Here is a 55,867-nt window from a genome sequence, read left to right on the forward strand (position 1 = left end):
TCGCGTTTCTCACGCTTCTGGCGCCGTCTTCGTCACACCCACGAAGCGCGTCCGGACCGCACCAATCTGTCGACGACGGTGGTGGGTACTTCCTCGATGGTCATTCCGACCAGAAGATGATCACGCCATTGGCCGTCGACATCGAGGTAGCGCTTGAGAAGACCTTCCTCCCGGAACCCCACGTTTCGTAGGACTGCGCGACTCGACGCGTTCTCCGGCCGAACAGTGGCCTCCACTCGATGCAGACCGACCTTCGAGAATGCGTGATCGAGTGTGAGTGCAACGGCAGCTGTGGCTACGCCCCCACCGGTCACGTGCGAGGCGACCCAATAGCCCACCCAGGCGGACCGCAGAGCGCCGCGCACCACATTTCCGATGGTGACCTGCCCGCAGTACTTCCCGTCGAGTTCGATCACCAGGGGGAGGATCCTGCCCTTGCGCGCTTCGGAGCGAAGGTTTCCGCACAGGGACGGCCAGACGGTGATGTGGTGGCGAGCATCCCAGGGCGATTCTCCGGTGGGCTCCCACGGCTCGAGGTGCTCGCGATCGCGAATGCGGAGACGACTCCACACAGCAGCGTCACGGAGCTTCACGGGGCGGACGGTCACCACTCCCGCGGGCACTCGCAGCGGGCCGAGATCTTCCGGCCATCCTGGATGGACTGACATCACACCCCACTCGGGTCGGCGTTACCCACGTTGGGCGAGAAAAGCTACGTCGACTTCTTCACCGATGTGCACTTCGGTGACGTCTCGATCGACCAGAACCAAGCAATTGGCTTCCGCCAAGGTCGCGAGGAGATGTGAGGACGCACCGGGCGCACCCCCGAGGGCCTGCACCAGGTACTCCCCTGTCGCTTCGTCACGCATCAGCTGACCACGCAGAAAACCCTTGCGATCGGCAATCGACGTGATCGTTCCCACTGTCCGCGCCTTCACTACTCGCCGCATCGGCTGGCGGCGTCCGAGCGCGATTCTGATCAGCGGGCGAACCATGACTTCGAATACCACCAGTGCGCTGACCGGGTTGGACGGTAGGAGAAAGGTCGGAACCTCGTCCCTTCCCAGCTTTCCGAAGCCCTGCACTGATCCCGGATGCATGGCAACGCGCTCCACCTCGAGTGTCCCCAGGTCGGCAAGCGCCTCACGAACCTCGTCGGACGCTCCGCCGCCCACGGCACCGGCGATGACAACGATTTCCGAGCGAATCAGCTGTCCCTCGACTACTTCGCGAAGACGACGCGAGTCGTTGCCTGCGATTCCCACACGGTTGACGTCGGCGCCGGCATCGCGCGCTGCGGCGGCGAGGGCATACGAATTGACGTCGTAAACCTGACCAGGTCCCGGCGTGCGATCCACGTCGACGAGTTCTCCACCGACGCTGATGACGGAGAGGCGCGGACGCGGATGGACGAGTACTTTGTCGCGGCCGACCGCGGCAAGCAACCCGACCTGTGCGGCTCCGATGATGGTGCCTGCCCGAACGGCCACGTCGCCCGGCTGGACGTCGTCGCCTGCACGGCGAACGTAATCGCCCGAACGCACCGGCTCGAAGATCCGAACGCGAGCGCGACCACCGTCGGTGTTCTCGAGCGGAAGAACTGCGTCGGCCAGCGTGGGCAAAGGCGCGCCGGTGTCGACTCGGACGGCCTGGCGAGGTTGCAAGCGGATCGGTTGGCGTGAGCCCGCCGTCACCTCACCGACCACCGGCAAGGTGAGGTCGGTAGGCTCGCCGTCCTCGCCTCGGAGGTCGGCTCCGGCGCCGGCGACATCGACACTACGAACCGCGTAACCGTCGATGGCAGCTTGATCGAATCCCGGCAATGGGCGTTCGGTCACCACTTCCTCGGCACACAGCAGTCCCTGCGCCTCCGAGATGGCGACCCGAACCGGACGGGGTGCCACTGCAGCAGCGGTAACCCTGGTCTGCTGCTCCTCAACCGACCGCATCTGGTCCGCGTCCTCCTGTGTCTGGAAATTCGGTGATATCCGTCAGCTCATGATGCCTTGCCGCCGAAAAGGGACAAGCACATTGATACTGCGTTATCGGGCGATCAACCACCGTGGCGACACGCTCAGCGGTCGAGCCGATCCGCGAGCCACTTACGCAAGGACGGGCCGTAATCGTCACTGTCGAGCGCCAGGTCCACCGAAGCGCGGAGGTACCCGCCGGGGTTGCCCAGGTCATGACGCGTTCCGCGGTGCACCACCACGTGAACCGGATGGCCCTCGGAAATCAGGAGAGCGATGGCGTCGGTGAGTTGCAACTCACCGCCGGCTCCCGGCTCGATGCGACGAAGTGCGTCGAAGATCGCACGATCGAGCAGATAGCGACCTGCAGCGGCAAAGGTCGACGGCGCGTCTTCCACAGCCGGCTTCTCGACCATGCCGACGACCTTGAGGACATCGGGATTGACCGCGTCGGGAACGATCTCGACGTCGAAGACGCCGTACGCGCTGACTGCGTCTTTCGGGACGTCGATTGCACAGAGAACGGACCCGCCGCGCTTGGCACGAACACGCGCCATGATCTCCAGGACGCCACGCGGTAGTACGAGATCATCGGGCAGAAGGACCGCGATGGCGTCTTCGTCGTCGTCGAGAACCGACTCGACGCAACCGACTGCATGCCCGAGGCCGAGGGGCTGCTCCTGAATCACGGAGTCGACTTCGAGCAAACCCGGCGCTTTGCGCACCTTCGCCAGGGCAGCGAGTTTTCCGCTTGCTTCCAGCTTGCTTTCGAGCACGAGATCCTCGACGAAGTGGGCAACCACGCCGTCTTTGCCCGGGGACGTCACGATGACGAGCCGCTCGGCTCCCGAGTCCGCAGCTTCACCTGCCACCAGTTCGATACCCGGTGTGTCCACGACCGGCAGCAATTCTTTCGGAACCGTCTTGGTGGCAGGCAGGAAACGCGTACCAAGTCCGGCTGCGGGAACCACGGCCGTACGGAAGGCCCTCGTGCTGCTAGCGACAACGTCTGTCATGCCAACACCTTAGCCGCCGCTTGTTACCGCTCGGTCAGCACGACGAATATCGTTGCGGGGTGACACCTCAGACAAAAGCACAATGGCGACAAATCACACTCGCAGCACGTGATGCAGTCTCCGAGCACACTCGAAACACGGAAACTGCGGCGTTGATCACGCACATACGTTCAGTGATTGTCGACGGCTCGGTCGTCTGTGCGTACGTCCCCACCCGCACCGAACCAGGATCCACCGATTTGCTCGACGCCGTTGCCGAGATCGCTCAGCGTGTACTACTTCCGATCACCGGGGAGCCGGGACCGTTGTCCTGGGTCGAGTACAGCGGCGCGGACGGTTTGCGCCCCGCGAAGTACGGCATTCGGGAGCCTGTCGGACCCGTCTTGCCACCGGAAGCCCTGTCCGACGTGGAATGCATGCTTGTCCCTGCTCTCGCGGTGGATCTTCGCGGAACACGCCTCGGCCGTGGCGCAGGCTTCTACGACCGGACGCTCGGGTCGGTCGGACCACAGACTCGGCTCGTGGCAATTGTCAGAGACTCCGAACTCGTCGAGGCCTTGCCTGCCGACGACCACGACATTCCCATGGGCTGGGCATTGACGCCGCGCGGCGGCCTCACGCAACTCAAAGGCGATTGATCTGCGGGAATAGATCCCTGATTAGCGCTGTTGGCACTGTCACTTGTAGAGTGCTAAAGGCTGCGGTGTAAATACGCGGCTGCTCGAACATCACAGTGCGGAGGAAGCCCGGTGCCCACCTACTCATACGCATGTACGGAATGTGACAACCGTTTCGACATCGTCCAGTCCTTCAGCGAAGATTCGCTGACGGTCTGCCCAGCTTGCTCAGGCAAGCTCCGCAAGCTGTTCAACTCTGTTGGCATCGTGTTCAAGGGCAGCGGCTTCTACCGCACCGACAGCCGCGGCGGCTCCGGGACTGCGAGCGAGCCGGCCAAGAGCGATTCGGCACCCGCTGCGAAGTCCGAGTCCAAGTCGGACTCCTCTTCGACATCGAGTTCGTCGACCAGCACGCCGGCGCCCGCAAAGGCTGCCGCAAGCTGATTTCCACAACCTCCGGGTTGTCCACAGGTTCACATTGTCAGGGCCGGAAGCACCGCTTCCGGCCCTAACGTGCATGAATGCCGTCAGTACGTTCTCGTTCGCCGAGGCGCTCCCATCCATTGCGCGCCCAGCTCGATCTCACGCCGAACACCTTCGATCGCGTCGTCGAACTGACACGCGGCACACGGTTTCGCTCAGCGACCGTCCGCAAGATCGCAGCGGTCGTCCTGGCCACACTCGGCGTTGTTCTCTTCTTTCGAGGCGATCCCGCGACCGATACGGTCGCCGTAGTTGTCTCGAGCCGCGATCTCACTCCGGGGCAGGTGATTGCGGATTCGGATGTCGAGATGCGAGAGATCGACTCGAAACAACTTCCCGAAGGAGTTGTCTCCGACACCGACCTGGTAGTCGGGAGAACCGTTGCCGGCCCGATTCGCTCCGGAGAAACCGTCACCGACGTGCGCGTTCTCAGCCCACGGCTGGCCGGGTTGTCGGTAGGAACCGACGACGCCCGCATCGTCCCCGTCCGATTGGCCGATGCGGCCGTCGCGGACATGTTGCGCAGCGGGGACGTCGTCGACGTCCTGACCGTCGGCCCTGACACATCCCGCCCAGACACGCCCCACCCCGACACACCCAACGAATCAGTTGCAGACAAGGCCCCACAAATTCTTGCGGCAGGAGCGGTAGTCGCGTTGGTCACCACATCGGAAAGTACACGTAACCAGCAGGAACAGGTGATTTTGCTGGCCCTGCCGACACCAGCAGCCAACGTCGTAGCCGCGGCATCTCTGTCCAATGCGATCACCGTGACATTCCGCTGACCGCACAAAGCGTCCGAAGCTCCTCTAGGATTTTTCCAGTCGGTTCGGTATCAACGGACCATCTGGCACTTGCCATCGGAGACTCGAGGGGACACCGACATGCTCAAGGGATTCAAGGACTTCCTGCTTCGCGGAAACGTGCTCGACCTGGCCGTCGCGGTTGTCGTCGGCGCAGCCTTCACCGCCATCGTCACGGCATTCACCAGCAACATCATCAACCCACTCATCGCAGCTATCGGCGGATCCGACGAATTGGGCTGGGGAAAGGAGATCATTGCCGGTAATTCCGAAACCTTCGTGAATATCGGTGCTGTGGTCACCGCGATCATCAACTTCATCATCATCGCAGCGGTCGTCTACTTCGTGCTGATCGTCCCTGCGAATGCAGCGAAGAAGAAGTTCGTCTCCGAGCCCGAGGACAAGGAAGCCAGCGAAACCGATCTGCTCATCCAGATCCGCGACATCCTCTCGGCCAATGCCGGTGGCGCCGACACGGGAGCGCACGCCAAGACTCTCGAATAGGCAGTGCCCACAGATCAAATCAGGCCCTCGGACAATTGTCCGGGGGCCTGATTTACTTCTCAACCCCCGTGGTGCGGGGGCCGCTGACTGCGCAGCCAGTCGTCGTCCGAGGACCGCGAGGATCCCTCGGGACCCCGCTCGTCCGACGTCGTCTCGGGAAAGACGTCCCCGAAGATGCGCGCCAGGCGCTTCTTGTCGACTGACGGCTTCTTCGGGGTATCTGGTTGCTCCGACAAGCTGTCTCAGCCCTCGAGGCTGGACAGCTCGGCGATCACGTGACTCGCCAAAGCCGTCAGGGTTGCCATGCCGTCGCGAATTGCCGGCCTGGTCGACGCCAGATTGGCTACCACGGTGCTTCCCGAAACCCCGACGAGGCCGCGGGACAAGCCTGCTTCGAGCGATCCGGCCGAAAGACCGGAAGCACGAAGTGCTTCGGCAATTCCCGGGATCTCGCGATCGAGAACCTCAGCGGTCACGTCAGGAGTGACGTCACGCGGGGATACCCCGGTACCGCCGACCGAGATGACGAGGTCGACGCCACCGATGACTGCGGTGTTGAGAGCGTTGCGGATCTCCACTTCGTCGGCGGCGACGGCGACCGTCGCATCGACGAGAAAACCCGCTTCGTTCAGCAGTTCCGTGACCAGTGGACCGATGGAGTCGGTGTTGTCGCCGTGGGCTGTGCGATCGTCGACGATGACGACCAGAGCGCGGCCGGCCGATGTGGCTTCGAGTTCCATGACTCCTACCGTAGTGTCCGATCCCGACGCCGTTGCGATCTGGCCGAAGATCGGGTCGATCGTCTGCTGATCGCCGAACATCATCGACCGCCCTGCGCTGCCGCGGTTCCCAACGTGACGTCGACGGTCTTGGTCTGCCCGCCGTCGCTGTACGTGATCGAGACCTTGTCGCCGGGAGCATGTGAACGCACTGCCGCGATCAGCGAATCACCATCTGCGACAACACGATCGTCGACCTTGGTGATGACTGCACCCTTCGGGATACCGGCCTTGGCGGCCGGCCCGTCAGCAGTGACATCCATGACGGTTGCGCCGTCGGCGTTGTCCTGCGACGGCACGGTCACGCCGATCATGGCCTGAGTCGCCTTGCCGGTCTTGATCAGTTCGTCGGCGACGCGGCGTGCCTGATCGATCGGGATGGCGAAACCGAGGCCGATCGAACCGCCTTGGGTACCCGACGACGCTCCGAGCGAGGCGATCGCCGTGTTGATGCCGATCAGCTGGCCGTCCATGTTGACGAGGGCGCCACCGGAGTTGCCGGGGTTGATCGCTGCGTCGGTCTGCAGAGCGTCGATGACGGTGTTCTGGTTGCCGGACTCGCCGCTCGTGGACACCGGGCGATCGAGTGCGGAGATGATGCCTTCGGTGACCGTGCCGGCCAGGCCGAGTGGGGACCCGACGGCAACCACCTGCTGTCCGACCTGGACGTCGCCGGAGTTGCCGAGATCGATGGGGGTGAGGTCGTTGCGACCGTCGACCTTGATGACGGCGATGTCGGAGACGGGGTCGGCACCGACAAGGGTGGCCGAGGCCTTGGTTCCGTCGGAGAACGCAACGCGAAGTTGCGCTCCCTGTGCGCCGGCAACGTGGTTGTTGGTCAGGATCAGACCGTCGGAGGACAGGATGACACCGGAGCCCTCACCGCCCTGTCCCTGCGCGGTGGCTACCTCGATCTGCACGACGCTCGGCACGACCTTCGAGGCAACGGCCTGAACCGAGCCGGCGGGAGCGTTGGACGTGTTGGTCGCAGTGGGCTTCGGAGCGTTCAGAGAGTTGGTGACCGTCGCGGTTCCACCGTTGCGGTCCGCGACGACGGCGCCGACCACGCCACCGACACCACCACTGACCAGGACCAGGGCGAGAGCGCCGGCAACCAGCGCCATGCGTCCCGATTTCGGCTTGGTGGTGGTCGAACCGGAGTTCGGCCCCTGCAGCGGTGCGGGGATCTGGTTGTGGCCGACGCCCGGGCCGTTCGGACCGCCGGGGCCACCAGGGTTGGGTGCGCCGTACGGGGCGCTCTGCTGGTACGCGGCCTCATGGGCACCGTGCGGGTGGCCGAAAGCCTGCGTGGGCTGCTGCTGTGCCTGCCCGAAGGCTTCGGTGGGCCTGCCTTCGGCGGGTCGGGCGAACGATTCGGTCGGCTGGTACGGCTGCTGAGGCGCCTGCCCCTGAGGCTGCTGCGGCGGCACGGGAGGCTGTGCCTGAGGTGCTGTCGGCTGTGCTTGAGGTGCTGTCGGCTGCGCCTGGGTGGTGGGCTCGCTGTTGGGCTGCTCGGGCCGGGTCGGCCCGACGTTACGGTCCTCGGTCATCGGCTCGCTTTCGTCTACGGTGACCACCGGACGGGCAGTCACAACTGTTCTGCCGACAATGCTGCCTTGCGCTGCTGAGAAGGCGCTGAGACGTGCCTGTCACTTTACCCAGAGTTCGACGTGAAAAACCGGTGTTGTCGGTTCGGCCCGAAAGACTTTCGGGCCGAACGCATTAAGCCGTGACGTCAGTCACCGAAGCGAGGGACCAACGGGTCTACAGAACACGCTACTCGGCACTCGGCCCCGGTTCACCGGGAAGCACGATACGAACAAGCGCTCCCCCACGATCGGATTCGTCGATCGCGATGGTGCCGCCGTGCTTGACGACGACCTGACGCACAATCGCAAGTCCCAGACCCGATCCCGGCATCGAACGTGCCGCGGTCGACCGGTAGAAACGATCGAACACCAACTCCCGATCCTCCTCCGGAATTCCAGGTCCCGCATCACTTACGGTCAATTCCAACAATCCTTGACCCACCGGATGCATTTCGACGCGTACCTGTTCGCCCTTAGGACTCCACTTCGCAGCGTTGTCGAGGACGTTCAGCACGGCACGCGACAGGCCCGCTTGATCTCCGTAGACGTACCACGGAGTGGTGACCGCCTCGAACTCGATTTCGTTGCGCCTGCGCCGCGCTCGTTCGAGCGCACGCTCGACGACGTCGCTGACGTCGACGCGCTCGTACACGGTTTCGGGTGCGTCTTCACGGGCCAGGTCGACGAGGTCGCCGACCAGAGTCGACAGTTCCTCGATCTGCGCGACGACGTCGGCACGAAGTTCTGCCATGTCCTCGTCGGGAATCTGCGGCGCACCGGGGCGACTTGACGCGATCAGCAATTCCATGTTGGTGCGCAACGAAGTCAACGGCGTCCGCAACTCGTGTCCGGCGTCCGCGACGAGGCGCGACTGACGCTCACGGGACTCGGCGAGCGCCCGCAGCATCGTGTTGAAACTCTCTGTCAGGCGCGCCAATTCGTCGCTGCCGGTAACGGGGATCTGCGTCAGATCGTCGGTCCGAGCGACTCGTTCGGTGGCAGCAGTCAGCCTGGCAATGGGTCGTAAACCGGTGCGGCCCACGGTAGTACCCGCCACTGCCGCAAGTATGACGCCACACCCGCCGACCACGAAGAGCACCCAGGCCAGACGGTCCAGTACCGCAACGGTCGGCGCGAGCCGCTGACCGATCACCAAAGTGCTGCCGTCATGGGTTCGTTGAGCCAGCACTCGCTGACCGTCGACGGTTCGCAGCGAGGAATCCGATTCGCCACGCGCTACGGCGTCTTCGGCTTCACCGATCGGCACGTCGGAACCGGGCGGCTGGTACGTGCTCAGGTCCGAGAAGATCAGGGCCACACTGATGTCGGTGGTGTACAGCGTCGCACCGGAGATGTAGCGAGGATCGAATCGCACGACATTGCTGTCGATGAGCACCGCTGCCCTGGTACGCAACTGGTGATCGACGTCCGCGTAGAGCGCACGCGAAACCACCGCGTAGGCAGCGATCGCCATGACTGCGACGGCAATGGCCACCACCGACGCGGCGAGCAGCGTCACACGCCAACGCAATGACACCGAACGGGTCAGTGGCATCGGCGGGCGCATTTCGACGGACGCTTGGGTGGTGGAGGATTTCTTCGGTTCGGCGTTCTTGCCGAACGGAGCGGTGATCACGGAGGCGTCTCCCGCAGGACGTATCCGACTCCGCGGACGGTGTGGATCAACCTCGGTTCGCCGTCGGCTTCCGTCTTGCGACGCAGGTAGCCGACATACACCTCGAGGGCATTGCCGGACGTCGGGAAGTCGTATCCCCACACTTCTTCGAGAATGCGTCCACGGGTCAGCACGCGGCGTGGGTTGGCCATGAGCATTTCGAGGAGGGAGAACTCGGTGCGCGTCAGGCTGATCGATCGTTCGCCGCGCTTGACCTCACGGGTGACCGGGTCGAGGGTGAGGTCCTCGAACGCCATCATTTCGGAATCGGCGTCCAGATCGGGCGCGGTGCGGCGAAGTAGTGCACGCAACCTGGCAAGCAACTCTTCCAAAGCGAAGGGCTTGGGCAGGTAGTCGTCCGCTCCGGCATCGAGACCGGCCACTCGCTCGCTGACCGAATCGCGGGCGGTGAGCACGAGGATGGGCAGGTCGTCGCCGGCACTGCGAAGACGACGGCACACTTCGAGTCCGTCGAGTCGCGGCATCATGACGTCGAGCACGACGGCGTCGGGCCGGTTGGCGAGGATCTTCTCGAGTGCGTCGAGCCCGTCGACCGCGAGCTCGACCGTGTAGCCGTTGAAGCTGAGCGACCGCCGAAGCGACTCGCGAACCGCCCGGTCGTCGTCGACCACCAAAATACGCATACCGACAGTTTGGACTGAAGTGCTGAGATGCGGCTGAGAGGGTCCGATTCCGGCCTCCGGCGTGTCGCGGTCAGTCCCGGGTTCGCCTCGGCCCGGGCAGGCTCCAATGACGCCATAACGCAAGCAGTCTGAACACCGCGGCGAACGCCGTGCCGCACACCAGAGCGGCGTTGGTGGACAGTCCGGCTTGCGAGACTGTGACCACCAACGCAGCGCCGAGCAGTGCGGGAACCGCGTACAGGTCCTTGTGCAGGAGCAGTGGCACCTCGTTGACGAGAACGTCGCGGATCACGCCGCCGCCGATCGCCGCGGTCGCACCGATCAAGGTCGCCGCCAGCGAACTGGCGTTGTTGTCCAGCGCGATGACGGCGCCGGTGCTCGCGAACAAGCCCATCCCCAGTGCGTCGAGCGCCAGGATTTCACGACGCAGTCGATTGAGCGGCTCGTGGAGGTAGAACACGGCGAGTGAGGTGGCGGCGGCCGTTCCGAAGTACGGCCAACTGCTCAGAGAGCTGGGCGGATGGACGCCGAGGAGAACGTCGCGGACGATACCGCCACCGATGCCGGTGAACACACCCACCGAGCACACCCCGAAGATGTCGAGTCGCTTGGTGACGCCCACCAGGGCACCCGAGGCCGCGAACGCCACGATGCCCACCAGTTCGAGGATCCTCAGCAGCACCGGCCAAGGATCGCACGGTCAGATGCGGCTCGGGTCGATCACCCCGAGTCGAACTGCTTTGACCAGTCGCCGAGGGACTCGGTGGGTCTGGCCGAAGGCCGTGACCTCGACCAGATCGGGCGCCGTCGCCTTCCACTGGGCACGACGGCTGCGAGTGTTGGAACGGGACATCTTCCGCTTGGGAACGGCCATCAGAGTGCCTTGCGCTTTCCGTAGCGCCGCTCGAACTTCTCGACGCGTCCGGCGGTGTCCATCACACGTTGCGCTCCGGTCCAGAACGGGTGAGAGTCGCTCGTGACGTCGACGACCAGCAGCGGGTACGTGCCACCATCTTCCCATTCGACGGTGCGCTCACTCGTCACGGTCGATCGGGTCAGGAAGCTCTTGCCGGTGCTGGCGTCCTGGAAGACCACCGGGTGGTAGTCGGGGTGCATCTGCTTCTTCATTCGTTTCCCTCTCGCGTTGATTCGGTTTCGGCATAAGGTGATTCGGATTCGTCACACGGGTCTTCGTGAAACTCGCCGAACGGGTCTTCCCACGTTGCCCACGACGCTTCGTCCGCCAATTCGTCGTCGGTGACCAAGGCGTGCTGCAGTGTTCGGTCGATCTCGAGCGGGTTCGCACCGCACGTCAGAACGACCATCGAGGTGTCGCGATCACCGAAACGTTCGTCCCATTTCAGGGCCGCGAGTGCACGGCGTTCAGCTGAAACGCGGTCTCGTTCCTCCGGCGTCATCGCGGCCAGCCAGGTGTCCGCGCTGGCAACTCGCAGGCCACCGCCCGCCGATTCGAGCCAGAGCGCTTCACCCGGTTGCGTTGCCACCCAGACTCGTCCGCGGGAGTACACGACGCCTTCGAGCAGGACGTCGATCGCCTCGTGCAGACGACCGGGGTGGAACGGCCGGTTCGCGGTGAACTCGACGAGCATCACTCCGCCGTCGTCGTCGAGCGGCGGCTGGCGACGCAACAGCGGTGAGTGAGCGTCGGCCAGTTCACCGCGTCGCGCATCCGCAGGCACCTCGAGGAGCAGTGCCTCGATGTCGTCTCCCTCATCGAAGACGGGTACCCGTGGAGCGATGCGCGCGAGAACCGCGTTCAAGCGGGACCGCTGCCAGCCGTCGAGCGCATCGGACCCGCGTAGGACGAGCGCGTCGGCGAAGTCGACCTGCCCGACGACGACCTGAGCCAGGGTGCGGTCGTCGTCGAGAGCTTCGTCGCCGGTGGCGTCTGCCAGCCAGGTCGCCGCGTCGATGCACGTCACGACGGCGTCGACGCGGACGTCCCGCTGCGCCGGTCCGTCCAGTTGGCCGACGACGCCGGTTACGACGACGTGCTCGATCGCCCAGCACAGCGCCTCGGGCTCGAGTTGCCGGTCCAACAGCAACACGATCCGCTGCACCGAACTGTGCGAGTGAAGCCGGCGCAGGAGCGGCAGCAAGTCTTCGCGCAGGGTGCAGGAGACGCAGCCGTGCGCGAGCTCGAGGATCGTCTCGCGCTCGGACACAGTGCCGGCAGACCCGGCACTCCCGGTCATCGAGGTGACCGTCCGCCGGACCACCCCTTCACGGACGTGGCTCAGGTCGTGGTGGACCAGAACAGTTCCGGTTCGCAGCAACGCTCGTGCGGTGTGTGGGGTGGATTCGCTCATGCCGGCGACCAGGACCAGCGGAGTCCTGCCGTCCAAGATCGTGTTCACAGCGGGCCTTTCTGGGAATGATTGTCATTACCGAGGTTGAACGGTACATTGATCTCACCGCATTGTCGAAAATGATTGTCATCTGCAAGTTGAAAGGAACACCCATGTCGGCTCACTGCCAAGTGACCGGACGTGTGCCGGGGTTCGGAAAATCCGTCTCGCACTCTCACAAGCGTTCGAACCGTCGCTGGAACCCGAACATCCAGCGCAAGACCTACCTCCTGCCCAGCGAGGGGCGTCACATCACACTCACGCTCTCGACCAAGGGCATCAAGACGATCGACCGCGACGGCATCGAATCCGTCGTCGCCCGGATCCGCGCGCGCGGCGAGAAGGTCTGAGCAGATGGCACGCAACGAGATCCGCCCGATCGTGAAACTCAAGTCCACCGCGGGCACCGGGTACACGTACGTGACCCGCAAGAACCGTCGTAACGACCCCGATCGACTCGTACTGAAGAAGTACGACCCGGTGCTGCGAAAGCACGTCGATTTCCGAGAAGAGAAGTAGGCATGGCCAAGAAGTCGAAGATCGCGAAGAACAACCAGCGACGGGTCGTCGTCGAGCGGTACGCGGAGCAGCGGTCCGCTCTCAAGGAGACGATCCGCTCCCCGAAAAGCTCGGCAGAGGAGCGCGCGAAGGCCCAAGCGACCCTGCAACGTCTACCACGCGACGCCAGTCCGGTACGATTGCGCAATCGAGACGCTGCGGATGGACGTCCGCGCGGCCACCTGCGGAAGTTCGGGCTCTCCCGGATTCGCGTGCGAGAAATGGCGCACCGTGGGGAACTGCCTGGCGTACACAAGTCGAGCTGGTAAGGAAGTCGGATGGCAGTCAAGCGTTCACCGTCGAAGAAGCCACGCCCCGTAGAGGGTCGTAAGCCCAAGAAGAACCCGTTGTTCGCAGCGAAGATCACGCATGTCGATTACAAGGACATCAACTTGCTTCGCACGTTCATCTCGGACCGCGGCAAGATCCGCAGCCGTCGCGTCACGGGCCTGACCCCGCAGCAGCAGCGTCAGGTCGCCGTTGCAGTGAAGAACGCACGCGAAATGGCGTTGCTCCCCTTCACCGCCGCCCGGTAGTCATACGTGCTCGGTAGTCACACGTAGAAGTACCGAAGAGGTCGCGCAGTCACTCGACTGCGCGGCCTTTTTGTTGCCCGGACTAAGATTTCCCGAAGTCGTTCATTCCAGTCGAGAGGTGCCCGCAGCGTGTCGGGAGTTGTTGCGGGTTTCACCGTAATTTTTGTTGTCATCGCGGTCGGGTATCTCCTCGGCCGTCTCGGCACCCTCGGTAGCCAAGGACAGTTCGTTCTCGGTCGACTCGTCTTCTTCGTCGCGACGCCTGCCCTGCTGTTCACCACCCTCGCGTCGTCCGATCTTTCGGTGATCTTCTCGCCGACGCTCGCCGTTGCGTCGGCTACTGCCTTTGCCGTCGGCGCTCTGTACGTCGTCGTCGCAAAGATCTGGCTCAACCGGCCGCTACCCGAACTGACCATCGGCGCGCTGTCGGCTTCGTACGTGAATTCAGCCAACCTCGGAATCCCGATCGCGGTGTTCGTGCTCGGCGATGCCACGTTCGTCGCGCCGCTCCTGCTCTTCCAGATCGTCGTGTACTCCCCGATCGCCTTGACGATCCTCGATCTGACGGCCCTTCGCGGCGCGGATGCCGAGAAGCTCTCGTTGATCGACACCGTCACCGCCCCGTTCAAGAATCCGATCGTGCTCGCGGGCGCTGCGGGGTTGATCGTCGCGTTGATCGGTTGGGTACCGCCCCGGCCGCTGATGCAGCCTTTCGAATTGATCGGCGCGACGTCCGTACCCGGTGCGCTGTTGGCATTCGGGCTCTCGCTCTACGGCGTGCGGGTGCTGGAGAAAGGCTCGAGTCCACGCCGCGACGTCGCGCTGGCGTCGACGCTCAAGATCGTGGTCCAACCTGTGCTGGCCTATCTGATGGCGCATTTCCTCCTCGGCATCGACGGTCATCAGTTGTTCGCCATCGTGGTCGTCTCGACGTTGCCGACGGCGCAGAACGTCTTCATCTACGCAAGCCGCTATCGGCGCGGAATGGTCCTCGCCCGAGACAGTGCCTTTGTCACCACTTTGGCGTCAATTCCGGCAATTGCGCTGGTCACAGCGCTACTCGCTTGAGCAGGGTTACGGTGGATTCATGCGTGTACTAACCCTCGCCGTTCTGGCCTGCCTTGCTGTGGCCGGATGCTCCGTCGGGGCCCAGACCACGGGGCCGGTTGCCGCACCGAATCCGATGGCGGCCAACGAAGCAAGTCCCGCCGACTGGTCGCTCGGAACCCCCGTTCCCGACGAGGTCGACGACAGCGAGATGGGCACGGAGTTCGACAGCCGCACCGACATCGTGGGTGCGACGGCCACCATGTTCGAATCGTGGTCCGAGGTCGACGATCACACGGTGGCAGTCCACTTCGTGACCGGCACTCCGGAGTGCTACGGCGCGTACGCAACCGTCGAAGAGACCGATACGACGGTGATCGTCACGCTCCGAACCGGAGCATTGCCGGAGGCCGCGGACAAGATGTGCATCTTGGTTGCCGTGTTCGGCAGCCTGGACGTTCCGCTGAGCCGACCGCTCGGCGATCGTCACGTCGTCAACGGCTAGCTGCGCGCCTAAACGGCACAAGTTCGACGATCGAACACGCCGTTTCGTCAGGTGTGGTGTGCGTCTCCTCGGGACAGACTGAAAACCGACACCCGTTCACTCGCTCGTCGGCAGCTTTCGACTCGAGCGGTGCTCAACATGAAGGAGCTCGCAAGTGCCTAATCTCCAGAGAGACGTTGCAATCGTCGGCGCCGGCCCCTCTGGCCTGGCAGCTGCAACCGCGCTGCGCAAGGCCGGTTTGACCGTCGCTGTGATCGAAGCGCGCGACCGCGTCGGCGGCCGCACGTGGACCGACACCATCGACGGAGCAGTTCTGGAAATCGGCGGCCAGTGGGTCTCCCCCGACCAGACCGCGCTGATCTCCTTGCTCGACGAACTCGGCCTGAAAACTTTCGAGCGCTACCGCGAGGGCGAGTCCGTCTACATCTCGTCGGCAGGTGAGCGGACGCAGTACACGGGCGATTCCTTCCCCACGAACGACACCACGAAGAAGGAGATGGACCGTCTCATCGACGAGATGGACGATCTCGCAGCACAGATCGGCGCCGAGGAACCGTGGGCACATCCCCTCGCCCGCGATCTCGACACAGTCTCCTTCAAGCAGTGGCTGATCAATCAGTCCGACGACGCCGAGGCACGTGACAACATCGGCCTCTTCATCGCCGGTGGAATGCTCACCAAGCCCGCCCACTCGTTCTCTGCCCTGCAGGCCGTACTCATGGCCGCTTCGGCAGGCTCCTTCTCCCACCTCGTCGACGAGGACTTCATCCTCGACAAGCGAGTGATCGGCGGAATGCAGCAGGTATCGATCCGCATGGCGGAGGCTCTCGGTGACGACGTCTTCCTCAACGCACCCGTGCGAACGGTGAAGTGGAACGAATCCGGTGCAACGGTGTTGGCGGACGGCGATGTTCGCGTCGAGGCAAGCCGAGTGATCCTGGCCGTACCGCCCAACCTCTACTCCCGGATCTCGTACGATCCCCCGCTGCCGCGTCGTCAGCACCAGATGCACCAGCACCAGTCCCTCGGCCTCGTCATCAAGGTGCACGCGGTGTACGAGACGCCTTTCTGGCGCGAAGCCGGCCTCTCCGGCACCGGCTTCGGCGCGTCCGAGGTAGTGCAGGAGGTGTACGACAACACCAACCACGAGGACGATCGCGGCACCCTGGTCGCTTTCGTCTCCGACGAGAAGGCCGACGCGATGTTCGAGCTTTCCGTCGAGGAGCGTAAGGCCACGATTCTGGCCTCACTTGCCCGCTATCTCGGCCCGAAGGCCGAAGAGCCGGTTGTGTACTACGAATCCGACTGGGGCTCGGAGGAATGGACCCGCGGTGCGTACGCAGCGAGCTTCGACCTCGGAGGCCTGCACCGCTACGGCGCGGATTCCCGCACGCCCGTCGGCCCGATTCACTTCTCGTGCTCCGACATTGCGGCCGAGGGGTACCAGCACGTCGACGGTGCCGTTCGGATGGGTCAGCGAACCGCAGCCGACATCATCGCTCGCAGCAAGGCCTGACGGCCGCTTTGCCAAGTCTCGATCATTGCCCGGCAGTCACGATTGCCGGGCAATGATCGAGAGCAGTAGTTCGGCCCGAACCCTGGCCACTTCCAGCCGACAGTCGATCAGGCTCTCCACCTTCGCCATTCGGCTCCGCAGTGTGTGCCGGTGAACGCCCATCGTGATGGCGGCCGCTTCCCAGTGTCCGTTGGCCTCGAGAAATGCCCGCAGCGACGCCAGCAGTTCGGTGCCGTTGTCACGGTCGTAGTCCTCGATCGGTGTGATCATCGTTTCCGCCAGCGTGTTGAGCACTTCACGCGTCGAATCGAAAGACAGCAGCACACTTCCGGTCAGAGCTGCGAATTCCAAAGGCTCGCCACCGATTTCCGCCGCCGACGCACACAGCTGGGACTGTTCGACGGCGACCGCCAGCGCAGCGACCACCCGTCGCGCGCTCAAGCCGACACGAAGCGCGCGAAGATCCGACCTCGATACCCCGCCGAGCAACTCTCGGGCGAACTCGACGTCGTCGGTTCCACGCAGCAGCACCGTGACGCGAGTGTCGTTGATCCGCGAGAACAACTGCCGCCCCGCCTTGTTCATGAACTCGGCAATCTCGGCTCCGACGCGTCCCGCTACGTCGGACGTGTCGGCAAGAACTGTCAATCCTCGGATCATTCCCTCACCGTCGGCGGCCTGCCTGATCTGTTGCCACGCCGGCGCCGGGTCGCGATCCTCGGTGAGCAGCAGCCCGAGGGCGTGCGAATTCAACTGATCCTGAGTAGCACGCAGACGCGCGGGTTTCTCGAAGTCCAACGCCAACAACGAGTTCGCGTGACCGAGCAGTATCTGATCGACGTAGCTGAGCGCCGAAGCACTGATCACCGCCAGGTATCCGTACGGCGTTCGCCCGACGCTGATCTGCTGCACCGCGATCGACGCTCCAGACCTTGCGAGCGTCACGCTACTAGAGGCACCGCCCCCGAGAGTTGCTCGCAGTTCGTCGATCACGTCGTCCGTCGGCAGTTGAGGTGAGCTCTCGAGAACTCTTCCGGCGACGTCGAGAAGAAGCACCGTCGCCGAGGTTGCGATCGCCAGTTCACGCACGGTCGCAGCCGTTCCGCCGGAAATGACGGCACGCGTCATCCGCGGTTGCGCCCGCGACGCCCGGAGGACAGCTTCATATTCCTGCTCTGCCAACCGGCTCATCACACGCTTGACGACGGCAGCAAAAGGCGTCGGCAGCGGCACCTCGATCAGCGGGAGTCCGATCTCGTCGGCGACGGCCACCAGATCGGCCGGGACCTCGGGGTACGAGAGCCCGGTTCCGAATCCCACCGCCGCCACTCCCGCCGCGTCGAGCATCCGGAGATAGCGGCCGCGCTTTTGCTGAGTGGACGGCAATCGGATGCCGGTGGTGAGGATGAATTCGCCGCCGGTCAACCATCGAAACGGGTCGAGCAACTCCGTGGCGTGCGCGAATGTGATTTCGCGACCGACACCCTGGGCGCCACCTTTGAGTTCCAGCGCGAGATCCGGCTGCGCCAACATCCACCGCACAGCGATCGTCATGGGCAGGACTGTACAACTCGGTGCGTCGGGGATCAAAGATTTCACCTTTTTGGCAGCTGCCTTTACTTGTGAGTCAGCGCACACTTGCTCACACACGCCCCACAAAGTGCGAGTTCCGTGCTGATCACCTCGGCCGGAACTCGTTCGACCTCGAGAGGAACCGGTACCGATGTCGATCGTCGTACTCGAGAACTACATCAACGGTGAATTCGTCGCCTCAGCCGCGACGGAAACACTCGACCTGATCAACCCCGTGGACGAGAGTGTGGTCGGGCGTACGCCGGTCTCCACGAAGGAAGACGTCGACGCCGCCGTCGAAGCCGCACAGAGAGCATTCGAGACCTGGGGCAAGACGACGCCGAGCGTGCGGCAGGCTGCACTCCTCAAGCTCGCCGACGCCATCGAAGCGCACAGCGACGAAATCGTCGCAGCCGAAAGCGCCAACACCGGCCAGGCTCACCAGATGATCGCCGACGAAGAGGTCAAGGTCGGAGCCGATCAGATGCGGTTCTTCGCCGGAGCCGCACGACTTCTCGAAGGCAAGGCGGCCGGAGAGTACATGGAGGGTTTCACCTCCTACGTCCGTCGTGAGCCGATCGGCGTCGTCGGTCAGGTCACTCCATGGAACTACCCGTTCATGATGGCGCTGTGGAAGATCGGGCCCGCCCTCGCGGCCGGCAACACGATCGTCCTCAAGCCCAGCGACACCACACCGGGCAGCACGCTGGTCCTGGCGAAGCTCTCGAAGGGCATCCTGCCGGACGGCGTGTTCAACGTCGTGCTCGGCAACGGCGGAACCGGAGCGACGTTGGTGGAGAACCCGGCCCTCGGTCTCGTCTCGATCACCGGTTCGGTGCGGGCGGGCATCGCTGTCGCCGTGTCCGCAGCACAGCAACTCAAGCGCGCGCACCTCGAACTGGGCGGCAAAGCGCCGGCGATCGTCTTCGGCGACGTCGACATCGAGAAGACCGCCACCGGCATCGCCGAGGCAGCGTTCTTCAACGGCGGCCAGGATTGCACCGCGGCCACTCGCGTGATCGTTCACGAGTCCATCCACGATCAGCTCGTCGAAGCCCTCGTCCGGAACGCCGAGAAGCTGCGCCCCGGAGCGCCTTCCGATCCTGATGCCTTCTACGGCCCGCTCAACAACATCAATCACTTCAACGCCGTGAGCGACAAGATCGCGAACCTGCCGGCGTCGGCCAAGATCGTTACCGGCGGAAAGCGTTCGGGCGAAACCGGATTCTTCTTCGAGCCGACCGTCATCACCGGCGTCGCGCAATCGGACGACATCGTGCAGGAAGAGACTTTCGGTCCTATCCTCACAGTCCAGAGCTTCTCCGACGAGAAGGAGGCGATCACGCTTGCCAACGACGTTCGGTTCGGCCTGGCCTCGAGCATCTGGACCAAGGATCACGGTGTCACGCAACGCGTCTCCGCTGCTCTCGACTTCGGTGCGGTGTGGATCAACTGCCACATCCCGCTCGTCGCCGAAATGCCGCACGGCGGCTTCAAGTATTCCGGTTACGGCAAGGATCTCTCGGCCTACGGAGTCGAGGACTACACCCGTCTCAAGCACGTCATGAGTTCGCACGACTGAGTCGCCGCCCCTCCTGCTGTGCGCCTTTATCAACCCCCGCGGTTAATAAAGGCGCACAGCAGATTCCTCCAATCCGGAAAAGAGCCACCATGCGCCTTATCGTCGGATACCTCGCCACACCCAGCGGTAAAGACGGGCTGGTCCTCGGGGCCCAGCTCGCGCGCAGTCTCGGCGCGCAACTCGACATCTGCATGGTCCTCCCACCGGATCGGACACTGCCGGCCAAGGTTCCCTCGGAAGCCGGCTACGACGACATCCTCGCCGCGCGTGCACACGACTGGCTCGCCGAGGCGAAAGCGTCGGTGCCCGAGGACATCCAGGTGGAAGTACACCTGAGCTTCCACGAGTCGTTCGCTCAGGGCCTGCTCGACGAAGTGGACAGACTGAATGCGCTCGCGATCGTGGTGGGAGCTTCCGGCGACGGTTTGCTCGGCCGTCACGCGATAGGTTCGGTCTCGACCGAACTGCTTCACTCCGCCCACGTCCCGGTAGCACTGGCGCCTCGCGGAACGCGGCACTCGGCGGCCACTGCGATACGAGAGGTCACCTGTGCACTCGGCACCCGTGTCGGCGCCGACATCGTCTTGAACACCGCCGTGCGCGCCAGCGAACTGATGCAGGTTCCGTTGCGACTGGTCTCACTGGTAGCGCTCGACCCCCAGAACGATCTGCGAGATCATCGCGACACCGCCGAGTCGGCCAGGGAGCGTGCACGAAATCACGCTCAGGACACACTCGACGTCGCAAGAGCCGCGCTCCCCGCGGAGTTCCCCATCGAGGTCATCATTGCCGACGGATCTACCGTGGAATCGGCAGTGCGTCAACTGGACTGGCAGGACGGCGACCTCGTGATGGTCGGTTCAAGTCGACTCGCACAGCCCCGCAAACTGTTCCTGGGCTCAACCGCCGCCAAGATGCTGCGCGTACTGCCCGTACCCATGGTCGTAGTGCCCAAGCACGAATTCACCCAGCCGGAGGCACTGTCATGACCAGCACCGAACTGAGTTCCAAAGGCCTCGCCACCGGCAAGATCGGCATGATCTCCGGCGCGGTGCTCGGAATCTCCTCCGTGGCACCGGGTTACACCCTGACGGCCAGCATCGGATTGATCGTCGCTGCGGTCGGTCTCAAGATGCCCGCCATCTTCATCGCCGGCTTCATCCCGATGTTCCTCACCGCGTACGCGTACCGCGAACTGAACTCCGACACTCCTGACTGCGGAGCGTCATTCACGTGGTCCACCAAGGCATTCGGACCGTACGTCGGCTGGATGTGCGGCTGGGGCATGGTGATCGCCACCATCATCGTGCTCTCGAACCTCGCTGCGATTGCCGTCGACTTCTTCTATCTGTTCATCGCGCGGGTGGCCGACAATCCCTCCATCGCCGATCTGCCGGGCAATAAATTCGTCAACGTCGGCACCACACTGGTGTTCATCGCGTTGGCCACCTGGATTGCCAGTCGGGGAATCACCACCAGCGAGCGCGTACAGTTCGCGCTCGTCGGCTTCCAGATGGTGCTGCTGGTCGTCTTCGCCGTCGTTGCACTGGTTCACGTCGGCGCCGGCGACGCCCCGGCCGGATTGTCCTTCGACGTGAGTTGGTTCAACCCGTTCAGCGGACTCGCCATCGGTGCGTTTGTCATCGGACTCACCGGATCGATCTTCGCGTTCTGGGGCTGGGATACCTGTCTCACGCTGGGCGAGGAGTCGAAGAACCCCAAGAAGACCCCCGGCCGCGCCGGTTTGCTCTGTGTCGCAACCATTCTCCTTACCTACCTGCTGGTCGCCGTTGCCGCGATGATGTACGCCGGCGTCGGCGAGGAAGGCCTCGGCCTCGGCAATCCCGACAACTCCGAGAACGTCTTCGGCGCTCTGGCCGACCCGGTCCTGGGCAACTGGGGCGGAATGCTTCTGTTCCTCGCGGTCTTCGTCTCTTCAGTCGCCAGCCTGCAGACCACGTTCCTGCCCGCGGCACGAACCATGCTCGCCATGGGTGCATACGGAGCTTTCCCCAAGAAGCTCGCCGAGGTCTCGCCTCGGTTCCTGGTGCCGTCGTACACGACCGTCGTGGCCGGCGCGGTAACCGCAGTGTTCTACAGCGTCGTCACGTTCCTGTCCGAAAGTGCTCTGCTCGACACGATCGCCGCACTCGGCATCATGATCTGCTGGTACTACGGCATCACCGCATTCGCGTGCGTGTGGTACTTCCGCAAGACGCTTTTCGAGAGCGTACGAAACTTCGTCTTCCGGCTCGCGTTCCCACTCATCGGTGGCCTCATGCTGCTTGCGGTGTTCGTCATTTCGGTCCAGGAGAGTATGAATCCGGACAATGCCAGCGGAGCATCCATCGGCGGAATCGGCCTGGTCTTCTTCCTCGGCTTCGGAATCCTCATCCTCGGCGCGGTCCTGATGATGGTCATGCGAGTGCGCAATCCCGAGTTCTTCGAGGGCAAGACCCTCAACCGCGACACGGAGGCTCTGCGCGACGAGAACGACCTCAGCGTGTCCTAGGAGACAGTAGATTCGGGGGCCTGCGCGATCAGGCCCGCCATCAACACGCGCAAGCCGAATTCGAAGGCGGCGTCGGCACGTTCGGGATTTTTCCCGGACGTTGCCAACGCCGCCTTCATCGCGTCGTTGGCTTCGGGTCCCGACGCCCACTGGACGTCCGGCGCCGCCAGGTCCAGGGCCGAACCGAGAACAAAACTGTCGACGGTCGTGATCGCGTGCAGTGTTTCGGTCGGGTCGAAGCCACCATCGGCAAATGCCTGCGCCAATGCGTTGTAGAGGGTGAACGCCACACCGGCCTGCACCGTCTGGGCCGTGAAGAGCGGAATCAGACGAGGATGCGCGGCGTAGCTTCGCCGGTACTCGGCTGCCAGCGCCGCGACGGTCTCACTCCAGGTCCCCGAGGCCGACTCGACGTCGATTCCTGCCATCAACTGCGCCCTCATCAGTTCGACGATCTCGGCTCGTCCGGAAACGTGGTTGTAGAGCGAGGACGGTCGAACCTTCAGTCTTGCGGCGAGTCCCGGCATGGTGAAGTCGCCGGATTCGTCCACCGACTCGATCGCTGCCTCGGTGATGATCGCCGGTGAGAGCAGTCGTTGCGATGGCCGCGGCATATGTCCTCCTGTAGTGATCCACACCGTTCGGGGCGCTGCAAAAAACAATTCCTCGAAAGTCCTTGATCAATCAGCGCTCACCCACCATACTTAACGAATCACATTCGTTTTACGTTGAACGTCGAATACCCGAGCACCGAGGAAACCCCATGCTGACGATCACCGCCCTCACCCCACCCGAGTCACCGGCCGCGACTTCGCCGTCCACGTCCACCCCTCTGCGTGTAGGTCTCGTCCAACATCGCTGGCACGAGGACCAAGACGACCTCCACGCTGAATTGAGCGAAGGCATTGCGTCCGCAGCGAAGCTGGGCGCTTCCGTGGTCTTTCTTCCAGAGCTGACGCTCAGCCGCTACCCCGCCTCCGCCCCGGCCGGCGACAATCCCGGACGCGCGGCGGAAGACCTGCTCACCGGACCCACTTTCGCCTTCGCCACCAAGGCCGCCGCGGAGAACCAGGTTCTCGTTCACGCGTCGTTGTACGAGCGCAGCGACGCCGAGGACTGCCTGGGCTTCAACACCGCGATCCTGGTCTCGCCCGGGGGTGAACTTCTCGGTCGTACCCGCAAGCTCCACATTCCGGTGACGGCCGGGTACTACGAGGACACGTACTTTCGCGGCGGTCCGTCCGAGGACGCATACCCCGTTCACGAGGCACTCGGCGCCAAGTTCGGACTCCCGACATGCTGGGACGAGTGGTTCCCCGAGGTCGCACGTGCATACTCCCTCGCCGGTGCCCAGGTCTTGGTGTACCCGACGGCGATCGGCTCGGAACCCGATCACCCGAACTTCGACACCCAACCGCTGTGGCAGCAAGTGATCGTCGGAAACGGTATCGCCAACGGCACTTTCATGGTTGTCCCCAATCGCCACGGCAGTGAAGGTCTCATCACCTTCTACGGTTCGTCGTTCATCTCGGACCCGTACGGACGCATCCTCGTTCAGGCTCCGCGCGACGAATCAGCCGTCCTGGTCGCAGATCTCGATCTACAGCACCGTGAAGACTGGCTTGCGCTGTTCCCGTTCCTGGCCACTCGCCGACCCGACACCTACTCGGGCCTGACCGCACCGGTGAACACTGCAGGAGCCAACCGATGACCTGGCGCATGCCCGCGGAAAGTGAGCCGCACGAACGTACCTGGATGGCGTACCCGAGCGCCGGATACTCCCTCGGGGACACCGCGGAAGAACAGCACGAAGCGCGCTCGACGTGGGCGGCCGTCGCCCACGCCGTCGCCGAATTCGAGCCGGTCACCGTCGTCGTCGATCCCGCCGAAGTCGAAGAAGCACGAAAGTACCTGTCCGAGAAGGTCGACATCGTCGAGGCACCTCTCGACGACGCGTGGATGCGCGACATCGGGCCGACGTTCGTCCTGTCCGACGAAGGCCGTCTCGGCGGAGTCGACTGGGTGTTCAACGGCTGGGGTGCACAGGATTGGGCGCAGTGGGACAAGGACTCGAAGATCGGCGCGTTTGTCGTCGAACAATCCGGTGCCCAGTTGATCGACTCACCAATCGTCAACGAGGGCGGCGGTATTGCGGTCGACGGTCTCGGCACCGTCTTGGTCACCGAAACCGTCCAACTCGATCCGGGACGAAACCCCGACCTGACGAAGGCCGACATCGAGGCCGAACTCGCCCGCACCATCGGCGCCAAGCACGTGATCTGGCTTCCCCGCGGATTGACTCGCGATCAGGAGACCTACGGAACGCGCGGACACGTCGACATCGTCGCTGCCATCTCTTCCCCCGGAGTGGTACTCGTCCATGACCAACGCAATCCGGTGCACCCCGACTACGCCGTCAGCAAGACGATCATCGAGTTGTTCGAAAGCTCGACGGACGTCGGCGGTCGGCCGTGGAAGGTCATTCGGGTACCCGCTCCCGAAATCCTGCGCGACGACGAGGGATTCGTCGACTACAGCTACATCAACCATCTCGTGGTCAATCGCGGAGTGATCGCCTGCAGCTTCGACGATCCGGCCGACGCCGAAGCGGCCCGGATCCTTGCGGCCGCCTACCCCGGGCGCACCGTCGTCACCGTCGACGCCAGACCGCTGTTCGAACGTGGCGGCGGCATCCACTGCATCACCCAGCACCAGCCCGCTGAACAAGACTGACGGCGGCAGAATTAGCGGCGACCTCGCATGTAGTCACTCACGACCGCGGCGCCGAGGCCGTCCAGGTCCGGCGCGATGACGCGTCCACCCACACGGTGCGCCATCCGGTCGACCACCCTGGCCAGACCTGGATCCTCACCGAGGCGGAAGAACGTGACCTTGGCGCCCAGCCTGGCCACCGCGTCGAGTGCTCGAACCGTCAAACCGAGGGTTCGCGCACTCGGCGGGTAGTCGAACCTGGCTTCTCCGTCCGCTTCGAGATGAGCCGTCGGCTCACCGTCGGTGACGATCAGTACCACCGGCTGTGCGTTGGAGTGGCGTCGAAGATGCCTGGCCGCCAACAACAGTGCGTGGTGCAGGTTGGTTCCCTGGTCCCACGCGCCGTCCAAACCAGCGAGCTCCGACGGGCTCAGCACGTGCGCGTGGCGTCCGAAGGCGATCAACTGGAGTTCGTCGCTGCGAAATCGCGTACTCACCAGATGATTGAGTGCCAGAGCGGTGCGCTTCATCGGCACCCAGCGATCTTCCATCACCATCGAGAACGACGTGTCCACCAGGAGAGCAACCGCAGCCTGACTGCGCTGTTCGGTTTCGGCCACCTCGACATCGACGACGCTCAGCCGCACCGGCATTCGGCCCGGGTCACGCAGGACGGCGTTGGTGATGGTTCTCGTGACGTCCCACGGTTCCGTGTCCCCGAATTCCCATTCGCGGGACGCTCCGGTCGGTTCACCCATCGCACCGGCCCGACGCGTATCGCGTTGACCGGTTCGTGACGACAGTTGCCCGGCGACATCGCGCAGAGCAGTCTGTCCGAGCTGTCGCATGGCTTTGGGCGACAAGCGCCATTGACCATCCGGTGCACGATCGAAGAAACCCTGTTCCTGCAAAGCCTTTTCGAGATCGGCCAGGGTGCGAGCATCAGCGGCGGCTTCGTCGCCGAGTTGCCGCGCAAGTAGCTCGGGGTCGATGTCGTCGAGCGCCGCGCCCGCGTATTGCTGCGACAGTTGATCCGCCAAGGATTCCAGCTCGGCGATGTCCTGCAGGGCACCGGTCCCCTCACCCAACCCCATTCCGTTGTCGCCGCGGAACTGTTGCGAACCTTCCCAGTCCTCACCCGGCCGAGCCGCCTGAAGGAACTGGTCGAGTTGACTCAGCTCACTCATCAGGCTCGGATCACCGAACGCCTGCTGCGCCAACGCATCCAACTCGTCACGCTGCTCCTGCGAGAGCGAGTTCCGCAATCGTTGTGCAGCCGCCGCGCGCTGCGCCAAAGAATCCAGAAGTTCCTCGACGTTGCGCGGGTTGTCCGGGAAATACTGCCCGTGCTTGTCCATGAACTCCGCGAACTGCTCCGCAGTGTCGACGCCGCGAGAGTGCGCGTCGAGCAGTTGATTCAGATCAGCCAGCATCTGGCGTATCTGCTCACGATCCTCGTCGGTGGCGCCCTCGAGTGCCTGCTTCATTCCCGAGAAGCGTTGATCGAGAACCTCACGTCCGAGCAGATCACGAATCTTCTCGTAATCCGCGCGAGCCTGTTCGCTGCGCCAGTTGTAGTCGGCCAGATCTTGCACGGCCTGAGCTGTCGACGGCGGTAACTCCTCGATCCGCATTTCGTTGAATCGTGCGTCGTCGTCGAGAGCACGTGCCAATTCTTTGCGCTCTTCGAGCACCGCCTTGTCGAGAAGCTTACGAACCTCGTCGAGAGTTCCGTCGAGATTGTTGCGGCGCAGCAACTCGCGTCGACGCCGGTTCGCCTGGGCGGCAAGGTCGTCGAGCCCGCGCATGTCCCGGTTGCCTCGGCGCAGGAGCTCTCGGAGGGCATGGCGCGGCGACGTGCCCGACAACACGTCGTCGCCGATTGCTGCCAGGGCCTCGCGCAGATCCACGGGAGGCGCGAGCGGATCGGGACCACCGTCGTAAGGCCCGTACCGCGGATTGTGGATCATCACTGCCCCTTACGAATACACCGAGCGGCCGCCCGGGCCTTGATCTTTGGAGATCCGGCGCGCGAGGTAAAGCCCTTCGAGGGCAAGTTCGGCACCGGCGGCACGCTCGCCGTCGGATTGCGCACCGAGACGTTCGGCTACTTCGTCCAGGACCTCGAGGTCCGGAAGCTCGTCGAGAAATGCCTTGGCCGTGACAGATTCACCGGTGACGATCGTGTTGCCCATCTCCACCGCAGCAACCAGCATCCCCAGGTCGATCCCGCCGAGACGTGCCCGAACCGTATCGGCCGTCGCGCGACGCAGCAGGTGCTCGAGCACCTCCAGTTCCCGTCCCTCTTCACCGGATTCGAACTCGACCTTGCCGCGAAGAACCTCGACCACGGACTCGAGATCGACGGGCCGTGCAACAGGATCGGCTTCGCCGAGCACCGCTGCCCGTCGTACCGCGGCGGCACTGACGGTTTCCGCGCCGGCGACGGCAAAGCGTGCCGACACACCCGATCGCTGGTCCACCGAGGTGGATTCGCGGAGCAGGCGAGTGAATCTGGCAAGAATTTCGAGAAGGTAGTCGGGCACCTCCGCGGCCAGGTGCGCCTCCTGCTCGATCACCGCGATCTCGCCCGCCAGCTCGACGGGGTAGTGAGTGCGGATCTCGGCGCCAAAGCGGTCCTTGAGTGGTGTGATGATGCGCCCGCGGTTGGTGTAGTCCTCGGGGTTGGCGCTCGCGACCAGAAGAACGTCCAACGGAAGCCGAAGCGTGTACCCGCGGACCTGGATGTCCCGCTCTTCCATCACGTTGAGCAAAGAGACCTGGATGCGTTCGGCGAGGTCGGGGAGCTCGTTGATGGCCACGATTCCGCGATGCGCGCGAGGCACGAGGCCGAAGTGAATGGTCTCCGGATCGCCGAGGCTCCGGCCTTCGGCAACCTTGACCGGATCGACGTCGCCGATCAGGTCGGCGACCGAGGTATCCGGCGTCGCCAACTTCTCGGAGTACCGCTCGCTGCGGTGGCGCCAGGCGATCGGGAGGTCGTCGCCCAGTTCCTTGGCTCGACGTATCGAAGCCGGGGTGATCGGCTCGTACGGGTGCTCCCCCAGTTCCGAGCCTTCGATGACGGGCGTCCACTCGTCGAGCAGGAGCCCGAGAGTGCGAAGCAGCCTCGTCTTTCCCTGACCTCGTTCGCCGAGCAGAACCACGTCGTGGCCGGCGATCAGCGCCCGCTCGAGTTGCGGGGCGACCGTGTCCTCGAACCCGACTATCCCGGGCCAGGGGTCACGGCCGTCCCGCAACGCGGCGAGAAGATTCTCTCGTAGTTCTTCCTTGACACTTCGCTGTACGTGTCCGGAGGCGCGTAGCTCTCCGAGGGTTTTTGCGACAGTCACCACTCCACGCTACGAGTGTTTTCGGGGTTTCGCCTCTCGCCGAGGAAGTTCGGTCGCTCAGCCCTCGATGTTCTCGGGATTCATCCAGATGATTTCCCAGATGTGGCCGTCGGGATCCTGGAAGCTGCGGCTGTACATGAAGCCGTGATCCTGAGTCGCGTTACCTTCGGAACCGCCGGTCGCGAGCGCCTTGTCGACGAGGGCGTCGACGGCCTCACGGGTCTCGGCCGAGAGACCGAGCAGCGCCTCCGTCGACGTCGAGGTGTCGGCGATGCCCTTGGTGGTGAAGGTCTTGAAGAAGGGCTCGGCCAACAGCATCACGACGATGGTGTCACTGATGACCATCGACGACGCATTCTCGTCGGAGAACTGCGTGTTCTTGGAGTATCCGAGGCCCTCGTAGAAGGTGGTGGCCTTGCCGAGGTCCTTGACGGGCAGGTTGAGGAAGAACATCGGCTGCGGGTTTGTCGCCATGAAAGGTCCTTTCCGAGACTTTGCTGTGCGCCTTTATTAACCGCCGGCGGTTAATAAAGGCGCACAGTAGACCTAAACTCCACCCATGGATACCTGGGTGTTGCCGGCCATGCTCGGCCTCGGACTCGCCGCAGCGTCCGGAATGCGAACCTTCCTGCCCCTGCTGATGCTCAGCGCTGCCGTCCACTTCGAACTGTTCGGGATCACCGTCGGTGAGTCGATGCGGTGGATCGGATCGACCGGCGCGCTGGTGGCATTGGCAATCGCCGCGGTGGTCGAACTGGGTGCCGACCTCATTCCGTTCGTGGACAACGCACTCTCGGTGATCGGGAACGTCACGGGGCCGATCGCCGGAGTGATCGCGGCCTGGGCGGCCTTCAGCCATCTCGACCCTGCGATGGCCGCGTTGGCGGGCATCATCGTCGGAGCGCCGACGGCGTTGACGTTCAGCGCCGCGCAGACCGGCACTCGCGCGGTCAGTACGGCCACTACCGGTGGGCTGGCAAATCCCGTCGTTTCCGTCATCGAGGATGTGCTGACTTTCTTCACTTCCTTGATCGCGATGATCTTGCCGCTCCTGATCATTCCCCTGCTCGCCGCGCTCTTGTGGTTCAGCTGGCGTGGCTGGCGTCGTGTCCGGAGTCTGCGCACCGCCTGACCGCACCGACCTGGTAGACAAGTCGTCATGTCCGACACCGAGATCTCGTTCCAATCCGGCGACGTCACCCTGTACGGGAGTCTTCGCCTGGCCGCCTCACCCGACGCCCCTGCCCCGGCCGCGCTGATTCTGGCCGGCAGCGGCCCCACCGATCGCAACGGCGACAGCGCCCTCCTCGAAGGCGACATCGGAACTCTGCGGTTCATCGCGGATCTTCTTGAAAATCAAGGCATTTCAAGCCTGCGTTACGACAAGCTCGGCAGCGGCGAAACCGTCCTCGGCGACTACGAGATCGAGGACATCGCCGATCTCGGCTTCAACACTTTTGTCGACGCCGCCTCCGACGGACTGGACTACCTCGCCGGGCAACCCGGTGTCGATCCCGAGCGCTTGTTCGTGGTCGGACACAGCGACGGCGCCGTAGTCGCACTGGCCCTCGCCACCGCGAAGGAGGGCGCCAGAGTCAGTGCCCTCGCACTGCTCGAGCCACTGAGCGTCAGACTTCTCGATCTACTCACGACGCAGATTCACCGCCAGCTCGATGCGGTCGTCGGCGCCGGTCAGTTACCGGTCGAACTGGCTGACGAACTGCGCGTCGCGCTCGCCGATGCCGTCGAGTCGCTGCGATCCGAGGGCACTGTTCCGGATGACCTGCCCGAGCCGCTGCAGAATGCGGGACTCGTACACGCCAATGCCAAGGCACTCGCCGAGGAAGACGCATTGGACCCGGTTGCGCTCGTGGCGGCGCTACCGGCGGGCATGCCCGTTCTCACGAGCTGCTCGGACAAGGACATCCAAGTCATTCCCGCCGATGTCGCGGCACTCGACGCCGCGCTCTCACATACAGCGCTGACTTCCGTGCGGATGCGCAACGCCAACTTCGTACTCAAGGACATCGGCGACGAACAGTCCACCGGTGCCGACTACGTCGCGCCGCTTCCGTACTCGGCAGAGTTCTCGGAACCCTTCACAGCGTGGGTCCGTTCGTTCTCCTGATCACGTACAGACCGAACGTCCTCTTTTTCAGGTAGAAAGTTCCCTCCGCGAACCATCGCGGAGGGAATTCTGCTTTCTACGCCTGACCTGCAATGAAGACTCTTTCAATCCAGCGAACCTGGGGACAGAAGTCACCCGGAGTTTACGTTCGCGGCGCTTTTTATTGGTGCGAACCCTCGATCCGTGCTGTACGGTCATCCATTAACCAGCAACGCCACACAGAAAGGAACGGACATCATGTCGCTACACCCGCACGTCGTATCCGTACCTTCGTGGCGCAGCTGCACCGCAGACAAGCACATTTTTTCGGCCGCAATGTCGGCCAAGCACATGGGCAACAAGCGCGGTGTACCCCGAGAATGATCCCCAGTTTCACCGGATTCGTTCTCGGCACCCAGGGCAAACGCCTCGGGTGCCTTTTCTTTTACCTTTCACACGCAGGAGCACCACATGAAACTTCGAGTCAACCGACTGTCCATCGCGCCGCCGTATGTCGATCTGCCCGGTGACCTCACCGGATACGCCGTCACCCTGGATCTTTCACACTCCGATGCGGCCCACGAAGCTACCCTCGGCGCATTGATCAGCGAGATCCGCAGTCGCGGAGCCTCACGCGTCGTCATCACCGGCTCACCCCGCGAACTCCAGGGCACCCACAGCAGCGCCGCCTGAAAGACCCGGGCGGCCTGAATGCAGAACGGGCCCCGAACTCCCGTTGAGGAGTCGAGGCCCGCTACCGACGCAGGGGTCAGTGCGCGAAGTGGCGCGCACCGGTCAGATAGAGAGTGACACCGGCTTCCTTGGCTGCGGCAATCACTTCGTTGTCGCGAACCGAACCACCCGGCTGCACAACAGCCTTGACGCCGGCGTTGAGCAGCACCTGCAGACCGTCAGGGAACGGGAAGAACGCGTCCGAAGCTGCAACCGAACCTACGACGCGGTCACCGGCTCGCTGAACAGCCAGATGCGCTGCATCGACGCGGTTGACCTGGCCCATACCGACGCCGACGGACGCGCCGCCGGAGGCCAGCAGGATCGCGTTGGACTTCACCGAACGGCTGGCGCGCCAAGCAAATTCGAGGTCAGCGAGAGTCTCGGCATCGGCAGCCTCACCGTTGGCGAGGGTCCAGTTGGCCGGGTTGTCGCCGTCGGCGTCCAGGACGTCGCGCTGCTGGAGCAACGTACCGCCGGAGATCGGACGCAGTTCGATTCCGGTAGCGGTCGGAGCGGCTGCCTTCAGAACACGAATGTTCTTCTTACGCTGCAGAACCTCGACAGCTCCGTCTTCGTACGAGGGCGCGATGACGACCTCGGTGAAGATGTCGGCGATCTGCTCGGCCAGTTCGACGGTGACCTCGCGGTTGGCAGCGATCACACCACCGAAAGCACTGACCGGATCGCATGCATGCGCCTTGCGGTGGGCGTCGGCGATGTCGGTGCCGATGGCGATGCCACACGGGTTGGCGTGCTTGATGATTGCGACGGCCGGATCAGTGAAGTCGTACGCTGCGCGCCACGCTGCGTCGGAGTCCGTGTAGTTGTTGTACGACATCTCCTTGCCGTGCAACTGCTCCGCCTGAGCCAAACCTGCAGGCGCAGCCGGGTTCTCGTACAGCGCGGCGTCCTGGTGCGGGTTCTCGCCGTAGCGAAGAACAGCGCTGCGGTTCCAGGTAGCACCGACCCAGGCCGGGAACAGCGAACCGTCTTCGTCAGCGGCGATCGTGCTCGTCATCCAGCTCGCAACAGCGACGTCGTACGACGCAGTGTGCTGGAACGCCTGCGCCGCAAGCACAGTGCGCTCACGCAAGGTGAATCCGCCACCGGCAACGGCAGTCAGGACGTCGGCGTAACGAGCCGGATCGACCACGACGGCAACCGACGGATGGTTCTTGGCTGCAGCACGCACCATCGACGGGCCGCCGATGTCGATCTGCTCGACGCACTCGTCCGGGCTAGCGCCCGAGGCAACCGTCTCGGTGAAGGGGTACAGGTTCACGACAACCAATTCGAAGGTCGCGATGCCGAGTTCCTCGAGCTGAGCGAGGTGATCCGGCTTGCGGGTATCGGCGAGAACGCCGGCGTGGACGCGCGGATGCAGCGTCTTCACACGGCCTTCGAGGCATTCCGGGAATCCGGTCAGAGCCTCGACCGGGGTCACGGGGATTCCGGCGTCGGCGATCTTCGACGCGGTCGAACCGGTCGAGACCAACTCGACACCGGCCTCGTGCAGGCCCGTGGCCAGCTCGATCAGACCACTCTTGTCGTAGACGCTGACAAGTGCACGGCGCACAGCCTTGCGTTCACTCACTGGGGATCACGGCCTTTCGTCCATCGGAAACCACTCCGCGCGTAGCAACAGCGGCGATGACGTCCGCCAACAACCGTCGCTCCACAATTTTGATGCGTTCATGCAACGAAGACTCGGTGTCGTCGTCATGCACCGGCACAGCTTCCTGCGCCAAGATCGGCCCGGTATCAACTCCGCCGTCGACGAGATGCACCGTGGAACCGGTGACCTTCACGCCGTACGCCAGAGCGTCGGGAACCGCGTGCGCGCCGGGAAAGGCAGGCAGCAACGCGGGATGAGTGTTGATGATTCGGCCGCCGAAACGCTCGAGAAAGCTGGGGCCGAGGATTTTCATGAAGCCTGCACTGACCACGAGATCGGGTTCGTACTCGGCCACTGCTGCTGTCAGCGCCTCGTCCCAGGCGGCACGATTTTCGTAGGTCTTGATCGAGACCTTGAAGGACGGGATCTTCGAATCCGCAGCGTGCTCGGCGGCGAGGCAGTCACGATCTACACCGACGGCAACGATCTCGGCGGGGTATCCCTCGGCATGCGAAGCGTCGATCAGCGAAGTCAGCAGGGTTCCAGCGCCGGAAGCGAGTACGACTACCCGCGCGACAGAGTCGCGAAATTGGACCCTGTCGGGCATTGTCGGCTGCGGATTGTCGGCCGAGGCAGTCAGCGCACTACTCCTGAGAACTGGAAGATGATGCGGCCGGAGTATCGGCCGCATGACAGCCTAGTCGCTGGACTCCTGCGGCTTCGAGGGCAGGTCGGTCTCCGGCTCCGCCCCGGCTGTGGGGTCCGCCTCGGGTGCCGCGACAACCTCCGCGTCGACTACTTCGATCTCGACGGTTTCCTCTGTCACTACCTGCACGGGTTCGCCTGATTCTTCGACAATTTCGGCTTCGACGACCTTGGTCACTACCACCGCAGATTCCTGGGCGAGCACTTCGTCGGCGTTTTCGTCGTCCTCGCCATCCGTTGTGGCCGCGGCCGTGATCGCAAGTTCGGGCTCGGATTCTCGAGCCGGTTCAGCCGTCGGCGGCGCAACCTCGTCCTTCATGTGTCCGCGGTGTGAGAACCACATCGCGAACAGCGCCGAGACGGTTCCGAACAATCCCAGCCACGCAAAAGTCAGAAGACCGAAGCCCCACCACAGGACCTCGACGGTGCCGAACTGCCCGAGGTCTCCCCCCGCAGCAAGGGCAAGCAGAGCCATGACGACGCCGGCACCGGCAGCTGCCGTCAGCACTGCGAGCACACTGTCCTGCCCGGCGATGCGTCGAGCGCAATCACGGCCGAGCATCACACCCACCGCAGCCGGAACGATCAACAGCACCGGCCAGATTCCGCCGGCGACGCCTTCCGGAACCGCTCCGAGAAGGGGCAAGGGTGGCAGATCTCCACCGATGTTGCCGAACACGCTGATGGAGACGTTTCCGAAATCGGCCGTCGATCCCGTCATCACCGCGGCTGCACCGACCACGAGGTTCGGCAGATAGAGCAGCGACAACACCGTCAATCCCAGTACGCCGACAAACCCGTTGCCGCGTGCGAGTAGGTCACCGACCGTCGACCACGACACGAGTAGTGACACCACGACGGCCACGGCGCCCGCAGCCAGCAGCGCTGCCGACGCGGCCGCGGCCGGACGAACAGCGGCAGATGCCCACGGCGGAATCTCGGCGACGACGCGATCCCAGTGCGCAGCAGCAACACCGACGGACGCGGCGATCAGGTGAATCCCGGCGACCCAGCCGAAAGCGGCCAACGTGTTGGGGCTCGACAGCGGAATTGCCGCGGAGGCGTCGGCGACAACGGCGAGAGCGATTGCCGTGATAGTCAACGGTCCGGCTACCGCCGCCCCCACCAGGCGGAGGGTGTCGTCACGGGAGTCGGTGTGCACCGCAGTCGACGCGCATCGGCGTGCGACCACCCACATCATGACCGCCGTTGGAAGCAGTGGCAGTACACCGAGTTGGACGCCGCTGATAGTCGCCGGCACCTGGTGGATGACCAACCATGTAGTGGCAATGGCGCCGAAGGTTCCGGTCAGATCGCTGCTCGCCGATACCAAAGTGACCACGACGACAGCCGCGATCAGCAGCATCGTCAGGCCCGACGGTCGGAAGGCGACGGTCAGCAGCTTGCGCGCCAGGTCCGGGTTCGGTCCCGGGCGACCGCCGCCGACGCGGCCGCTGCCAGTACGACCACGTCCGGGTCGTGAGGACGTGGGACGGGACCGGGTGCCATCAATCAAAGAACTCATCCCCTCGAGGGTTTCACTCGACAGTGCGCCGCGCACTCAGGCGCGCCGTCGGGCTCACGGAATGTGGCCTCCACCCGCAGCGGGTCGGAGGCCACATTCATGTTCGTGAAACGAAGAAGTACTACTGCTGACGCTCGTCGGGGTTCTGCGAGCCGAAGACCTTGGTCTCGGCCGCGGAATCGCTGCTGCCCTGGTCAGGTTCCGCAGACGGCGTCGGCGCTTCGAAAGTGGGCGGCTCGAAGCCCGTCGGCTGCTCGGTCGAGCCAGTCTGCTGCTGGTTGTACGGCTGGCCGTAACCGCGTGGAGCGGTGAACTGATCCGACGAGTAACTCGGGTTCGGCTGGCCACCGGGCTGAGAGGTCAGCGGATAGTAAGACGACGTCGTCGCGGCCGACGAGTCGGTCTGTCCGGGATTCTGCACAGGGTTCTGACCGTATGGAGGCGCAGTCTGGCCGTAAGGCTGCGAAGCGGTCGGGTCTGTGGGGGCGGCGTGCGCTCCCCCGTATCCCTGCTGCTGCGCCTGCCCGTACTGCGGATTCTGCTGGTACTGGCCCGGCTGCTGAGCCTGCTGAGGCTGGCCGTACTGAGCCTGTCCGTATCCCTGTGGCTGACCGGGCGCCTGCCCCGGCGCCTGGCCGTAAGGCTGCTGCTGACCGTACTGCTGAGCTACCGGTCGGGGCGCGGGCGCCTTCAGGATTCCGATCTCGAACAACAACGCGGCGACTGCGACGACGGTCTGCACGAACGAGAGGATCAGCACGATGATCAGGCCCCAACCGAGGCTGATGTCGACGTAGTCGCTGGTACCGACGGAGAACGCGGCGAACACCAAAGCGAAGAAACCCGTGAGGGTGAGCGCTGCGGCAATGCCTGCATACGACTGCTTCGGGAGCAGCGAGACGCCTGCGACCACACCGCCGGCGAAAACGAATCCGAGGCCGTAGATGCTCGATTCGAAGAAACTCGAACTGGTATCCAGGCCGCTACCGATGCCGCTGCTGCTTCCACTGATCGACGTGAAGGGAGCAAAACCGAGCAGGAAATTGATCAGGCCGAGTGCCGCGACGGCGATGAGCAGGATGAATCCGAGATTCTTGGTTCCACCGCCCGCTGCCGGCTGATTCGGTGGCCCGAAGCTGGGCCCTTGCGGCGTGAACGTCATGACTTCTCCTCGTAGACGGTCTTCGATGGTTACCAGCGTATGTGTCTCGACTTCGCACGCTAACACCGACAGGAGACAATGGGCAGATGCCCTTCACCCTCGCGCCCGGCGCCGACCACGTCGTCGAAACCGAGGTGAAGCACTCACGATTCATCGCCGCGCTTCACCGAGTAGACGACGCCGAAGCCGCCACGGAGTTCGTCGCGGAGCAGAAATCGCTGTATCCCGATGCGCGCCATCATTGTTCGGCTTTCGTGATCGGATACGAGGCGAACTCACGCGTCGAGCGTGCACACGACGACGGTGAACCGGGCGGCACTGCCGGGGTGCCGATGCTTCAGGTTCTCAAGTCTCGAGATCTGGTCGATGTGATTGTTGTCGTCACGCGCTATTTCGGCGGAATCAAGCTCGGCGCCGGTGGATTGGTCCGCGCGTATTCGGGAGCGGTCTCGGTGGCTCTCGATTCGGCCGAGCTTGTGGCCAGGGAGAGAAAGGTCCTGCGCACTTTGGCGATCCGGCACTCAGAGGCCGGTCGGGTGGAAGCGGAGCTGAGAGCGCGGGGCGTCTCGGTGCTCGGAACTACGTATGGATCGAAGGCGGTGATGACGCTCGCCGCCGGTGACGCCGACGATCTCGATTCGATCGTCGCATCCATCACATCCGGTGCCGGGCAGTTGGAACCTGCCGGGTCGATGTGGGTCGATACCACTGTGCGTGGTTAAGGAGTCCGGAGACTCCCTAACCACGCACGGGGGCGAAGCCCCTTACAGGGACTGAAGAATCTCGCGAGCGAGAGCAGCGGTAGCGGACGGCGTCTTGCCGACCTTCACGCCTGCAGCTTCGAGAGCTTCCTGCTTTGCCTGAGCAGTTCCCGAGGAACCGGAGACGATGGCACCGGCGTGGCCCATGGTCTTGCCTTCGGGAGCGGTGAAGCCTGCCACGTAGCCGACGACCGGCTTGGTGACGTTGGCCTTGATGTAATCGGCTGCACGCTCTTCGGCGTCGCCACCGATTTCACCGATCATCACGATGACCTTGGTCTCGGGATCCTTCTCGAACGCCTCGATGGCGTCGATGTGGGTGGTTCCGATGACCGGGTCGCCGCCGATGCCGATGGCGGTGGAGAAGCCGAAGTCACGGAGTTCGTACATCATCTGGTAGGTCAGGGTGCCCGACTTGGAGACCAGGCCGATGGGGCCGGTGCCTGCAATGTTGGCGGGCGTGATGCCGACGAGGGCCTCACCCGGGGTGATGATGCCGGGGCAGTTCGGTCCGATGATGCGGGTCTTCTTGCCCTTGGACTCGTTGTACGCCCAAGCGTAAGCGGAGTCCTGAACCGGGATGCCCTCGGTGATGACCACGAGGAGCGGGATCTCCGCGTCGATGGCCTCGACGATGGCGTCCTTCGAGAAGGCCGGGGGAACGAATGCGATGGAGACGTCTGCGCCGGTCTCCTTGATTGCCTCTTCGACCGTCGCGAAGACGGGGAGCTCGACAGGGGAACCGTCAGCTGCAACGTGCGAGACCGTGGTGCCGGCCTTGCGAGCGTTGACGCCGCCGACGACCTGGGTGCCGGCCTTGAGCATCAGAGCGGTGTGCTTGGTGCCCTCGCCGCCGGTGATGCCCTGGACGATGACCTTTGAATCCTTGGTGAGGAAGATTGCCATTGTTCTGTGAGTCCCTTACTTCGCTGCGTGAGCGAGTTCGGCGGCCTTGTCGGCGGCCTCGTCCATGGTTGCGACGACCGTGACCAGCGGGTGGTTGGCCTCGGCGAGGATGCGACGACCCTCTTCGACGTTGTTTCCGTCCAGGCGAACGACGAGCGGCTTGTTGGCCTCGTCACCCAGGGTCTTCAGTGCGCCGACGATGCCGTTGGCAACTGCGTCACACGCGGTGATGCCGCCGAAGACGTTGACGAACACGCTCTTGACCTGTGCATCGTTGAGGATGACATCCAGGCCGGCAGCCATGACTGCAGCGGAAGCTCCGCCGCCGATGTCGAGGAAGTTGGCGGGCTTGACGCCACCGTGGTTCTCGCCGGCGTATGCGACGACGTCCAGCGTGGACATGACCAGGCCTGCGCCGTTGCCGATGATTCCGACCTCACCGTCGAGCTTGACGTAGTTGAGGTCGTTTTCCTTGGCCTTGAGCTCGAGGGGATCGGTAGCGTCGCGATCCTCGAATGCCTCGTGGCCGGGCTGACGGAACGCTGCGTTCTCGTCGAGGGTGACCTTGCCGTCGAGGGCGAGGATCTGATCGTCAGGCGTACGAACGAGGGGGTTGACCTCGACGAGGAGTGCGTCTTCGCCGATGAAGACCTCCCACAGCTTCTGGATCGTCACGGCCGCTGCGTCGAGCACCTCTGCGGGCAGCTTTCCTGCCTCGGCGATGCTGCGCGCGAACGCGAGGTCGACGCCCTTGACTGCGTCGACGGGGATCTTGGCGAGAGCGTCGGGGTTCTCCTCGGCGGTGACCTCGATCTCGACGCCACCCTCTACCGAGCACATGGCCAGGTAGGTGCGGTTGGTGCGGTCGAGCAGGAAGGAGATGTAGTACTCCTCGGCAATGTCACTTGCCTCTGCGACCAGCAGCTTCTTGACGACATGGCCCTTGATGTCCAGGCCCAGGATTGCCTCGGCGTTTGCCACTGCGGCATCCACGTCGGGCGAGTACTTGACGCCACCGGCCTTGCCGCGGCCGCCTACCTTGACCTGTGCCTTCACCATCACGGGCTTACCGATTTCTTCGGCAATCTCGCGTGCGCCGGCGACTGTGTCTGTAACACGTCCAGCCGAAGTCGGCACTCCGTGCTTGGCGAAGAGTTCCTTCGCCTGGTATTCGAAGAGATCCATCTGCTCACCGTCTCGTCTGCGTTGTCACCCGCTCGAGGGGTAGGAGCGGGTCTGTTCTGGACTTTAACCAGTTGCCGCGTTCGGTTTGCGCCCGCATTGATGCTATGTGGCCCAAGTCACGCGCAATTGCCCGATGAGGCACGCCTCACCGATTCGGCAAGGTGGCCACACCGAATTTGTCAAGCATCAGTCTCACTGATTCTTGCGCTCGAGAACGCTGCAACGAGAAGCAACACTATGCCCGTGGCCGCTGTGATCGCACCCACCCCCACGGTTGCGTCCGATATGCGCGATGACGTGAGCGGCCACTCACCGACGTACACCAGAGCTGCCACGGCAGATCCGATCAGCAATGCCGCGCCCCGCGACGGCCGCGCGGACGCTGCGATCACAGCGGCGATCACGACGGTGACGCCGACGAGCAGTTGACCCCAGACGTCAATTCCCCACGGCCACTCCAGAACTGAGGCCGCCGTATAGGCGTCGCCCTGATAGAGGGGAAGCGCGGTTCCGATCAGGACAGCGACGGCGCCGATCCCACCGACGATAAGCACCAGCCCTCGCGAACCGCCACCTACCGACGTGTCGACATCCTCACGCTCGGCGCTTCCCGCCAGCCAGACGAGCAGTCCCGTCGCCGCAGCGAGGAAAGCCGCGCCGCAGAGCACGAAGGCACCGGCCCCCAACCCGACGCCCGGTACGTCCGTGGCGATGACAGCCGACTGCATGACAGCGGCGACTCCCATCACGACCGTGGTCCACAACACGCCGACGGCCGGCCGCACCACCGCGGCGCGGCCCGGGGCGAACAAGCCCAGACCGGCGACCAGCAGTACAGCAGCCGCGAGCAGGACAACTCGAGACGAGAGCATGGACGGTTCGGGGATGTTCTCCGGCAACGACAGGACCGGAAGTGCCACGCCCAGGGCTGCCACTGCTGCGGTGACAACTGCGCCGATACCGGCAACGCGGTGAAGTCTGTTCACCCGCGCTTGCGCCGCGCGGGACTGAGCCACCATCGCCGCTTTCAGCGCACCCTTTGTCGTCTTCGCGGGTGCGCGAACCACACTTTCAGCGGGAATCGCATCTTTTTCACGCCTGGAAGCGAGGTAGGGAGCTGAAACGCCGATCACGGCGATGACCACGGCGGCCAGTGCCCCGACCACCGATCCCGAACCGGCGCCGATCCGATCGCCGGCCGCGAACCCAGCCATCACCCTGGTTCCACTGACTGCGAGTGCGCCGAGACCGACACCGATCAGGGCGCCGCAGCCCACCGATAGCGAGATGGACGTCAATGCCGCCGCGACCGCAACGAGTACCGCGACGCCGACCAATCCCGTACCGACGGCGGTGGCCGCCGCCGAGTCGACGAGCGGTTTGACCAGAAAGATCGGATCCTGCGAACTGAAGGAAGGACCGAACAGGGAGAGCACGAACACCACCGCGGCCAGAATCAGCAGCGCTGTCGGCCACCCACCGATCCGCCCGCCAACCGATCGCCCGTCGAATTCCGCGGCGCGAGCGCTGCCGTATCCGTCCCGCTCCGATTCACGATGGACGACCATGAAGCCGAGGACACCGGACACCACAAGAAGTCCGTGGCCCGCGAGCGCGAGATAAGCGCCCGGACCCGCATCGATCGAACCCGCCGAAATCGGACGGAAAAGGTCCAAGCGGTTTGCATCGATTGCGTCGACGAACAACTGAACGTCGAGGATCGCCGCGCCGAGGGACACCGCGCCGATACCTGCCAGGAGTCCACCTGCGAAGGCGGGCCTGCGCCCCGAGGTGAGCACCGCAACCAGCGGCACGACGATCGTGCAGACGGCAGCGAAGAGAGCGGCGGAAGCAAGAGCCCCCGTCGTGTCGACCCCGCGGCCACTCCCGACTCCGACGACGGGACTGGCTGCCACTCCGACGGCACCGAGCAGTCCGATTACCGCCGCGAGTGGCGCCCCGGACTTCACTCCGGGGTCGTCGAAACGCGCCTGCGACGTAGTTCCAGGTGTTGTGGACACTCGATCGACGGTAGTGCCTGAATGGACCGGTGATCCGGTTGTGACACGCGTGATCACGAAACGAGATGATTCGTCCGTTTTGCCCGGATCGACATATTCCCAGGTCAAGCTGTGAGGCACGTCACATAATCGGACAGGTTTCCGCTACGGCTTGCGCCCATCGCAATCATTTCGTTACCGTCAGTCGGTCTAAGTCACGGGCTGATCACGAACTCGAGGAGAGAACCGGCATATGCATCACCGCAGCCAGTTCACCGCTAGTAGGTTCTCGAACTCAGCTCCAGACGAGGTCACGACCACTTATCCAACGCACTCGGCCAGGCGTTACACCGAGACCAAAAGTTCTGAGATCTCTACCGATATGTTCACTCGAAATTCATCCTCCACGTCGTCAGATTCCGACTCTCACGAGTTCGTCGAGTCCGACGTGATCAGCACCCCCACTTACGCCTCCTCCGCACCGACAGTCGATGTCGAATCTCCGGTTCGCCGCAGCGGTGCTCACCGACTCCCCACCCCTCCCTCCGCTCTCAAGGGCCGCGCCGCCGTTCTGGCAGTTGCAGCCGGCGCGGTTGTCGCCGCGGGCCAGGCAGTTGTCAACGACGGTTCCTCTTCTGCCGCCGACCACTCGGAAGTTGCACTCGCCAACGAGTCCTCCGCGATCGGTACCACCGCAGAACCGCAGGCCGCTCAGTTCGCTCCGGCCACCTCCACGGCAGCCACCACCGAGGCCGACGCTCCGCAGGTCCTCAACGTCGCAGCGCCGACCGACCTCTCCCAGTTCAGCAACCTGCTTGCCAAGGGCCAGCGTTTCAGTGACGAGCGCGCAGCACGCGAAGCCGCTGCCCGTCGCCCGCTGTTCGTGCTGCCGGCAGTGGGCACGTTCACGTCCAACTTCGGCACCCGCTGGGGCACCCTGCACGCCGGCGTCGACATCGCCGCCCCGATCGGGACGCCCATCGTCGCCGTCGCCGACGGCAAGGTCATCGATTCAGGTCCGGCTTCCGGGTTCGGCATGTGGGTACGCCTACAGCACGCAGACGGAACGATCACCGTCTACGGCCACATCGACACGTCCACCGTCACGGTCGGTCAGCAGGTCATGGCCGGCGACCAGATCGCCACTGTCGGCAACCGCGGCTTCTCCACCGGCCCGCACCTTCACTTCGAGGTTCATCTCGCCGGCGAGAACAAGATCGATCCCCTCCCCTGGCTCGCCTCACGCGGCATCAGCCTCGGCGTCGAGCAGGACTGATCGCAAGCCCAACGCTTCTCATGAAAAACTTCCGGCCCGCACCTTTCCAGGTACGGGCCGGAAGTTTTTGCCTGTCTTCTACAGCTTGACCATCGGCACACCGCCGATGAGCATCAACCGCACCTTGCCCGCGCTACCGAAGTCGATGGTGACCGTCGCGGTGGGGCCAGTGCCCTTGGTTTCCAACACGGTGCCCAGACCGTACTTGTCGTGACTGACGCGGTCACCCGTGGCGAGGACCAGAACGTTGTTGCGGCCACGCGCGGCACCGAAACTGGGAGTCGACGCGGCCTTGCCGGACCCTCCCCCGTAGTTCTGCCCGCCGCCGTATCCCTGGCCGCCCTGGCTGCCGTAGCGGCTTCCGCTGCCGTAACCCGGCCTGCCGCTTCCGAATCCGCCACCGGTGCCCGGATCCTCACGACGCCAGTTGATCAGGTCCTCCGGGATCTCCTGGATGAACCGCGACGCCGGGTTCTGGATCGGTTGCCCCCACGCCGAACGCATGATCGCGCGCGTCAGGTACAGGCGCTGCCTGGCACGGGTGATGCCGACGTAAGCAAGTCGACGCTCTTCGGACAGCTCCGCCGGATCGCCGAGGGCGCGCATGTGCGGGAACTGCCCGTCCTCCCAACCGGTGACGAAGACGACCGGGAACTCGAGGCCCTTGGCGGTGTGAAGCGTCATCATGGTCACGACGCCGTCGTCGGAGTCCGGCAGTTGATCGGCGTCGGCGACAAGCGATACCCGTTCGAGGAAGGCGGCAAGCGAACCCGGATCGGGTTCACCTTCACGCATTGCTGCGGTTTCCTCGTCGTCCGGATCGATCAGCCCGGCCGCGTTTCGCGCGTCGGAACTGAATTCCCTTGCCACGCTGACGAGTTCGTTCAAGTTGTCGAGTCGCGCGCCATCCTGCGGATCGCTGCTCGCCGCAAGCTCGGCGCGGTAGCCGGTGCGCTCGAGCACCGCCTCGGCAACCTCACCGATGTCACCGAGCTCGAACGGTTCGTCCTCGTCGGCGGCCGCTGTCGGTAGCAGGGCCCGCAGCCCGTCCATCATCTCGAGGAACGACGCGATGGCCTTCTGTGACCGCGTATTGAGCAGCGCCACTTTGCCTTCCGCGCCGTCACGGAGAGCGGCGGCGAAGCTGATGTTGCGATGCTCGGAGTGCACGGCGACGCAGGCTTCGGCTCGATCACCGATACCGCGTCGGGGCGTGTTGAGAATGCGTCGCAGGCTCACGGTGTCGTCCTCGTTGGCGAGGACGCGCAGATACGCGACGATGTCCCGAACTTCCTTGCGCTCGTAGAAGCGAACGCCGCCGACCACCTTGTACGGCACTCCGAGTCGAATGAAGATCTCCTCGAGCGCGCGCGAGGAGTTGTTGGTCCGGTAGAACACCGCGATGTCGGCGAACTTGGTCTCGCCCTGGTCCACCAGCCGATCGATCTCCGAGGCGACAAACGATGCTTCGTCGTGCTCGTTGTCTGCAACGTAGCCGACGATCAGTTCGCCTTCACCCGAATCGGTCCACAGACGCTTTTCTCGTCGACCGGTGTTCTTGGAAATCACGGAGTTGGCCGCAGACAGAATGTTCTGCGTCGAACGGTAGTTCTGTTCGAGAAGGATGGTCCGAGCATCCGGGTAGTCGCGTTCGAACTCTTCGATGTTGCGGATAGTGGCTCCGCGGAATGCGTAGATCGACTGATCGGCGTCACCGACGACGCACAGTTCGGCCGGGGCAACGGCGTGGTCGGACTCGCCGGCACCGCCGACCAGTTCACGCACAAGCATGTACTGCGCGTGGTTGGTGTCCTGGTACTCGTCGACGAGCACGTGACGGAAGCGGCGGCGGTAGTACTCGGCTATCTGTGGAAACGCCTGAAGAAGCGCGACGGTCTCACCGATGAGATCGTCGAAGTCGAGTGCGTTCGCCGCACGCAGCCGCTGTTGGTAGTGGCCGTAGACCTTGGCGATCAGTCGCGGAAGTTCGGCCGGATCCTGATCGGCTGCGACAACCGCCTCTTCCGGTCCGACGAGTTCGTTCTTCAGGTTGGAGATGTGAGTGGCGAGAAGGCGCGCGGAGAATCGTTTGGTGTCGAGCTCGAGGTCCTTCGAGATCATCGTCAGCAGTCGACGCGAATCGTCGGAATCGTAGATCGAGAAATTCGAGTTCAAACCGGGTAGGAGCGCCGCCTGTGCTCGCAGGATCCGCACGCAACTGGAGTGGAACGTCGATACCCACATGGCGTTGGCACGCGGTCCGACAAGAGCTGCCACACGCTCGCGCATCTCGGCCGCAGCCTTGTTGGTGAACGTGATGGCCAGGATCTGACCGGGGGTGACACCCCGTTCGGCCAACAGATAGGCGATGCGACGCGTCAGCACTGCAGTCTTGCCCGAGCCGGCTCCCGCGACTATCAGCAACGGCGAACCAGCATGGACCACGGCCTCGCGCTGTTGCGGGTTGAGACCCTCGAGGAGGGCGTCCGAACCCGCGTCGTGTCCCCGCGCGCCGCCCCCGTCGTGCTGGGAATGTCCGTCGTGCTCACCGAGTGCTGGGTACGTGTTCATCGCCTGTCCACGCTACCGGCGTCCACCGACACGGTCGTCAGTGCGTCCACCTGCTGGTAGAGGCACTTGGATTACCTGTGTCGAGCATGGCAAACTGGACGCTATGTTCAGCATTTCCGTTCGCGACAACAAGGCCGACCCCGTCGGCCCGCTGTGGCGTTACTTTACGTGCCCCGGACCTCGGTGCACGTGATCTGAACAGCTCACCCGCCCCTGGTCCGAATCGGATCCGGGGCATTTTCGTCAGTGTGCCTGGATCGGTAACGACCCGAGCCGAGACCACGATCCACGCAGTAGGAAGAGGAGACGAATAGCAATGAGCACCCAGGCTGCAGCCCCCCATGGAAATACTGTCGATACTGTAAAAACTGCTCCGACAGACGTCGAGATCCCCCAGAGTGAGGCGGAGATCGACGAACTACGGAAAGAAATCGACCGTCTCGACGCCGAGATCCTCGCGGCCATCAAACGCCGCTCCGAGGTCTCCCAGATCATCGGCCGTACCCGGATGGCATCGGGTGGTCCGCGTCTGGTGCACAGCCGCGAGATGAAGGTCCTCGAACGATTCAACGAGCTGGGCCAGGAAGGCCACACTCTCGCGATGCTGCTCCTGCGCCTGGGCCGCGGACGCCTGGGCCACTAGCGCACACCCAGATCACTTGCGAACGGCCACATCGGATGCCTCTGGCAGTCCCGATGTGGCCGTTCGCGTGTGTATCAGCTCTCGAGCGCGATGTACTTCGTGTTCAGGTATTCCTCGATCCCCTCGGTCCCGCCCTCGCGGCCGAATCCGGATTCCTTCACGCCACCGAACGGCGCTGCCGCGTCCGAGATCACTCCGCGGTTGACGCCGATCATTCCTGATTCCAGTGCGTCGGAAACCCGAAGCGCACGGTCGAGATCCCTCGTGAAGATGTACGCGGCCAGTCCGAACTCGGTGTCGTTGGCGGCTGCGATTCCCTCGGCTTCGGTGTCGAAGCCGGTGATCGCGGCGACGGGTCCGAACACCTCTTCTTTCAGAATCCGCGCGCTGGCCGGAACGTCTGCCAACACCGTGGCTGGATAGAAGTACCCTTCACCACCCGGCGCTTCGCCGCCCAGTCGCACCTTCGCCCCGGCATCCACCGCATCTGCAACCAACTCCGCGACCGTGTCGAGTTGGTTCTGGTTGATCAGCGGGCCGAGCTTCGTCTCCGGGTCGGTACCGGGTCCCATCGTGAAAGTCGCCATCTTCTCGGTCAGCTTGGTCGTGAACTCTTCACGCACGGCGTTGGCGACGTGGAACCGGTTGGCGGCGGTGCATGCTTCGCCTCCGTTGCGAAGCTTCGCCAGTACCGCGCCCTCGACTGCCTTGTCGACGTCCGCGTCGTCGAACACCACGAAGGGTGCGTTGCCACCCAATTCCATCGACGTGCGGAGCAATCGCTTCGCGGACTTCTCCACCAGCATCTTGCCGACGCCGGTGGACCCGGTGAAGGTGAGCTTGCGCAGTCGAGGGTCGTCGATGAGAGGGCCGGTCACTTCACCGGATTTCGATGTCGGCAACACCGAGAGGACTCCGTCGGGCAACCCGGCTTCGGCCATGAGCTGAGCAAGCAACAACATCGTCAACGGGGTCTCCGAGGCGGGCTTGACGATGATCGTGCAGCCGGCGGCCAACGCCGGGCCGATCTTGCGGGTACCCATCGCCAACGGGAAATTCCAGGGAGTGATGGCCAGACACGGTCCGACCGGCGCCTTGGTGACAAGGATCCGGCCGTTGCCCGCCGGCGCCGGCGTGTAGCGCCCGCCGATGCGAACGGCCTCCTCGCTGAACCACCGGAAGAACTCAGCCCCGTACTTCACCTCGGCGCGACTTTCGGCGAGTGCCTTGCCCATTTCGAGGGTCATCAGCAGCGCCACGTCCTCGGCTCGCTCGGTGATCTTCTCGAAGACGGCTCGCAGGATTTCACCACGCTCGCGCGCAGGTGTGCTCGCCCACTTCGACGAGACGGCGACGGCTTCGTCGAGAGCGCGCAGCGCGTCCGCGGGGCTCGCATCGGCGACATCGGTCAACGATTTCCCGGTCGCCGGATCCGCCACCGGGAAGGTCGCGTTGTTCTCCGCGGGCACGAACCGACCGCCGACGAACAACTGGGTGGGAACTGATCGAATGAATTCGAATGTGTCCATGGGTTCCATGATGCTCGTCGGAGCCGCGTCCGTCTGCCCGCGAGCGAGACTCACGCGGAAGTTTCCAGCTTGTGCCACTAAAGTCGATGATCGTGAGCACTGACATCACCGGAACCTCAGCCTGGCAGAAACTGCGCGCTCATTACGCCGACATCGAAGGCGTTCACCTGCGAGAACTCTTCCAGGACGATCCAGCCCGCGGGCGAGAGCTGACGATCGACGCCGGTGATCTTCACATCGACTACAGCAAGCATCGCGTCAGCCGCGAGACTCTCGCGCTGCTCGTCGACCTGGCCCGCGAGGCCGGCGTCGAGGCACGACGCGACGCGATGTTCGCGGGCGATCACATCAACACTTCCGAAGACCGCGCCGTACTGCACACAGCGCTGCGTCTGCCCAAGGATTCTGCTCTGACCGTCGACGGTCAAGACGTCGTCGCGGACGTTCACGAAGTTCTGGACGCGATGGGCGCTTTTGCCGATCGTGTGCGCAGCGGCGAGTGGACCGGAGCTACCGGCAAGCGCATCCGCACCATCGTCAACATCGGCATCGGCGGTTCCGACCTCGGGCCGGTGATGGTCTACCGCGCACTACGGCATTACGCCGACGCCGGAATCAGCGTCCGGTTCGTCTCCAACATCGACCCTGTCGACCTGGTCGGGCAGCTCGACGACCTCGATCCGGAGACGACGCTCTTCATCGTCGCATCCAAGACGTTCTCCACCCTCGAGACCCTCACCAACGCGACAGCGGCAAAGCGTTGGCTGTTCGCCGGTCTGGGCAGCGAAGACGTCTCGGCCGTAGCCAAGCATTTCGTCGCAGTCTCCACCCACGGTGACCGTGTGGCGGAGTTCGGCATCGACACCGCGAACATGTTCGGGTTCTGGGATTGGGTCGGCGGGCGCTACTCCGTCGACTCGGCGATCGGCTTGTCGGTCATGTGTGCCGTCGGACCGCTTCGCTTTGCGGAGTTCCTCGACGGTTTCCACCAGATCGACACGCACTTCCGAAACCAACCGCTCGAGCAGAACGCGCCGGTCCTCCTCGGCCTCATCGGGCTCTGGTATTCCAACTTCTTCGGCGCACAGTCCCGCGCAGTGCTGCCCTACTCCAACGACTTGCTGCGCTTTCCCGCCTACCTGCAGCAGCTGACCATGGAGTCCAACGGCAAATCGGTTCGCGCCGACGGCTCACCGGTGACCACGTCCACCGGTGAGATCTTCTGGGGCGAGCCCGGAACCAACGGCCAACACGCCTTCTACCAACTCCTGCATCAGGGCACCTGGCTGGTGCCTGCCGATTTCATCGGGTTCGCGGAATCCACCGACGATCTGCCTACTGCGGACGGCACGGGATCAATGCACGATCTGCTCATGAGTAACTTCTTCGCTCAGACAAAGGTTCTCGCGTTCGGGAAGACTGCCGAAGAAATCGCGTCAGAGGGCACTGCTCCGGAGCTGGTGCCACACAAGGTGATGCCAGGCAACCGACCGTCGAGCACTATCTTGGCGAAGGAGCTGACCCCCTCGGTCGTCGGTCAGCTGATCGCACTTTACGAGCACCAGGTATTTGTCGAAGGTGCTGTCTGGGGTGTCAATCCGTTCGATCAGTGGGGCGTCGAACTCGGCAAGACACAAGCCATGGAACTGGGGCCTGCGCTCTCTTCCGAAGCAACACCCGGCGACCTCGGCGACACATCCACAGATGCTCTGGTGCAGTGGTACCGCAGAGAGCGCGGACGGGCCTGACTCACGCGGCCGCCGGGCCGAACCAACTTTCCGTTGTGTACACGCGTCCGGATCGGTCGACGAGCCGAGCCCGAAGCTCTTGCTGTTCAACCCATTTGATGGCGCTTATCCCCCGGATCAACGCAGCTTCGCTCGCGGCGTACGCCCACACCGCGTCGTCAGCAATCACCGAGACCTGTGCCCATTCCGTGGAGGGCCGCTCCTGGTTCGGCTCCCAGGAGGGCAGCTCCAGCGCCCGCGCCGTCGCCATCGCGGTTCCGTTGATCAGTTCGACTTCTTCGCTGTCCGGCACCGGAATCTGCCAGCCACCAGCCGGTGCATGGCCGGCCGTGGCGATCACGTCGCCGATCCGCACAGCAACGCCGCATTGTAATTCGGCGGCGACGATCTGCGCGGCGCGATCGACGGTGTCGGCCTTGGCAACTCCGGTGATGTCGAACGACGCACCCCAGGGCGCGTACACCACGTCTCCGTCGAGCTGTACGTCCTCGAACGTCGGGGTCGGGTGCACCGGAGGGATGGATTCGTCCTCGGAGTAGTTGTCGGCAAGCGGATTGACTGCACCGCCGGTCATACGGGCAGCCCACAGCGCAGACCGCAGCAGAGCCGACATACGTCGTGTCACTTTGACCGGAGTTCCCTGAGCGAGGTTGACGGCGTGAATCTCGGCGTCTCCCCGGCGAAGGTCGCAGACCGCTTCGGTTTCGTCGATGGCAGCTGCGATCAACGCGTGCGCAGTAGGCAGCGCAGCGCCCTCGGTGACGTCCACCTCCACGGCGGAATCCCACATCGCCCACTTCTCGACACTGACCATGTCAGTCCTGCCCTTCGAACACACTGTGTTGTAACCAGTATGCGCCGGTCAGCAACCCCCGTGCCATAAAGCGCTTCCGAGGCCGAGGCACACATGCCGCAGGTTGAAGCAGCGCACGGCGGGACTGGATGGTAGATCTGTGCGACAGAATTGCCGCCCGGACTGTCGCCCTCCGTGTGCAAGACGTGTAATCCTCCACATGGTTCTGACATGCACCTGACTGCGACGACGTCGACTACTACTGGCGCAGCGGGCAATTCCGATCCGAAAGACGCAGAGTCGACGCTCGACATGTCTGGCCGGCCGGCTGCGCTTCGAGCCCGGTCCGCCGCAGCAACACGCCCGGGCGGCGCTGATGTCACCGCATGAACCTTATGTCACCGCATGAAAAAGTGGGGACCGACGAGAAGCACTGTGTTCCAACGTCGATGACATACCAATCGGCCGCTTTCAATGCGCGTCACTTTCGCAGGTGGACACACCTGAGCGCTCACTCTCGAGTGCAGCAAAACACGGGCCCACCACTGCGCGCGAGCGTCGAGCAGAGCACCGAGAAGAAGTCCCGAACACGCGGCGCGCCAACCGCCGGCACGACGACGCCCGGTGCCCGGCGGCAGCGCTTCGCACGTTACAGACCGAGCAGGAATGCATCGACACAAAATGGATAGGACCGGCTGAAAGAACCTGCAGCACAATGGCGTAACCACCACCGTTCGGCTTATACGCTACCGCCGTACACCTTGGCAAAACGAACGGTCAGTACGCGGCGAAAATCACATACTTTACAAAGTCTTTGGAATTTTTCTGCGCCAAATATCCGCAGGTGAAAGGACTTTCGACCAGAGTCCAGAATAACCGTGTCGTCTACTATGTGAAAACTGCGAAGTAGCTGTGACGCTGGGTCACGCTCGAGGGAGGAATTGTGACCGATTCATTCAAGGACCGTTTGAACGCCTTGTACCCGGCCACAGCACCGAGACTCACCAACGCACAAGTTGTGGAAGCCCTTTCGCAACGTGGATGCAAGATTTCGACACCGTACCTCTCGCAACTCCGGAGCGGTGTGCGCACGAATCCATCGGAGCAAGTCGTTTTGGCATTGGCCGATTACTTCGGCGTGGCAGCAGAGTACTTCTTCGGCCCGACACCTCGCCAAGATCCCGAACTGATTCCGGAAGAAGACCGTTCGGTTGTCGAGGAGTTCCACGACAGCGAATTACGTTCTCTGGCCATAAAAGCGGTCGATCTCTCCCCTGAATCGCAGGACTTGCTCTCATCGATTGCGGAGAAACTTCGCTCGTCCGAAGGACTCCCGGCCGTCCCTCCGGATTGCAGCACCTACACCCCACCGTTCACTCGCGACTAGTCCGGAGCGAAGATCAGCGAGTCAGATCAGCGAGTCAAGCGGCCCAATAGTGCCGAAGCGGTGATGATTCCGAGCAGCGCGGCCCCGATCAGCACGCCGAAGTCGACGAGGTAGTCGGTCGGCATTCCGATCAGCAGACCGCGCAGCGCTGACACCTCGTAGCTCAGCGGATTGATGCGACTGAGCCACTGAACCCACGTCGGCATGAGTTCGACCGGGTACAGAGCGTTGGACGCGAAGAACAACGGCATGGTGATCGCCTGGCCGATGCCCATCAATCGATCTCGTTTGAGTACGATCCCCGCGATCGCAACCGACAGACAGGCGAAGAACGCCGAGCCGAGGACAACGACAGCCACGACGCCGAGCAGCTTGATCGGGTTCCACGTCATGCTCACGCCCAGCAGCGCCGCTACAACGACTACGACCACGGCCTGGGCGACCGCACGGATACCGGCTGCAAATGCCTTTCCGGTGACCAGCGCGGCTCGTGGCGTCGGCGTCACCATGAGTTTGGTGAGGACTCCCGCGTCACGCTCCCAGATGATCTGGATTCCGTAGAAGATCGCAACAAAAAGCGCGGACTGCGCAATGATGCCCGGCGCGAGAAAGTCGAGATACGGTACGTCGCCAGTCGGGATCGCTCGGATATGACTGAACGTCTGACCGAAGATCACCAACCAGAGGATCGGCTGGATTGCGCGCGTGACCAATTCAGATCGGTCGTGCCGCAACTTCTGAACTTCCACGAGGCAGAATGTGTGAATTCTCGAGAGCAATCGAGCAAGACTGTTGGTAGTGGGATCAGCCCAAGCGGCGCGCTGTGCGACGGGCACTGCGGACATCGTGGAGACCTCCTGACTTGCCGCCGGTGAGGTCGTCGCCGGTGTAGTGACGGAACACGTCTTCGAGAGTGGCCTCCGGCCCCAGTTCGGCGGCCAACGCGCTCGGCTCGCCCACTGCACGAAGTTCACCGTGATGCATCAACGCAACACGATCACACAACTCCTCCGCTTCTTCCATGTAGTGCGTCGTGAGCAGCACAGTCATGCCGTACTGCTTCTGCATCTCCGCCACTCGCTGCCAGACGGATTCGCGGGCAATGGGATCCAGCCCCACCGTCGGTTCGTCGAGCACCAGCAACGACGGTCGGTTCACCAGCGCCTGCGCAAGTTCGAGACGTCGCACCATACCGCCGGAGAAGCTCGACGCCAGACGATCACCTGAATCGAGTAGGTCCACCATCTCGAGCGCCTGGTCGACGCGCTCGCGTCGTTCGGACCGCGGAACGTCGTACAGTCGCGCGAACCAGGTCACGTTCTCGCGTGCGGTCAATGCGCTTTCGATCGAGAGCTGTTGTGGCACGTACCCGAGGTAGCGCCGAATGGTCATCGCTTCGGTACGAACTGAGCGACCGAGAATCCGAATGTCACCGTCTTGCAGAGGAAGTAACGTGTTGAGCAACCTGATCGTCGTAGTCTTTCCTGCGCCGTTGGGACCGAGCAGGCCGAAACACTCCCCCGCATTGATGACCAGACTCAGGTTGTCCACCGCGCGGTGGTCGCCGAACTTGTATGTAACCGAGTCGATCTCGACCGCGTGTGCGCCGGGGTCGGGTGAACCTGCCGCTCGGCTCTTCCACCACTGTGTCAGCATCTCACTACCCGTCACCTTCTGATCCGGCTGCTGCCAGAGCGCTCGCCAATCGCGACAGGGCTGGTAGCGCAGCCTCGATCCTCGCCCTGTCTTCTCCGGTCAGACTCGACAATGCCTGACCGACAATCACGCTCCGGCGATCACGCCACACCTCGACGCGGGCGCGCGCCTCGTCCGCGAGCACCAATCGCGCGACGCGGCGGTCGGCCTCGTCGGCAACGCGTTCGATCACTCCCTCGTCGACGAGCTGCCGCACCAAGGTGGACACCGTGTTTGCCGCGACACCCAATCGCCCGGCAGCCTCGGCCACCGACAGACCCGGGTTGCGTCGTAGCAGCCTGACGAGTTCGATCTGGGCGCCGGCGAGCGGTCGTTCCGCAAACGGCCGCCCCGACGCCTTCCTCGTGCCCCGGCGCAATTGTCCGAGCGTCTCCAGGACGTCATCCGCAAGATTTGCTCCGCTTCCATCCACAACCTCACAATAGCTCTGTAACAGAGCTATTGTCGAGGAATCCGGACGCCCGGCGTTTTCAGCTCGTCCGCAACGGGTATCCCCGATTGCTTGTCCCGAGCACTCCCGCCCAGAACGGAGACGTCATGCGCAGACAGTGGTTGTTCGCGACAGTTGCGAGTACCGCCCTGATCCTCACCGGTTGCTCGCCCGACGCCCTCGATTCCGGGGACAGCGCAGACAACGTCACTGCCATTTCGACGTCGCTGTCGCCACCCGCCGCCGCTGATGCACCCCTGCTGAAGACCGCCGACTCCCCACTCGGGACGATCGCCGTCGACGGCGAAGGCATGACCGTCTACGTCTACAACCCGGACGAGGAGAACTCACAAGCCGGGTCGTGCGACGAAGCGTGCCTGCGTTACTGGCCGGCGGTCACCTCGGTCACGGATTCGCCGATCGTCGAAGGAATCGACGCTGTCATCGGTACCATCGACGGGCCGGAAGGATCTTTCCAGATCACCGTCAACGGCAAGCCCGTCTATCGGTACCTCGACGACAAGGTTCCCGGCGACATGCTCGGACAGAGCGTCGGCAGCCTGTGGTGGATGATCGACACCGCCGGAAACCCCGTGTTCAAGACCGAGTAACCCTCAGTTGTACGGCTGCCGAGCGGTTTCGGGGTCGCCGTACGTGATTGCCCGTTCCCGACGCGTCTTCGACGCCAGGGTTGCGCCCCAGTTCAGCACCGTGCTGGCGCGATTGCGGAACCCCGCGAGGAACGCGATGTGGATGATTCCCCATGACACCCATCCGATGAACCCGGACAACTGGACCGGCCCTGCCTGAAGCAACGCGTGGCGTCGCGAAATGTAGGCCGCGGTTCCAAGATCGCGGTACTTGAACGGTTTTCGGCTGGGCACTCCGTTTTCCACGGTTGCAGCGATCCGGGCACCGGCGTGCCGACCACCCTGCATCGCGACCTCGGCCACCCCGGCAAGTTTGTCCCGCGACATGAGGTCGCCCACCACGTAGACGTTCGGGTGGCCGGGAACGGTCAGATCGGCTTCCACCTCGATGCGGCCACCGCCGACCTGCTTCACACCCAGCGCCGTGGCCAGTGCCTCGGCGAACGGCACTGCTTCGACGCCCGCGGTCCACAGAATCGTGCGGGTCTCGTACTGCCGCTTCTCTTTTGTCTTCTTGTCCGTCGTCTCGATGCTGGTCTCGCACACGTCGGTGACGTGCACGCCGAGGTGAGTCTCGACGCCGATCCCGTCGAGAGTACGTTTGGCGGCGGCCGAGAGCTTGCGACTGAACGAAGGGAGCACCCGATCGTCGCCGTGGAAGAGCAGTACCCTTGCCTCGTCAGGGTCGATGGACCGGAACTCGTTGGTGAGCGCGTGCATCGCCAATTCGCGGATCTGTCCGGCTAATTCGACGCCGGTGGGTCCGCCGCCCGCCACGGCGAATGTCAGCCACGGTCGACGTTCTTCCGCAGTCGGGAGCGATTCGGCCATCTCGAACGCAGCAATGAGACTGCGCCTGATCGCCAAAGCGTCGTCGAGGGTTTTCATGCCGGGCGCCCATTTGATGAACTCGTCCTGGCCGTGGTAGGACTGGCGCATTCCAGCCGCCACGATCAGGTAGTCGTACGGCAATTCGAAGGTCGACCCGTCGAAGCGACTGGCAGTCAGTATCCCGGCGTCGGCGTCCACCGACTTGGCCTCGCCCAGAACGACGTTCGTGTTCTTGTTGTCCTCGAGCAGATGTCGCAGCGGACTTGCGATCTGCCCTTCGGAGAGCAGACCCGTGGCGCACTGGTAGAGCAGGGGCTGGAAGACGTGGCTGGTCCCTCGGTCGATCAGAACCACCTCGACGTCAGCCTTCTTGAGTCGTCTCGCTGCATACAGTCCACCGAAGCCGCCACCGACGATCACTACCCGGGGCTTACCGTTCGAGATGTGGATGCTCATCAGACAAACCTCGCTGTCACGGAGTTGGGCAGGAATCGTAGGGCCGCATCTATCCCTTGCCACTTGAGGCCGGGTAGCGCCGCTCGGGTGGTTTCCTTCTCGATAGCGTCGACCATGGCACTGACGCCTTCGTCCAGACTGGCCATGAGCGCAGCGTCGTCGCCGGCGCCGGCGGACATGTCGGTCTTGATGAAGCCCGGCAGCAGCGTGGTGACCCGAATAGGTGTGCGCGCCAACTCGATACTGAGCGCCTCACCCAGCGCCGCTACTCCCGCCTTGCTCGCCGAATAGGCCGCTTTTGGCCCGGGTAGCCCCCGATCCGCGCTTATCGAGGACACGAGAACCAGGTGTCCGGAGTCCTGCGCGCGGAAGATCTCGAGCGCAGCTTCACACTGCGACAGCGCGCCGACAAAATTCGTCTGCGCTGTTGCAAGATTCGCGTGCGCTTTTCCGGTTCCGATCTTGGCGCCCTTGCCGAGCCCGGCGTTCACGATCACCCGGTCCAGGCCACCCAACTCGTCGCGCAGCTCACCGAAAACCCGGACGACGGAATCGTGTTCGGTCACATCGAGTTCGCGCACTGCGACGCTGATCGACGGGTACTGCGCCACCAGCTCCCCACGCAGCGTGTCGAGACGATCCGTCCGCCGGGCACACAACGCGAGGTCGCGACCGGCCGCGGCGAATCTCCTGGCCATCTCCTCACCCAGACCCGAACTGGCACCGGTGATCAAAATCTTCTGCCGCGTCATGGGTCCAACTGTAACCATCATCGAGTTCTCGTACCCGGCGGT

58 protein-coding genes are annotated in these 55,867 nt (G+C 63.7%); 26 read left to right on the forward strand and 32 right to left on the reverse strand.

The window, feature by feature from the left end:
* Window positions 1–32: 32 nt before the first annotated feature.
* From EHW12_RS21800 to EHW12_RS21810, 3 genes are all read right to left on the reverse strand, one after another.
* Window positions 33–668 (reverse strand): GNAT family protein, encoded by a 636-nt coding sequence (locus tag EHW12_RS21800; protein WP_007727523.1) that lies wholly within the window; start codon window positions 666–668, stop codon window positions 33–35.
* A gap of 21 nt (window positions 669–689) precedes the next feature.
* Window positions 690–1,949 (reverse strand): gephyrin-like molybdotransferase Glp, encoded by a 1,260-nt coding sequence (gene glp, locus EHW12_RS21805; protein WP_007727526.1) that lies wholly within the window; start codon window positions 1,947–1,949, stop codon window positions 690–692.
* A gap of 125 nt (window positions 1,950–2,074) precedes the next feature.
* Window positions 2,075–2,986: a UTP--glucose-1-phosphate uridylyltransferase gene (locus tag EHW12_RS21810; protein WP_003946415.1), complete on the reverse strand. Its 912-nt coding sequence runs from the start codon at window positions 2,984–2,986 to the stop codon at window positions 2,075–2,077.
* A gap of 59 nt (window positions 2,987–3,045) precedes the next feature.
* Between EHW12_RS21810 and EHW12_RS21815 the strand changes: the two genes are divergently transcribed.
* The 4 genes from EHW12_RS21815 (at window position 3,046) to mscL (ending at window position 5,393) form a co-directional block, all read left to right on the forward strand.
* On the forward strand, window positions 3,046–3,624 hold the full coding sequence (locus EHW12_RS21815; RefSeq protein ID WP_030536326.1) for a 5-formyltetrahydrofolate cyclo-ligase: 579 nt from the start codon (window positions 3,046–3,048) through the stop codon (window positions 3,622–3,624).
* Window positions 3,625–3,735: 111 nt separating this feature from the next.
* Entirely contained in the window at window positions 3,736–4,047 is a 312-nt protein-coding gene (locus tag EHW12_RS21820; RefSeq protein ID WP_003946378.1) for an FmdB family zinc ribbon protein, read from the forward strand.
* Between the two features lie 77 nt (window positions 4,048–4,124).
* Entirely contained in the window at window positions 4,125–4,871 is a 747-nt protein-coding gene (locus EHW12_RS21825; RefSeq protein ID WP_202425859.1) for an SAF domain-containing protein, read from the forward strand.
* A gap of 99 nt (window positions 4,872–4,970) precedes the next feature.
* A complete protein-coding gene (gene mscL / locus EHW12_RS21830) occupies window positions 4,971–5,393 on the forward strand; it encodes a large conductance mechanosensitive channel protein MscL (protein ID WP_007727535.1) in 423 nt (140 codons plus the stop codon).
* 59 nt (window positions 5,394–5,452) lie between these two features.
* Here the strand turns inward: mscL and EHW12_RS34725 are convergent, their stop codons facing one another.
* The 9 genes from EHW12_RS34725 to EHW12_RS21870 all read right to left on the reverse strand — a co-directional run bounded on the left by EHW12_RS34725 (window position 5,453) and on the right by EHW12_RS21870 (window position 12,458).
* Window positions 5,453–5,629 (reverse strand): hypothetical protein, encoded by a 177-nt coding sequence (locus EHW12_RS34725; protein ID WP_003946347.1) that lies wholly within the window; start codon window positions 5,627–5,629, stop codon window positions 5,453–5,455.
* Window positions 5,630–5,635: 6 nt separating this feature from the next.
* Complete coding sequence (locus tag EHW12_RS21835) at window positions 5,636–6,133, reverse strand: MogA/MoaB family molybdenum cofactor biosynthesis protein (protein WP_176720912.1); 498 nt, start codon at window positions 6,131–6,133, stop codon at window positions 5,636–5,638.
* 80 nt (window positions 6,134–6,213) lie between these two features.
* Window positions 6,214–7,722 carry a trypsin-like peptidase domain-containing protein gene (locus tag EHW12_RS21840; protein ID WP_241199027.1) on the reverse strand — a complete coding sequence of 503 codons (1,509 nt, stop codon included), beginning with the start codon at window positions 7,720–7,722 and terminating at the stop codon, window positions 6,214–6,216.
* Between the two features lie 226 nt (window positions 7,723–7,948).
* Entirely contained in the window at window positions 7,949–9,328 is a 1,380-nt protein-coding gene (locus EHW12_RS21845; RefSeq protein ID WP_241199183.1) for a HAMP domain-containing sensor histidine kinase, read from the reverse strand.
* A 65-nt stretch (window positions 9,329–9,393) separates the two neighbouring features.
* Window positions 9,394–10,080, reverse strand: coding sequence for a response regulator transcription factor (locus tag EHW12_RS21850; protein WP_003946387.1), 687 nt, complete (start codon window positions 10,078–10,080; stop codon window positions 9,394–9,396).
* 70 nt (window positions 10,081–10,150) lie between these two features.
* A complete protein-coding gene (locus EHW12_RS21855) occupies window positions 10,151–10,762 on the reverse strand; it encodes a trimeric intracellular cation channel family protein (RefSeq protein WP_003946409.1) in 612 nt (203 codons plus the stop codon).
* Window positions 10,763–10,780: 18 nt separating this feature from the next.
* Entirely contained in the window at window positions 10,781–10,954 is a 174-nt protein-coding gene (gene rpmF / locus EHW12_RS21860) for a 50S ribosomal protein L32 (RefSeq protein WP_007727540.1), read from the reverse strand.
* Complete coding sequence (locus tag EHW12_RS21865) at window positions 10,954–11,208, reverse strand: type B 50S ribosomal protein L31 (protein ID WP_003946367.1); 255 nt, start codon at window positions 11,206–11,208, stop codon at window positions 10,954–10,956. Before EHW12_RS21865 ends, rpmF begins: the two co-directional genes overlap by 1 nt.
* A complete protein-coding gene (locus EHW12_RS21870; RefSeq protein WP_125051748.1) occupies window positions 11,205–12,458 on the reverse strand; it encodes a GTP-binding protein in 1,254 nt (417 codons plus the stop codon). The genes EHW12_RS21865 and EHW12_RS21870 overlap by 4 nt, the downstream gene beginning before the upstream one ends.
* Before the next feature lie 104 nt (window positions 12,459–12,562).
* Here EHW12_RS21870 and rpmB point away from each other — a divergent pair, with 104 nt between their 5' ends.
* From rpmB to EHW12_RS21905, 7 genes are all read left to right on the forward strand, one after another.
* A complete protein-coding gene (rpmB, locus tag EHW12_RS21875) occupies window positions 12,563–12,799 on the forward strand; it encodes a 50S ribosomal protein L28 (RefSeq protein WP_125051750.1) in 237 nt (78 codons plus the stop codon).
* A gap of 4 nt (window positions 12,800–12,803) precedes the next feature.
* Window positions 12,804–12,968: a 50S ribosomal protein L33 gene (gene rpmG / locus EHW12_RS21880; RefSeq protein WP_003946358.1), complete on the forward strand. Its 165-nt coding sequence runs from the start codon at window positions 12,804–12,806 to the stop codon at window positions 12,966–12,968.
* 2 nt (window positions 12,969–12,970) lie between these two features.
* Window positions 12,971–13,276, forward strand: a complete 306-nt coding sequence (gene rpsN, locus EHW12_RS21885) for a 30S ribosomal protein S14 (RefSeq protein WP_003946379.1) — start codon at window positions 12,971–12,973, stop codon at window positions 13,274–13,276.
* A gap of 9 nt (window positions 13,277–13,285) precedes the next feature.
* Window positions 13,286–13,543, forward strand: coding sequence for a 30S ribosomal protein S18 (gene rpsR / locus EHW12_RS21890; protein ID WP_003946414.1), 258 nt, complete (start codon window positions 13,286–13,288; stop codon window positions 13,541–13,543).
* 129 nt (window positions 13,544–13,672) lie between these two features.
* The gene (locus tag EHW12_RS21895) at window positions 13,673–14,611 is read left to right on the forward strand and encodes an AEC family transporter (RefSeq protein WP_003946401.1); all 939 of its coding nucleotides are present in this window, start codon (window positions 13,673–13,675) and stop codon (window positions 14,609–14,611) included.
* A gap of 19 nt (window positions 14,612–14,630) precedes the next feature.
* Window positions 14,631–15,095, forward strand: coding sequence for a hypothetical protein (locus tag EHW12_RS21900; protein ID WP_037132827.1), 465 nt, complete (start codon window positions 14,631–14,633; stop codon window positions 15,093–15,095).
* A gap of 154 nt (window positions 15,096–15,249) precedes the next feature.
* On the forward strand, window positions 15,250–16,611 hold the full coding sequence (locus EHW12_RS21905; protein ID WP_125051752.1) for an NAD(P)/FAD-dependent oxidoreductase: 1,362 nt from the start codon (window positions 15,250–15,252) through the stop codon (window positions 16,609–16,611).
* A 36-nt stretch (window positions 16,612–16,647) separates the two neighbouring features.
* On the opposite strand, the gene EHW12_RS21910 is transcribed toward EHW12_RS21905, so the two are convergent.
* A complete protein-coding gene (locus EHW12_RS21910; protein ID WP_003946355.1) occupies window positions 16,648–18,165 on the reverse strand; it encodes a PucR family transcriptional regulator in 1,518 nt (505 codons plus the stop codon).
* 169 nt (window positions 18,166–18,334) lie between these two features.
* On the opposite strand from EHW12_RS21910, the gene EHW12_RS21915 reads away from it, so the two are divergent.
* The 3 genes from EHW12_RS21915 to EHW12_RS21925 all read left to right on the forward strand — a co-directional run bounded on the left by EHW12_RS21915 (window position 18,335) and on the right by EHW12_RS21925 (window position 22,277).
* Window positions 18,335–19,765, forward strand: coding sequence for a gamma-aminobutyraldehyde dehydrogenase (locus EHW12_RS21915; protein ID WP_003946421.1), 1,431 nt, complete (start codon window positions 18,335–18,337; stop codon window positions 19,763–19,765).
* Window positions 19,766–19,854: 89 nt separating this feature from the next.
* The gene (locus EHW12_RS21920) at window positions 19,855–20,754 is read left to right on the forward strand and encodes a universal stress protein (RefSeq protein WP_007727555.1); all 900 of its coding nucleotides are present in this window, start codon (window positions 19,855–19,857) and stop codon (window positions 20,752–20,754) included.
* Window positions 20,751–22,277, forward strand: a complete 1,527-nt coding sequence (locus tag EHW12_RS21925) for an APC family permease (protein WP_125051754.1) — start codon at window positions 20,751–20,753, stop codon at window positions 22,275–22,277. The genes EHW12_RS21920 and EHW12_RS21925 overlap by 4 nt, the downstream gene beginning before the upstream one ends.
* Here the strand turns inward: EHW12_RS21925 and EHW12_RS21930 are convergent.
* On the reverse strand, window positions 22,274–22,891 hold the full coding sequence (locus EHW12_RS21930; protein ID WP_030536334.1) for a TetR/AcrR family transcriptional regulator C-terminal domain-containing protein: 618 nt from the start codon (window positions 22,889–22,891) through the stop codon (window positions 22,274–22,276). The two genes, EHW12_RS21925 and EHW12_RS21930, sit on opposite strands and share 4 nt — an antisense overlap.
* A gap of 149 nt (window positions 22,892–23,040) precedes the next feature.
* Between EHW12_RS21930 and EHW12_RS21935 the strand changes: the two genes are divergently transcribed.
* Both EHW12_RS21935 and EHW12_RS21940 read left to right on the forward strand, forming a co-directional pair.
* The gene (locus EHW12_RS21935; protein ID WP_125051756.1) at window positions 23,041–23,988 is read left to right on the forward strand and encodes a nitrilase-related carbon-nitrogen hydrolase; all 948 of its coding nucleotides are present in this window, start codon (window positions 23,041–23,043) and stop codon (window positions 23,986–23,988) included.
* Window positions 23,985–25,010, forward strand: a complete 1,026-nt coding sequence (locus EHW12_RS21940; RefSeq protein WP_042449028.1) for an agmatine deiminase family protein — start codon at window positions 23,985–23,987, stop codon at window positions 25,008–25,010. The genes EHW12_RS21935 and EHW12_RS21940 overlap by 4 nt, the downstream gene beginning before the upstream one ends.
* Before the next feature lie 11 nt (window positions 25,011–25,021).
* Here EHW12_RS21940 and EHW12_RS21945 read toward each other — a convergent pair whose 3' ends face one another.
* The 3 genes from EHW12_RS21945 to EHW12_RS21955 are packed head-to-tail and all read right to left on the reverse strand — an operon-like array spanning window position 25,022 to window position 28,816.
* Window positions 25,022–26,959 carry a VWA domain-containing protein gene (locus tag EHW12_RS21945; protein ID WP_058226066.1) on the reverse strand — a complete coding sequence of 646 codons (1,938 nt, stop codon included), beginning with the start codon at window positions 26,957–26,959 and terminating at the stop codon, window positions 25,022–25,024.
* 9 nt (window positions 26,960–26,968) lie between these two features.
* On the reverse strand, window positions 26,969–28,345 hold the full coding sequence (locus tag EHW12_RS21950) for an ATP-binding protein (RefSeq protein ID WP_003946364.1): 1,377 nt from the start codon (window positions 28,343–28,345) through the stop codon (window positions 26,969–26,971).
* A gap of 54 nt (window positions 28,346–28,399) precedes the next feature.
* Entirely contained in the window at window positions 28,400–28,816 is a 417-nt protein-coding gene (locus EHW12_RS21955) for a VOC family protein (RefSeq protein ID WP_007727590.1), read from the reverse strand.
* A gap of 85 nt (window positions 28,817–28,901) precedes the next feature.
* Between EHW12_RS21955 and EHW12_RS21960 the strand changes: the two genes are divergently transcribed.
* The 3 genes from EHW12_RS21960 (at window position 28,902) to EHW12_RS21970 (ending at window position 31,142) form a co-directional block, all read left to right on the forward strand.
* Window positions 28,902–29,474 (forward strand): DUF4126 domain-containing protein, encoded by a 573-nt coding sequence (locus EHW12_RS21960; RefSeq protein ID WP_007727593.1) that lies wholly within the window; start codon window positions 28,902–28,904, stop codon window positions 29,472–29,474.
* A gap of 27 nt (window positions 29,475–29,501) precedes the next feature.
* A complete protein-coding gene (locus EHW12_RS21965) occupies window positions 29,502–30,470 on the forward strand; it encodes an alpha/beta fold hydrolase (RefSeq protein WP_125051758.1) in 969 nt (322 codons plus the stop codon).
* A gap of 450 nt (window positions 30,471–30,920) precedes the next feature.
* Complete coding sequence (locus EHW12_RS21970) at window positions 30,921–31,142, forward strand: hypothetical protein (protein WP_125051760.1); 222 nt, start codon at window positions 30,921–30,923, stop codon at window positions 31,140–31,142.
* 76 nt (window positions 31,143–31,218) lie between these two features.
* On the opposite strand, the gene purH is transcribed toward EHW12_RS21970, so the two are convergent.
* From purH to EHW12_RS21990, 4 genes are all read right to left on the reverse strand, one after another.
* Window positions 31,219–32,778: a bifunctional phosphoribosylaminoimidazolecarboxamide formyltransferase/IMP cyclohydrolase gene (gene purH / locus EHW12_RS21975; protein WP_003946407.1), complete on the reverse strand. Its 1,560-nt coding sequence runs from the start codon at window positions 32,776–32,778 to the stop codon at window positions 31,219–31,221.
* Window positions 32,771–33,406, reverse strand: a complete 636-nt coding sequence (purN, locus tag EHW12_RS21980; protein ID WP_050655578.1) for a phosphoribosylglycinamide formyltransferase — start codon at window positions 33,404–33,406, stop codon at window positions 32,771–32,773. The genes purH and purN overlap by 8 nt, the downstream gene beginning before the upstream one ends.
* 90 nt (window positions 33,407–33,496) lie before the next feature.
* A complete protein-coding gene (locus EHW12_RS21985) occupies window positions 33,497–35,029 on the reverse strand; it encodes a DUF6350 family protein (protein ID WP_064444234.1) in 1,533 nt (510 codons plus the stop codon).
* Window positions 35,030–35,150: 121 nt separating this feature from the next.
* Window positions 35,151–36,191 (reverse strand): DUF5336 domain-containing protein, encoded by a 1,041-nt coding sequence (locus EHW12_RS21990; RefSeq protein ID WP_030534877.1) that lies wholly within the window; start codon window positions 36,189–36,191, stop codon window positions 35,151–35,153.
* Between the two features lie 86 nt (window positions 36,192–36,277).
* Here EHW12_RS21990 and EHW12_RS21995 point away from each other — a divergent pair, with 86 nt between their 5' ends.
* Window positions 36,278–36,913, forward strand: coding sequence for a YigZ family protein (locus EHW12_RS21995; protein WP_003946418.1), 636 nt, complete (start codon window positions 36,278–36,280; stop codon window positions 36,911–36,913).
* 42 nt (window positions 36,914–36,955) lie between these two features.
* Here the strand turns inward: EHW12_RS21995 and sucD are convergent, their stop codons facing one another.
* The 3 genes from sucD to EHW12_RS22010 all read right to left on the reverse strand — a co-directional run bounded on the left by sucD (window position 36,956) and on the right by EHW12_RS22010 (window position 41,064).
* Window positions 36,956–37,858 (reverse strand): succinate--CoA ligase subunit alpha, encoded by a 903-nt coding sequence (gene sucD, locus EHW12_RS22000; protein WP_003946432.1) that lies wholly within the window; start codon window positions 37,856–37,858, stop codon window positions 36,956–36,958.
* A 15-nt stretch (window positions 37,859–37,873) separates the two neighbouring features.
* Entirely contained in the window at window positions 37,874–39,043 is a 1,170-nt protein-coding gene (gene sucC / locus EHW12_RS22005) for an ADP-forming succinate--CoA ligase subunit beta (protein WP_003946426.1), read from the reverse strand.
* 179 nt (window positions 39,044–39,222) lie between these two features.
* Window positions 39,223–41,064 carry a hypothetical protein gene (locus EHW12_RS22010; protein WP_241199028.1) on the reverse strand — a complete coding sequence of 614 codons (1,842 nt, stop codon included), beginning with the start codon at window positions 41,062–41,064 and terminating at the stop codon, window positions 39,223–39,225.
* Between the two features lie 232 nt (window positions 41,065–41,296).
* On the opposite strand from EHW12_RS22010, the gene EHW12_RS22015 reads away from it, so the two are divergent.
* Window positions 41,297–42,319, forward strand: coding sequence for a M23 family metallopeptidase (locus tag EHW12_RS22015; RefSeq protein WP_030534879.1), 1,023 nt, complete (start codon window positions 41,297–41,299; stop codon window positions 42,317–42,319).
* Between the two features lie 78 nt (window positions 42,320–42,397).
* Here the strand turns inward: EHW12_RS22015 and pcrA are convergent, their stop codons facing one another.
* A complete protein-coding gene (gene pcrA / locus EHW12_RS22020; RefSeq protein ID WP_003946394.1) occupies window positions 42,398–44,890 on the reverse strand; it encodes a DNA helicase PcrA in 2,493 nt (830 codons plus the stop codon).
* A 316-nt stretch (window positions 44,891–45,206) separates the two neighbouring features.
* On the opposite strand from pcrA, the gene EHW12_RS22025 reads away from it, so the two are divergent.
* Window positions 45,207–45,533, forward strand: coding sequence for a chorismate mutase (locus EHW12_RS22025; protein WP_003946362.1), 327 nt, complete (start codon window positions 45,207–45,209; stop codon window positions 45,531–45,533).
* Between the two features lie 74 nt (window positions 45,534–45,607).
* On the opposite strand, the gene EHW12_RS22030 is transcribed toward EHW12_RS22025, so the two are convergent.
* Window positions 45,608–47,062: an NAD-dependent succinate-semialdehyde dehydrogenase gene (locus EHW12_RS22030; RefSeq protein ID WP_007727613.1), complete on the reverse strand. Its 1,455-nt coding sequence runs from the start codon at window positions 47,060–47,062 to the stop codon at window positions 45,608–45,610.
* Between the two features lie 92 nt (window positions 47,063–47,154).
* Between EHW12_RS22030 and pgi the strand changes: the two genes are divergently transcribed.
* On the forward strand, window positions 47,155–48,810 hold the full coding sequence (pgi, locus tag EHW12_RS22035) for a glucose-6-phosphate isomerase (protein WP_125051764.1): 1,656 nt from the start codon (window positions 47,155–47,157) through the stop codon (window positions 48,808–48,810).
* Between the two features lies 1 nt (window position 48,811).
* On the opposite strand, the gene EHW12_RS22040 is transcribed toward pgi, so the two are convergent.
* A complete protein-coding gene (locus EHW12_RS22040; RefSeq protein WP_007727618.1) occupies window positions 48,812–49,624 on the reverse strand; it encodes an FAD:protein FMN transferase in 813 nt (270 codons plus the stop codon).
* Window positions 49,625–49,834: 210 nt separating this feature from the next.
* Between EHW12_RS22040 and EHW12_RS34730 the strand changes: the two genes are divergently transcribed.
* Window positions 49,835–49,993, forward strand: coding sequence for a hypothetical protein (locus EHW12_RS34730; RefSeq protein WP_155277906.1), 159 nt, complete (start codon window positions 49,835–49,837; stop codon window positions 49,991–49,993).
* 553 nt (window positions 49,994–50,546) lie between these two features.
* Window positions 50,547–50,990, forward strand: a complete 444-nt coding sequence (locus EHW12_RS22045; RefSeq protein WP_003946341.1) for a helix-turn-helix transcriptional regulator — start codon at window positions 50,547–50,549, stop codon at window positions 50,988–50,990.
* Window positions 50,991–51,016: 26 nt separating this feature from the next.
* Here EHW12_RS22045 and EHW12_RS22050 read toward each other — a convergent pair whose 3' ends face one another.
* Genes EHW12_RS22050 through EHW12_RS22060 form a run of 3 tightly spaced genes read right to left on the reverse strand, consistent with a single transcriptional unit; the run spans window position 51,017 to window position 53,118 of the window.
* Complete coding sequence (locus EHW12_RS22050; RefSeq protein ID WP_125051766.1) at window positions 51,017–51,835, reverse strand: ABC transporter permease; 819 nt, start codon at window positions 51,833–51,835, stop codon at window positions 51,017–51,019.
* A complete protein-coding gene (locus EHW12_RS22055) occupies window positions 51,795–52,646 on the reverse strand; it encodes an ATP-binding cassette domain-containing protein (RefSeq protein WP_064444233.1) in 852 nt (283 codons plus the stop codon). Before EHW12_RS22055 ends, EHW12_RS22050 begins: the two co-directional genes overlap by 41 nt.
* A gap of 4 nt (window positions 52,647–52,650) precedes the next feature.
* A complete protein-coding gene (locus EHW12_RS22060) occupies window positions 52,651–53,118 on the reverse strand; it encodes a MarR family transcriptional regulator (RefSeq protein ID WP_064443897.1) in 468 nt (155 codons plus the stop codon).
* Between the two features lie 125 nt (window positions 53,119–53,243).
* Between EHW12_RS22060 and EHW12_RS22065 the strand changes: the two genes are divergently transcribed.
* Entirely contained in the window at window positions 53,244–53,747 is a 504-nt protein-coding gene (locus EHW12_RS22065; protein ID WP_007727629.1) for a hypothetical protein, read from the forward strand.
* Window positions 53,748–53,750: 3 nt separating this feature from the next.
* On the opposite strand, the gene EHW12_RS22070 is transcribed toward EHW12_RS22065, so the two are convergent.
* Window positions 53,751–55,073, reverse strand: a complete 1,323-nt coding sequence (locus EHW12_RS22070; RefSeq protein ID WP_003946361.1) for an NAD(P)/FAD-dependent oxidoreductase — start codon at window positions 55,071–55,073, stop codon at window positions 53,751–53,753.
* Window positions 55,073–55,825, reverse strand: a complete 753-nt coding sequence (locus tag EHW12_RS22075; RefSeq protein WP_007727631.1) for an SDR family oxidoreductase — start codon at window positions 55,823–55,825, stop codon at window positions 55,073–55,075. Before EHW12_RS22075 ends, EHW12_RS22070 begins: the two co-directional genes overlap by 1 nt.
* Window positions 55,826–55,867: the final 42 nt, after the last annotated feature.

Source organism: Rhodococcus sp. NJ-530 (assembly GCF_003860625.1).
Lineage (GTDB): Bacteria > Actinomycetota > Actinomycetes > Mycobacteriales > Mycobacteriaceae > Rhodococcus_F > Rhodococcus_F qingshengii.

Coding starts and splice junctions, on each gene's coding strand:
- EHW12_RS21800 (WP_007727523.1), bottom strand. CDS start 668: ATGTCAGTCCATCCAGGATGGCCGGAAGATCTCGGCCCGCTGCGAGTG.
- glp (WP_007727526.1), bottom strand. CDS start 1,949: ATGCGGTCGGTTGAGGAGCAGCAGACCAGGGTTACCGCTGCTGCAGTG.
- EHW12_RS21810 (WP_003946415.1), bottom strand. CDS start 2,986: ATGACAGACGTTGTCGCTAGCAGCACGAGGGCCTTCCGTACGGCCGTG.
- EHW12_RS21825 (WP_202425859.1), top strand. CDS start 4,125: ATGCCGTCAGTACGTTCTCGTTCGCCGAGGCGCTCCCATCCATTGCGC.
- mscL (WP_007727535.1), top strand. CDS start 4,971: ATGCTCAAGGGATTCAAGGACTTCCTGCTTCGCGGAAACGTGCTCGAC.
- EHW12_RS21835 (WP_176720912.1), bottom strand. CDS start 6,133: ATGGAACTCGAAGCCACATCGGCCGGCCGCGCTCTGGTCGTCATCGTC.
- EHW12_RS21840 (WP_241199027.1), bottom strand. CDS start 7,722: ATGACCGAGGACCGTAACGTCGGGCCGACCCGGCCCGAGCAGCCCAAC.
- EHW12_RS21845 (WP_241199183.1), bottom strand. CDS start 9,328: ATGCGCCCGCCGATGCCACTGACCCGTTCGGTGTCATTGCGTTGGCGT.
- EHW12_RS21850 (WP_003946387.1), bottom strand. CDS start 10,080: ATGCGTATTTTGGTGGTCGACGACGACCGGGCGGTTCGCGAGTCGCTT.
- rpmF (WP_007727540.1), bottom strand. CDS start 10,954: ATGGCCGTTCCCAAGCGGAAGATGTCCCGTTCCAACACTCGCAGCCGT.
- EHW12_RS21865 (WP_003946367.1), bottom strand. CDS start 11,208: ATGAAGAAGCAGATGCACCCCGACTACCACCCGGTGGTCTTCCAGGAC.
- rpmB (WP_125051750.1), top strand. CDS start 12,563: ATGTCGGCTCACTGCCAAGTGACCGGACGTGTGCCGGGGTTCGGAAAA.
- rpmG (WP_003946358.1), top strand. CDS start 12,804: ATGGCACGCAACGAGATCCGCCCGATCGTGAAACTCAAGTCCACCGCG.
- rpsN (WP_003946379.1), top strand. CDS start 12,971: ATGGCCAAGAAGTCGAAGATCGCGAAGAACAACCAGCGACGGGTCGTC.
- rpsR (WP_003946414.1), top strand. CDS start 13,286: ATGGCAGTCAAGCGTTCACCGTCGAAGAAGCCACGCCCCGTAGAGGGT.
- EHW12_RS21900 (WP_037132827.1), top strand. CDS start 14,631: ATGCGTGTACTAACCCTCGCCGTTCTGGCCTGCCTTGCTGTGGCCGGA.
- EHW12_RS21910 (WP_003946355.1), bottom strand. CDS start 18,165: ATGACGATCGCTGTGCGGTGGATGTTGGCGCAGCCGGATCTCGCGCTG.
- EHW12_RS21915 (WP_003946421.1), top strand. CDS start 18,335: ATGTCGATCGTCGTACTCGAGAACTACATCAACGGTGAATTCGTCGCC.
- EHW12_RS21920 (WP_007727555.1), top strand. CDS start 19,855: ATGCGCCTTATCGTCGGATACCTCGCCACACCCAGCGGTAAAGACGGG.
- EHW12_RS21925 (WP_125051754.1), top strand. CDS start 20,751: ATGACCAGCACCGAACTGAGTTCCAAAGGCCTCGCCACCGGCAAGATC.
- EHW12_RS21930 (WP_030536334.1), bottom strand. CDS start 22,891: ATGCCGCGGCCATCGCAACGACTGCTCTCACCGGCGATCATCACCGAG.
- EHW12_RS21935 (WP_125051756.1), top strand. CDS start 23,041: ATGCTGACGATCACCGCCCTCACCCCACCCGAGTCACCGGCCGCGACT.
- EHW12_RS21940 (WP_042449028.1), top strand. CDS start 23,985: ATGACCTGGCGCATGCCCGCGGAAAGTGAGCCGCACGAACGTACCTGG.
- EHW12_RS21945 (WP_058226066.1), bottom strand. CDS start 26,959: ATGATCCACAATCCGCGGTACGGGCCTTACGACGGTGGTCCCGATCCG.
- EHW12_RS21955 (WP_007727590.1), bottom strand. CDS start 28,816: ATGGCGACAAACCCGCAGCCGATGTTCTTCCTCAACCTGCCCGTCAAG.
- EHW12_RS21960 (WP_007727593.1), top strand. CDS start 28,902: ATGGATACCTGGGTGTTGCCGGCCATGCTCGGCCTCGGACTCGCCGCA.
- EHW12_RS21965 (WP_125051758.1), top strand. CDS start 29,502: ATGTCCGACACCGAGATCTCGTTCCAATCCGGCGACGTCACCCTGTAC.
- EHW12_RS21970 (WP_125051760.1), top strand. CDS start 30,921: ATGAAACTTCGAGTCAACCGACTGTCCATCGCGCCGCCGTATGTCGAT.
- purN (WP_050655578.1), bottom strand. CDS start 33,406: ATGCCCGACAGGGTCCAATTTCGCGACTCTGTCGCGCGGGTAGTCGTA.
- EHW12_RS21985 (WP_064444234.1), bottom strand. CDS start 35,029: ATGAGTTCTTTGATTGATGGCACCCGGTCCCGTCCCACGTCCTCACGA.
- EHW12_RS21990 (WP_030534877.1), bottom strand. CDS start 36,191: ATGACGTTCACGCCGCAAGGGCCCAGCTTCGGGCCACCGAATCAGCCG.
- EHW12_RS21995 (WP_003946418.1), top strand. CDS start 36,278: ATGCCCTTCACCCTCGCGCCCGGCGCCGACCACGTCGTCGAAACCGAG.
- sucD (WP_003946432.1), bottom strand. CDS start 37,858: ATGGCAATCTTCCTCACCAAGGATTCAAAGGTCATCGTCCAGGGCATC.
- sucC (WP_003946426.1), bottom strand. CDS start 39,043: ATGGATCTCTTCGAATACCAGGCGAAGGAACTCTTCGCCAAGCACGGA.
- EHW12_RS22015 (WP_030534879.1), top strand. CDS start 41,297: ATGCATCACCGCAGCCAGTTCACCGCTAGTAGGTTCTCGAACTCAGCT.
- pcrA (WP_003946394.1), bottom strand. CDS start 44,890: ATGAACACGTACCCAGCACTCGGTGAGCACGACGGACATTCCCAGCAC.
- EHW12_RS22025 (WP_003946362.1), top strand. CDS start 45,207: ATGAGCACCCAGGCTGCAGCCCCCCATGGAAATACTGTCGATACTGTA.
- EHW12_RS22030 (WP_007727613.1), bottom strand. CDS start 47,062: ATGGACACATTCGAATTCATTCGATCAGTTCCCACCCAGTTGTTCGTC.
- EHW12_RS22040 (WP_007727618.1), bottom strand. CDS start 49,624: ATGGTCAGTGTCGAGAAGTGGGCGATGTGGGATTCCGCCGTGGAGGTG.
- EHW12_RS34730 (WP_155277906.1), top strand. CDS start 49,835: ATGCACCTGACTGCGACGACGTCGACTACTACTGGCGCAGCGGGCAAT.
- EHW12_RS22050 (WP_125051766.1), bottom strand. CDS start 51,835: ATGTCCGCAGTGCCCGTCGCACAGCGCGCCGCTTGGGCTGATCCCACT.
- EHW12_RS22055 (WP_064444233.1), bottom strand. CDS start 52,646: ATGCTGACACAGTGGTGGAAGAGCCGAGCGGCAGGTTCACCCGACCCC.
- EHW12_RS22065 (WP_007727629.1), top strand. CDS start 53,244: ATGCGCAGACAGTGGTTGTTCGCGACAGTTGCGAGTACCGCCCTGATC.
- EHW12_RS22070 (WP_003946361.1), bottom strand. CDS start 55,073: ATGAGCATCCACATCTCGAACGGTAAGCCCCGGGTAGTGATCGTCGGT.
- EHW12_RS22075 (WP_007727631.1), bottom strand. CDS start 55,825: ATGACGCGGCAGAAGATTTTGATCACCGGTGCCAGTTCGGGTCTGGGT.